Origin of the sequence: Minwuia sp., assembly GCF_048263705.1 — a bacterium.
In the GTDB taxonomy this organism is placed as follows: domain Bacteria; phylum Pseudomonadota; class Alphaproteobacteria; order Minwuiales; family Minwuiaceae; genus Minwuia.
This window is the reverse complement of record NZ_JBLXDV010000005.1, coordinates 165,566-221,685: the sequence shown is the minus strand read 5'-3', so window position 1 is coordinate 221,685 and position 56,120 is coordinate 165,566. Positions and strand designations below refer to the sequence as shown.

Annotated in this window: 52 protein-coding genes (2 of these 52 running past the window's edge); 30 read left to right on the top strand and 22 right to left on the bottom strand. The window is 64.1% G+C overall.

Translation table 11 applies throughout. From position 1 onward, the window contains the following. On the bottom strand, positions 1 to 1,406 hold the 5' portion of the coding sequence (locus tag ACN0X7_RS09645; RefSeq protein ID WP_417516571.1) for a hydantoinase/oxoprolinase family protein. The gene continues 667 nt to the left of window position 1, outside the view; only the first 1,406 of its 2,073 coding nucleotides appear in the window; it begins with the start codon at positions 1,404 to 1,406; the stop codon falls past the left edge of the window. A gap of 95 nt (positions 1,407 to 1,501) precedes the next feature. On the opposite strand from ACN0X7_RS09645, the gene ACN0X7_RS09640 reads away from it, so the two are divergent. Beyond that, positions 1,502 to 2,401 (top strand): DMT family transporter, encoded by a 900-nt coding sequence (locus tag ACN0X7_RS09640; protein WP_417516569.1) that lies wholly within the window; start codon positions 1,502 to 1,504, stop codon positions 2,399 to 2,401. On the opposite strand, the gene ACN0X7_RS09635 is transcribed toward ACN0X7_RS09640, so the two are convergent. The 3 genes from ACN0X7_RS09635 to ACN0X7_RS09625 form a co-directional block, all read right to left on the bottom strand. Continuing rightward, the gene (locus ACN0X7_RS09635) at positions 2,398 to 4,164 is read right to left on the bottom strand and encodes a hydantoinase B/oxoprolinase family protein (protein ID WP_417516567.1); all 1,767 of its coding nucleotides are present in this window, start codon (positions 4,162 to 4,164) and stop codon (positions 2,398 to 2,400) included. The two genes, ACN0X7_RS09640 and ACN0X7_RS09635, sit on opposite strands and share 4 nt — an antisense overlap. 25 nt (positions 4,165 to 4,189) lie before the next feature. After that, a complete protein-coding gene (locus ACN0X7_RS09630; protein WP_417516565.1) occupies positions 4,190 to 4,945 on the bottom strand; it encodes an SDR family NAD(P)-dependent oxidoreductase in 756 nt (251 codons plus the stop codon). An 86-nt stretch (positions 4,946 to 5,031) separates the two neighbouring features. Then, complete coding sequence (locus ACN0X7_RS09625; protein WP_417516563.1) at positions 5,032 to 6,252, bottom strand: ABC transporter substrate-binding protein; 1,221 nt, start codon at positions 6,250 to 6,252, stop codon at positions 5,032 to 5,034. 372 nt (positions 6,253 to 6,624) lie between these two features. On the opposite strand from ACN0X7_RS09625, the gene ACN0X7_RS09620 reads away from it, so the two are divergent. The 4 genes from ACN0X7_RS09620 to ACN0X7_RS09605 are packed head-to-tail and all read left to right on the top strand — an operon-like array spanning position 6,625 to position 10,086. Further along, entirely contained in the window at positions 6,625 to 7,362 is a 738-nt protein-coding gene (locus ACN0X7_RS09620; protein WP_417516561.1) for an ABC transporter ATP-binding protein, read from the top strand. Positions 7,363 to 7,365: 3 nt separating this feature from the next. Next, positions 7,366 to 8,103: an ABC transporter ATP-binding protein gene (locus ACN0X7_RS09615; RefSeq protein WP_417516559.1), complete on the top strand. Its 738-nt coding sequence runs from the start codon at positions 7,366 to 7,368 to the stop codon at positions 8,101 to 8,103. Beyond that, positions 8,103 to 9,020 (top strand): branched-chain amino acid ABC transporter permease, encoded by a 918-nt coding sequence (locus tag ACN0X7_RS09610; RefSeq protein ID WP_417516557.1) that lies wholly within the window; start codon positions 8,103 to 8,105, stop codon positions 9,018 to 9,020. The genes ACN0X7_RS09615 and ACN0X7_RS09610 overlap by 1 nt, the downstream gene beginning before the upstream one ends. Position 9,021: 1 nt before the next feature. Further along, on the top strand, positions 9,022 to 10,086 hold the full coding sequence (locus ACN0X7_RS09605; RefSeq protein WP_417516555.1) for a branched-chain amino acid ABC transporter permease: 1,065 nt from the start codon (positions 9,022 to 9,024) through the stop codon (positions 10,084 to 10,086). 52 nt (positions 10,087 to 10,138) lie between these two features. On the opposite strand, the gene ACN0X7_RS09600 is transcribed toward ACN0X7_RS09605, so the two are convergent. The 3 genes from ACN0X7_RS09600 to ACN0X7_RS09590 all read right to left on the bottom strand — a co-directional run bounded on the left by ACN0X7_RS09600 (position 10,139) and on the right by ACN0X7_RS09590 (position 12,766). Further along, complete coding sequence (locus ACN0X7_RS09600; RefSeq protein WP_417516553.1) at positions 10,139 to 11,092, bottom strand: acetyl-CoA carboxylase carboxyltransferase subunit alpha; 954 nt, start codon at positions 11,090 to 11,092, stop codon at positions 10,139 to 10,141. A 33-nt stretch (positions 11,093 to 11,125) separates the two neighbouring features. After that, the gene (locus ACN0X7_RS09595; protein ID WP_417516551.1) at positions 11,126 to 11,878 is read right to left on the bottom strand and encodes an SDR family NAD(P)-dependent oxidoreductase; all 753 of its coding nucleotides are present in this window, start codon (positions 11,876 to 11,878) and stop codon (positions 11,126 to 11,128) included. An 81-nt stretch (positions 11,879 to 11,959) separates the two neighbouring features. Beyond that, on the bottom strand, positions 11,960 to 12,766 hold the full coding sequence (locus ACN0X7_RS09590; RefSeq protein ID WP_417516549.1) for an undecaprenyl-diphosphate phosphatase: 807 nt from the start codon (positions 12,764 to 12,766) through the stop codon (positions 11,960 to 11,962). Positions 12,767 to 12,882: 116 nt separating this feature from the next. On the opposite strand from ACN0X7_RS09590, the gene ACN0X7_RS09585 reads away from it, so the two are divergent. Together ACN0X7_RS09585 and queG are read left to right on the top strand one after the other, a co-directional pair. Further along, on the top strand, positions 12,883 to 13,554 hold the full coding sequence (locus ACN0X7_RS09585) for a glutathione S-transferase family protein (RefSeq protein ID WP_417516547.1): 672 nt from the start codon (positions 12,883 to 12,885) through the stop codon (positions 13,552 to 13,554). Beyond that, complete coding sequence (gene queG / locus ACN0X7_RS09580; protein WP_417516545.1) at positions 13,535 to 14,674, top strand: tRNA epoxyqueuosine(34) reductase QueG; 1,140 nt, start codon at positions 13,535 to 13,537, stop codon at positions 14,672 to 14,674. The genes ACN0X7_RS09585 and queG overlap by 20 nt, the downstream gene beginning before the upstream one ends. Here the strand turns inward: queG and ACN0X7_RS09575 are convergent. Next, entirely contained in the window at positions 14,667 to 15,395 is a 729-nt protein-coding gene (locus ACN0X7_RS09575; protein WP_417516543.1) for a tetratricopeptide repeat protein, read from the bottom strand. The genes queG and ACN0X7_RS09575 overlap by 8 nt on opposite strands. Before the next feature lie 51 nt (positions 15,396 to 15,446). Here ACN0X7_RS09575 and ACN0X7_RS09570 point away from each other — a divergent pair, with 51 nt between their 5' ends. Continuing rightward, the gene (locus tag ACN0X7_RS09570) at positions 15,447 to 16,310 is read left to right on the top strand and encodes an SDR family oxidoreductase (RefSeq protein WP_417516541.1); all 864 of its coding nucleotides are present in this window, start codon (positions 15,447 to 15,449) and stop codon (positions 16,308 to 16,310) included. Here the strand turns inward: ACN0X7_RS09570 and ACN0X7_RS09565 are convergent. After that, the gene (locus tag ACN0X7_RS09565; RefSeq protein WP_417516539.1) at positions 16,302 to 17,063 is read right to left on the bottom strand and encodes an alpha/beta fold hydrolase; all 762 of its coding nucleotides are present in this window, start codon (positions 17,061 to 17,063) and stop codon (positions 16,302 to 16,304) included. The genes ACN0X7_RS09570 and ACN0X7_RS09565 overlap by 9 nt on opposite strands. 83 nt (positions 17,064 to 17,146) lie before the next feature. Here ACN0X7_RS09565 and ACN0X7_RS09560 point away from each other — a divergent pair, with 83 nt between their 5' ends. Further along, on the top strand, positions 17,147 to 18,289 hold the full coding sequence (locus ACN0X7_RS09560; RefSeq protein WP_417516537.1) for a glycosyltransferase family 4 protein: 1,143 nt from the start codon (positions 17,147 to 17,149) through the stop codon (positions 18,287 to 18,289). A 2-nt stretch (positions 18,290 to 18,291) separates the two neighbouring features. Beyond that, positions 18,292 to 19,071, top strand: coding sequence for a 3-hydroxybutyrate dehydrogenase (locus ACN0X7_RS09555; protein WP_417516535.1), 780 nt, complete (start codon positions 18,292 to 18,294; stop codon positions 19,069 to 19,071). A gap of 28 nt (positions 19,072 to 19,099) precedes the next feature. Here ACN0X7_RS09555 and ACN0X7_RS09550 read toward each other — a convergent pair whose 3' ends face one another. From ACN0X7_RS09550 to ACN0X7_RS09540, 3 genes are read right to left on the bottom strand one after another with little or no spacing between them, the layout of a single operon-like run. Then, the gene (locus ACN0X7_RS09550; protein ID WP_417516533.1) at positions 19,100 to 19,819 is read right to left on the bottom strand and encodes an HAD family hydrolase; all 720 of its coding nucleotides are present in this window, start codon (positions 19,817 to 19,819) and stop codon (positions 19,100 to 19,102) included. Beyond that, positions 19,816 to 21,717, bottom strand: a complete 1,902-nt coding sequence (locus tag ACN0X7_RS09545; protein WP_417516531.1) for a monovalent cation:proton antiporter-2 (CPA2) family protein — start codon at positions 21,715 to 21,717, stop codon at positions 19,816 to 19,818. Before ACN0X7_RS09545 ends, ACN0X7_RS09550 begins: the two co-directional genes overlap by 4 nt. Beyond that, entirely contained in the window at positions 21,717 to 22,325 is a 609-nt protein-coding gene (locus ACN0X7_RS09540; RefSeq protein ID WP_417516707.1) for an NAD(P)H-dependent oxidoreductase, read from the bottom strand. The genes ACN0X7_RS09545 and ACN0X7_RS09540 overlap by 1 nt, the downstream gene beginning before the upstream one ends. 100 nt (positions 22,326 to 22,425) lie before the next feature. Between ACN0X7_RS09540 and ACN0X7_RS09535 the strand changes: the two genes are divergently transcribed. Together ACN0X7_RS09535 and ACN0X7_RS09530 are read left to right on the top strand one after the other, a co-directional pair. Continuing rightward, entirely contained in the window at positions 22,426 to 24,180 is a 1,755-nt protein-coding gene (locus ACN0X7_RS09535; RefSeq protein ID WP_417516529.1) for a flavin-containing monooxygenase, read from the top strand. Positions 24,181 to 24,225: 45 nt separating this feature from the next. Then, complete coding sequence (locus ACN0X7_RS09530) at positions 24,226 to 25,206, top strand: NADPH:quinone oxidoreductase family protein (protein ID WP_417516527.1); 981 nt, start codon at positions 24,226 to 24,228, stop codon at positions 25,204 to 25,206. Between the two features lie 69 nt (positions 25,207 to 25,275). Here ACN0X7_RS09530 and ACN0X7_RS09525 read toward each other — a convergent pair whose 3' ends face one another. Next, positions 25,276 to 27,792: an Rne/Rng family ribonuclease gene (locus tag ACN0X7_RS09525; RefSeq protein ID WP_417516525.1), complete on the bottom strand. Its 2,517-nt coding sequence runs from the start codon at positions 27,790 to 27,792 to the stop codon at positions 25,276 to 25,278. A gap of 577 nt (positions 27,793 to 28,369) precedes the next feature. Here ACN0X7_RS09525 and ACN0X7_RS09520 point away from each other — a divergent pair. The 3 genes from ACN0X7_RS09520 to prfB all read left to right on the top strand — a co-directional run bounded on the left by ACN0X7_RS09520 (position 28,370) and on the right by prfB (position 33,394). Next, entirely contained in the window at positions 28,370 to 29,569 is a 1,200-nt protein-coding gene (locus ACN0X7_RS09520; protein ID WP_417516523.1) for an N-acetylmuramoyl-L-alanine amidase, read from the top strand. A gap of 154 nt (positions 29,570 to 29,723) precedes the next feature. Then, positions 29,724 to 32,159: a penicillin-binding protein 1A gene (locus ACN0X7_RS09515; protein ID WP_417516521.1), complete on the top strand. Its 2,436-nt coding sequence runs from the start codon at positions 29,724 to 29,726 to the stop codon at positions 32,157 to 32,159. 115 nt (positions 32,160 to 32,274) lie between these two features. Next, positions 32,275 to 33,394, top strand: a protein-coding gene (prfB, locus tag ACN0X7_RS09510; RefSeq protein ID WP_417516519.1) for a peptide chain release factor 2 whose coding sequence is annotated in 2 segments (ribosomal slippage) — positions 32,275 to 32,343 and positions 32,345 to 33,394 — 1,119 coding nt in all. Because the reading frame shifts where the segments join, the coding sequence is not laid out codon by codon here. Positions 33,395 to 33,420: 26 nt separating this feature from the next. Here prfB and ACN0X7_RS09505 read toward each other — a convergent pair. The 5 genes from ACN0X7_RS09505 to ACN0X7_RS09485 all read right to left on the bottom strand — a co-directional run bounded on the left by ACN0X7_RS09505 (position 33,421) and on the right by ACN0X7_RS09485 (position 36,471). Then, a complete protein-coding gene (locus ACN0X7_RS09505; protein WP_417516517.1) occupies positions 33,421 to 34,941 on the bottom strand; it encodes a hypothetical protein in 1,521 nt (506 codons plus the stop codon). A gap of 15 nt (positions 34,942 to 34,956) precedes the next feature. Continuing rightward, positions 34,957 to 35,178: an acetyl-CoA carboxylase biotin carboxyl carrier protein subunit gene (locus ACN0X7_RS09500; RefSeq protein ID WP_417516515.1), complete on the bottom strand. Its 222-nt coding sequence runs from the start codon at positions 35,176 to 35,178 to the stop codon at positions 34,957 to 34,959. A 75-nt stretch (positions 35,179 to 35,253) separates the two neighbouring features. After that, positions 35,254 to 35,766, bottom strand: coding sequence for an L-2-amino-thiazoline-4-carboxylic acid hydrolase (locus tag ACN0X7_RS09495; RefSeq protein WP_417516513.1), 513 nt, complete (start codon positions 35,764 to 35,766; stop codon positions 35,254 to 35,256). Next, positions 35,763 to 36,149 carry a DoxX family protein gene (locus ACN0X7_RS09490; RefSeq protein WP_417516511.1) on the bottom strand — a complete coding sequence of 129 codons (387 nt, stop codon included), beginning with the start codon at positions 36,147 to 36,149 and terminating at the stop codon, positions 35,763 to 35,765. Before ACN0X7_RS09490 ends, ACN0X7_RS09495 begins: the two co-directional genes overlap by 4 nt. Before the next feature lie 4 nt (positions 36,150 to 36,153). Continuing rightward, positions 36,154 to 36,471: an NIPSNAP family protein gene (locus ACN0X7_RS09485; RefSeq protein ID WP_417516509.1), complete on the bottom strand. Its 318-nt coding sequence runs from the start codon at positions 36,469 to 36,471 to the stop codon at positions 36,154 to 36,156. 66 nt (positions 36,472 to 36,537) lie between these two features. Here ACN0X7_RS09485 and ACN0X7_RS09480 point away from each other — a divergent pair, with 66 nt between their 5' ends. Beyond that, positions 36,538 to 37,719: an acyl-CoA dehydrogenase family protein gene (locus ACN0X7_RS09480; protein ID WP_417516705.1), complete on the top strand. Its 1,182-nt coding sequence runs from the start codon at positions 36,538 to 36,540 to the stop codon at positions 37,717 to 37,719. A 161-nt stretch (positions 37,720 to 37,880) separates the two neighbouring features. On the opposite strand, the gene ACN0X7_RS09475 is transcribed toward ACN0X7_RS09480, so the two are convergent. Continuing rightward, complete coding sequence (locus ACN0X7_RS09475; RefSeq protein WP_417516507.1) at positions 37,881 to 38,252, bottom strand: hypothetical protein; 372 nt, start codon at positions 38,250 to 38,252, stop codon at positions 37,881 to 37,883. A gap of 57 nt (positions 38,253 to 38,309) precedes the next feature. Then, positions 38,310 to 39,650, bottom strand: a complete 1,341-nt coding sequence (locus tag ACN0X7_RS09470; protein WP_417516506.1) for a twin-arginine translocation pathway signal — start codon at positions 39,648 to 39,650, stop codon at positions 38,310 to 38,312. A 191-nt stretch (positions 39,651 to 39,841) separates the two neighbouring features. On the opposite strand from ACN0X7_RS09470, the gene ACN0X7_RS09465 reads away from it, so the two are divergent. From ACN0X7_RS09465 to ACN0X7_RS09405, 13 genes are all read left to right on the top strand, one after another. Continuing rightward, positions 39,842 to 41,470 (top strand): 3-(methylthio)propionyl-CoA ligase, encoded by a 1,629-nt coding sequence (locus ACN0X7_RS09465; protein WP_417516504.1) that lies wholly within the window; start codon positions 39,842 to 39,844, stop codon positions 41,468 to 41,470. Between the two features lie 246 nt (positions 41,471 to 41,716). After that, on the top strand, positions 41,717 to 42,109 hold the full coding sequence (locus tag ACN0X7_RS09460; protein ID WP_417516502.1) for an MAPEG family protein: 393 nt from the start codon (positions 41,717 to 41,719) through the stop codon (positions 42,107 to 42,109). A 63-nt stretch (positions 42,110 to 42,172) separates the two neighbouring features. Further along, positions 42,173 to 43,312 (top strand): CaiB/BaiF CoA transferase family protein, encoded by a 1,140-nt coding sequence (locus ACN0X7_RS09455; protein ID WP_417516500.1) that lies wholly within the window; start codon positions 42,173 to 42,175, stop codon positions 43,310 to 43,312. Then, positions 43,312 to 44,445 carry a glutathione S-transferase family protein gene (locus ACN0X7_RS09450; protein WP_417516498.1) on the top strand — a complete coding sequence of 378 codons (1,134 nt, stop codon included), beginning with the start codon at positions 43,312 to 43,314 and terminating at the stop codon, positions 44,443 to 44,445. The genes ACN0X7_RS09455 and ACN0X7_RS09450 overlap by 1 nt, the downstream gene beginning before the upstream one ends. 84 nt (positions 44,446 to 44,529) lie before the next feature. Beyond that, complete coding sequence (locus ACN0X7_RS09445) at positions 44,530 to 45,324, top strand: enoyl-CoA hydratase-related protein (RefSeq protein ID WP_417516496.1); 795 nt, start codon at positions 44,530 to 44,532, stop codon at positions 45,322 to 45,324. A 151-nt stretch (positions 45,325 to 45,475) separates the two neighbouring features. Then, a complete protein-coding gene (locus ACN0X7_RS09440; protein WP_417516494.1) occupies positions 45,476 to 46,420 on the top strand; it encodes a hydroxymethylglutaryl-CoA lyase in 945 nt (314 codons plus the stop codon). A gap of 5 nt (positions 46,421 to 46,425) precedes the next feature. After that, positions 46,426 to 47,625 (top strand): acyl-CoA dehydrogenase family protein, encoded by a 1,200-nt coding sequence (locus tag ACN0X7_RS09435; protein WP_417516492.1) that lies wholly within the window; start codon positions 46,426 to 46,428, stop codon positions 47,623 to 47,625. 18 nt (positions 47,626 to 47,643) lie between these two features. Next, entirely contained in the window at positions 47,644 to 48,564 is a 921-nt protein-coding gene (locus ACN0X7_RS09430) for a ketopantoate reductase family protein (RefSeq protein ID WP_417516490.1), read from the top strand. An 81-nt stretch (positions 48,565 to 48,645) separates the two neighbouring features. Then, positions 48,646 to 49,104 carry a MaoC family dehydratase gene (locus ACN0X7_RS09425; protein ID WP_417516488.1) on the top strand — a complete coding sequence of 153 codons (459 nt, stop codon included), beginning with the start codon at positions 48,646 to 48,648 and terminating at the stop codon, positions 49,102 to 49,104. Beyond that, entirely contained in the window at positions 49,101 to 49,892 is a 792-nt protein-coding gene (locus ACN0X7_RS09420) for an enoyl-CoA hydratase/isomerase family protein (RefSeq protein ID WP_417516486.1), read from the top strand. The genes ACN0X7_RS09425 and ACN0X7_RS09420 overlap by 4 nt, the downstream gene beginning before the upstream one ends. A gap of 13 nt (positions 49,893 to 49,905) precedes the next feature. Next, complete coding sequence (locus ACN0X7_RS09415) at positions 49,906 to 51,249, top strand: MmgE/PrpD family protein (protein WP_417516484.1); 1,344 nt, start codon at positions 49,906 to 49,908, stop codon at positions 51,247 to 51,249. A 17-nt stretch (positions 51,250 to 51,266) separates the two neighbouring features. After that, a complete protein-coding gene (locus ACN0X7_RS09410; RefSeq protein ID WP_417516482.1) occupies positions 51,267 to 53,381 on the top strand; it encodes an acetate--CoA ligase family protein in 2,115 nt (704 codons plus the stop codon). Between the two features lie 178 nt (positions 53,382 to 53,559). Then, a complete protein-coding gene (locus tag ACN0X7_RS09405) occupies positions 53,560 to 54,081 on the top strand; it encodes a PAS domain-containing protein (RefSeq protein WP_417516480.1) in 522 nt (173 codons plus the stop codon). Here ACN0X7_RS09405 and ACN0X7_RS09400 read toward each other — a convergent pair. Then, entirely contained in the window at positions 54,070 to 54,948 is an 879-nt protein-coding gene (locus tag ACN0X7_RS09400) for an HpcH/HpaI aldolase/citrate lyase family protein (protein ID WP_417516478.1), read from the bottom strand. The genes ACN0X7_RS09405 and ACN0X7_RS09400 overlap by 12 nt on opposite strands. A 74-nt stretch (positions 54,949 to 55,022) precedes the next feature. On the opposite strand from ACN0X7_RS09400, the gene pdxY reads away from it, so the two are divergent. Continuing rightward, positions 55,023 to 55,844 carry a pyridoxal kinase gene (pdxY, locus tag ACN0X7_RS09395; protein ID WP_417516476.1) on the top strand — a complete coding sequence of 274 codons (822 nt, stop codon included), beginning with the start codon at positions 55,023 to 55,025 and terminating at the stop codon, positions 55,842 to 55,844. Here the strand turns inward: pdxY and ACN0X7_RS09390 are convergent. Then, positions 55,841 to 56,120: the 3' portion of a cupin domain-containing protein gene (locus tag ACN0X7_RS09390; RefSeq protein ID WP_417516474.1), read on the bottom strand. 77 nt of this gene lie beyond the right edge of the window; the window shows 280 of its 357 coding nt (coding positions 78-357); its start codon lies off the right edge, out of view; the stop codon is at positions 55,841 to 55,843. The two genes, pdxY and ACN0X7_RS09390, sit on opposite strands and share 4 nt — an antisense overlap.

The following is a 56,120-nucleotide window of genomic DNA, read 5'->3' as shown; positions in this document are numbered from 1 at the left end:
AGCCGCTGACCGATGCGTTCGGAATTCAGTCCGGCTGCACCGCCGCCGCCGATCAGCACGGCCTTGCCCGGATCAATGCCCTGATTGATGGTGATGTCCATGATGGCCTGCACCATGTTCTCCGTTGCGATCTTCACGATGGCGATGGCGGCATCCTCGATTGAAATCCCGAGCCTCTTGCTGACGCTCTTTTCGATGGCCGTTCGTGCCGCCTCCCGATCCAGTTTCATGGACCCGCCCAGGAAATAGTCCGGATCGACATAGCCCAGCGCCACGCAGGCGTCTGTCAGTGTCGGTTCGGTGCCGCCCCGGCCGTAGGCCGCGGGGCCGGGGACGGCCTGCGCCGACTGGGGCCCGACATGCAGCAGACCGCCGTCATCGACCCAGGCGATGGAACCGCCGCCCGCGCCGATCGAACGCACATCGACCGAGGGAAAGCCGGTCATGTTGCCCTGGTATTCGCCGCCGACCCAGGTTTCGCGTGTCCAGGGGATGCTGCCGCGCCGGACGAGGCTGAGGTCATAGGTCGTTCCGCCGGTGTCCGCGACGATGGCGGTCTCGGCCTGGGCATCGATTTCGGCGAAATGCCGGCCGGCGACCGGTGCCATGGCCGGACCCGAATTGATCAGGTGGACAGGGGTCTCGGCGGCGTCCATCGCATCGATCACACCGGCGCCGGAGGTTACGATCAGCACGCGGCCGGTGAACCCTTCTTCGCTGAGCCGGCCCGACAGGTTGCGCATGTAGGCTCCCATCAGAGGCTTCAGCGACGCGTCGATGGCCGTCGATGAAGCGCGTCGATATTCCCGCAGCGACGGGTTCAGCCGGTGCGAAAGCGTGTAGGGCACGCCGGGCAGATGTTCGTCCAGAAGTTCGCCGATCCGGTTCTCGTGGGCGGGATTGACGATGGACCACAGCAGGCAGACCGCGACCGCTTCGACCTCCGCCGCCTTCAGCTTGGCGATGACCTCCAGCGCATGCGCCTCGTCCAGTTCCTGCAGTATCGTCCCGTCGGTCGTGATCCGCTCGTTGATCTCGAACGTCAGGGACCGCGGGACGTAGGGCGCGGGGTAGGGCACCGTGAAGTCGAACACGTCGCCGCGTCCGCCCTCGCGCAGCACCAGAATGTCGGGATGGCCCGCCGTGGTCAGGAACGCAGTCTTCGCCGTATCCCCGGTGATGATGGCGTTGATCGCCCGCGTGGTGCCGTGAATGAACAGGCCGCCGTCTCCCAGAAGCTTCCGCAGCGGGACCTCGAAGTGATCCGCGGCCACCTTCAGGCTGTCGATCACGCCCCGGATGGGGTCGTCGGGCGTCGTCGGGGCCTTGAACATGTTCAGGCTGCCATCGTCCTGTTCGACCAGCAGATCGGTGAAGGTGCCTCCGGTATCAACGGCAAATCTCATGTTGTCAGTCCCCCAATAAGGTCGTTTTCATCCAAGGCGGTTCTGTTTGCCGCAGGGTTAAGCTTGCGGTCACCGAACCCAGGGAGGGAACCGTGATGGGCAAGACGCTCGGTGTAGTACCGATTTCGATGCTGATAGCCGCCGCGCTGATCTATGGACTGGTGTTTCCATTCAACGCGCTGGCCACATTCGCGGGTGCGAGTTTCTTCGGACACGCGTTCTGGCAGGTCTTTCTGGGCGGCGCGGCGCTCTTTGTGGTTTCGCTGCTGCGCGGTCAGGTGGTCAGTTTCCGCTGGACCTATCTGCGCGCCTATCTGGTGGTGGGGGCTTTCGGGTTCGGTCTGCCGATGGCGCTGCTGACGTTCGTCGGACCCAACCTGCCGCAGGGCATCATTCCGCTGGTCCTGGCGCTGTCTCCGACCTTCACCTACATCGCCAGCATCATCTTTGGCCTGGATCGTCTGGCGGCGGTCGGTGTCGCCGGTATCGCACTGGGATTTGCGGGTGTCGCCGTGGTGCTGGTGCCGGAAAGCTCGATGCCCGGCGAGGGCGCGGTGAGCTGGTTCCTGCTGGCCCTGATCACCCCGATCCTGCTGGCCGTTGCCAACATCTCCGCGGCGCTGCTGCGTCCGCCGGAAACCACGTCGACGGTCATGGGCAGCGGGTTCCTGCTTGGCGCGGCGCTGTCGCTGCTGCCCCTGATGCTGATCTTCGGCCAGTTCTATCTGCCGCTGTCCCGGGATCTGATCATACCGACGCTGGGGTCGGCCGCTGTGAACGGCGTGTTCATCATCCTGTTCGCAGAGATCGTCCGGCGCTACGGACCGACCTTCTTCGCACAGTTCAACTATCTGGCCGTTGTGGCCGCCATCGGCTGGGCATTCGTCTTCTTCGGTGAGATGCCCACGATCTACGCGATCATCGCGCTGGCGCTGATGGCCGCCGGTGTGCTGATTTCGGAACTGAGACACAGATCGGCTCCCGCTGTGGACTAGCTGCGCAGTGCTGCCGTTGCGTCCCTGTCCACGCTGCCGTCGGCAGCGAGGGCGACGCGGTAGACGTCGCGCGCGCGCTCCGGCGTGATCCAGCCCTCGGCGACATCGTGGCGGACCACTTCGGGGTCGCGCTTCTCGGGCGCACCGTAGCCGCCGCCGCCGCAGCAATGGGAGACGATGTTGTCGCCTTCATGCAGCGTCACCACGGCGCTGTTCTCGGTCGGTGTCAGGGTTCCGTCCGCCTTGCGCACGCCCTGATAGGCATTGCCGCCCAGACCGCCGCCGCGCACGCCCTGCGCCGGGTTGTACGTCCCGTCAGAGACGAAGGCGACGTCCATCTCGCCCCGGGTCGGACCGTATTCGACCAGCATGCCCGGTCCGCCCTTGTGCGTACCGGCACCCTCCGAATCGGTGATGAAACGGCGCTGCTTCACAAGCAGCGGCTGCCGCATTTCATCCAGTTCAATGCTGTCCTGATAGCAGAGGCCGGCATTGCCCACATGCCCGAGCGTGATCCACGCATCCGTGCGCGGGGCCGCAGCACCGCCGGTCATGGCGAGGAAAAGCTGGTTCACATAACGCTCGTTCGTTGCCGGATCGAAGCCGGAAACGACACCGATGGAGGCGGGCAGGATCGCGCCCGACTCCGCCATGCCGAAGCCTTCTTCCAGTTCCGCGATGGCGGCCTGGACCGAATTCGCCACACGGTCGGCGACGTTGGTGGTCGCGACCGAGCAGCTCGTCGGATGTTCCGGGATGCCGCAGACGGAATTTCTCTTCAGCTTGATGTCCAGCCGCCGGAACGCGCCGGCGTTCTTCGGGACGGTCGGGTCGATGGAGTTGAACACACCGATCATGGATGCGGTGCGCGCGCAGGCTTCCGACAGGTTCAGGCCGCAGGGCAGGGCGTCGATGTTGTCGGTCAGGTCAACCGTGATGCGGGAGTCGGTCTTGTCCACCTTCACGGTGACGTTGATCGGGATGCCGTCTTCCGGGGTGCCCGGCACCGGGTCGTGGCGGCTGCTCCAGCTTGTCGTCCCTTCGGGCATCTTGTCGATGGCGTTGATCATGCGGCTTTCGGAATAGTCGAACCACTGGTTGGTGAAGTCGTGCAGCGTGTCCCAGCCGACTTCCTTCGCCAGCGCCAGAAGTTCGCGCTCACCGATGCGGGCCGCGCCGATCATCGCCAGATAGTCGCCCCACCACTGTTCGGGCACGCGAATGCGCATCTGGCACATCCGGACGATGTCCTCGTTGTTCTCGTAGTTCTCCTGAACCTTCACGCCGGGGAAGATCAGCGCGCCCTCGTTATAGACGTCCTTGGCGTTGCCCATGTAGGTCGTCGGTTCGGAGTTGCCGCAGTCGGCCTGATGCGCCTTGGCCAGCACGGTGAAGTGGTGCGTGCCCTCGTCGTCGATCACCGGCACGATCAGCGTGTGATCGGCGGGGTGAGAGCAGCCGTGATAGGGCGAGTTATGCAGGAAGGCGTCGCCCTTCTTCAGAACGGGATGGAACTCCTTGATCGAGCGCGACATCAGATCCGGTCCGCTCAGGACGTGGATCGGCAGGCTCTCGGCGGTCGCCAGCAACTGGTCGTCCGCCGTGATGATGCAGCAGGAAAAATCGCGCGCGATGTTGAGCACGCCCGACCGGCCCGTGCGCAGCAGCGTGTTCGCCATCTTGCGCGCCACGCCTTCCAGGCGGTTGTTCAGGATCGCCAGTTGAACACCGTCGATCTTCTTCTGTCCCGGGTTCGCGTTCATCATTGTCTCTCCTTCAAATGCGCCATCACCAGGCGCGCCAGCCGCCATCGACGGGCAGGATCACGCCGTGCACGGATTTCGCGTCGTCGGATGCGAGAAACGTGACGGCGCCTGCCATGTCGCGGGCGGCCAGAAAATCATCCCCCGACGGGGTGCGTTCGCGCATCTTCGCTGACCATTCCGGGTCCGCGCGAAGATCGGCATTCATGGGTGTCTCGATGTTGCCCGGGGCGATCGCGTTCACATTGATGCCGAAGGGTGCCAGTTCCAGGCACAGCGACTTCGTCAGATTGTTCATGCCGCCCTTGGACGCGCAATAGGCGGCGGAGTTCGGAAAGCCGCCGATCCCGGCGATGGAACTCACGTTGATGATCTTGCCCCAGCGCTGCTGTTTCATGTGCGGCACGGCGGCCTTCGCCAGAAAGAAGCAACTCTTCAGGTTGACGTCCATCTGTGTGTCCCAGTTCGCCTCGTCGACCTCTTCGATCGGGCGCGGCAGAAAGATTCCCGCATTGTTGACCAGAATATCGACCGGACCGAGATCGGACACGACATCGCGCCACAGGGTCTCGATCTGGCGCACATCGCCGATATCGGCCTGGAATGCCGTCGCTTTTCCGCCGGAATCCCGGATCTGCGCAACGATCCGGGCGGCTGTTTCGGTGTTCTGCCGGTTCACGACCGCAACCGATGCGCCTTCTGCGGCCAGCGCCTGCGCGATCTCCGCGCCGATGCCCTGTGCGCCGCCTGTCACCATCGCGATGCGTCCGTCGAACCTCAAGAAACCATCTCCTGCAGGGCTGGAAGAAAAAGCCCCATCCCGGTGGACGCCGGAATGGGGCTCGTTCGTGTCAGTTCATGCGCCGATCAGCGTGCGATGTAGGTGTAACGCTTGCCGAACAGCACATCCATCGGAACCGGTTCCGAGATCGTGAACTCATCCGCCACGGCAGGCTTGCCGTCGGTGGTTTCCACGATCAGGTACGGGCCGTAGTTCTGGTGGTGAAGCTGCGGGGTAAAGGTCCGCGTGCCGATCAGGAAGGGCTCATCCTTGAACTTCTCCATCTCGGCGATGACCGCATCGGTCTCGAACGTACCGGCACGCTCGACTGCGCGGGCCCACATCTCGATCACCAGGTAACCCGGATAGGTGTACTGGCTGTTGGGACGCTCGCCGAAACGGGCTTCGTACTTCTTGTTGAACTCCTCGACGGCGGGACGCGGGTCATCGCCGTAGATCGAGGCCTGTTCCGTCACATAGTGACCGGTCAGGCCCGGAACCGAGTCGAGCCAGTAGGTGCCGCTCATCGAGCTGCCGCCGGCCAGGGCGGATTCGATGCCTGCCGCACGGATCTGGCGCAGCGCGCTGGCACCGCCAGGAATGTACGAGCAGTTGATGATCAGGTCAGGTTCGCTCGGCAGGTTCTTGATGCGGGTGATCTGGGCTGCGATCGACGCATCGGCGTTCTGGTAGACATCGTGGCCGAGAATTTCGAGACCGAGCTTCTCTTTCCACATCCAGTCAAAGCCGTAGCAGATGCCCTTGTTGTACTCGATCGAGGTGTCGAGCAGGATGTAGGCCGTCTTCCAGCCCTTGGTCTTCGCGCCCCATTCCGCGATCGTCGCACCCTGAACGGCGGCGAGGATCGAGGACGAGAAGGCGTTCTTGCCGACGCCCTGAATACCGGCCAGCACGCTTTCCGCACACAGGAAGATCGCGATCTTGTTGGCGTTCTTCGCCGCCAGGGCCGCAGGTGCGCCGAAGTCGTAGTCGCAATCGACGGCCATCATCTGGGCGCCTTCGTTCAGCACCTGCTGACCGGCTTTCGCACCCTCGACGCGGTCCGTCTTGGCATCGGCCATGACAGCCTTGATCTTCTTGCCCAGCAGACCGCCCTTGGCGTTGATGTCGTCGATGGCGATCAGGGCCGCATTCGTCGATGGCTGGCTGTAGGCCTGCATCCAACCCGAGTAGGATGCGGCGAAGCCGACCACGACCTCATGGTCGTCGGCGACAGCCACCGTCGACATTGCGGCGGCACCCATTGCCGCCAGACCCGCAATAGCGGAAGTTGTTAGTTTTCTCATCAGACTGAAAGCCTCCTGTTTGATACGCGAACCCGTTGTGGCTCGAGGTGGCGCAGTGTTTTTCACCGTCGCCGTTTCACGCAATGCCCGTCGCGCTGAGGTCATGCTACGACAAAAGCCCCGGCAGGCAAGCGGTGGAAGTGGCATCGAGCTTGGATCGAAACGCCCTAAACCGGCTCTATTCACGAACCCAAGGCTGAACCGGACCTTAACGGCGCGCGTGAAACCATAGAAAAATCAGGCGTTTCAGCGGGATTTGCTTATTCGTTCGGCAGTGCAAACGACTTGTTCCGCCCGGTGTTCCTGTCTAACCTTTATTGTATCGAAACGAGCCGCATCGCAGTATTCGGGCGGCAAGTTGGAGGGTGGAGAGTGCAGGCAGGCACAGGTGACGGGGCTGCATTGCAAGTCAGCAATGTGACTGTTCGCTTTGAGGGGTTAACGGCCATAGATTCTGTTGAGGAATCGGTCGCGCCGGGCGAAATACTGGGATTGATCGGCCCCAACGGGGCGGGCAAGACCACGCTGGTCAACGTCATGACCGGCTTCCAGATACCGACGGAAGGCGACGTGCTGCTGGATGGCGAGAGCGTATCCGGCGTCAAGCCGCATGCGCTGCGCCACCGTGGCGTCGCCCGGACCTTTCAGGCGGGGCGGCTGTTCCGCGAAATGAGCGTCGTCGAGAACGTCGAGGTCGCGGGTGTCGGCATGGGACTGCGCCGGACGACCGCGCATGCGGAAGCCATGGAACTGCTCGACTGGATCGGGCTGGCAGACCGGGCCAACGTGCTCGCCGGCGCGCTGCCCTATACCGACGAACGCCGCGTCGGCATCGCGCGCGCCCTCATCCAGTCGCCGAAGTACATCCTGCTGGACGAGCCTGCGGCCGGGATGTCGGATCTGGAGTGCGATGATCTGATGGGACTGGTCAAACAGGTGCGCGACCGGTTCGGCTGCGGCGTCGTGCTGATCGAACACAACATGCGCGTGGTCATGGGCATCAGCGAGCGCATTCATGTGCTGGACAGCGGCAGGACGATCGCCCGCGGCAATCCGACCGAGGTTCAGGCCAACCCGGCCGTCATCGAAGCCTATCTGGGCAAGGGGTAGGGGATGCTTGAAATCACGGATCTGCATGTGCGCTACGGGCGTCTGACGGCGCTGCGGGGCATCTCCCTGACCGTTCAGGAAGGTGAGATCGCCTGCGTTGTCGGTCCGAACGGCGCGGGCAAGTCGACCACGCTGCTGTCGATCTCCGGTGTGCTGAGCCCGGCGGAAGGCACGATCACCTTCGATGGCCAGACGATCAACGGAACCAGGGTCGAGGATGTTGCGCGCATGGGCATCTCCCAGGTGCCCGAAGGCCGCCACATCTTCACCGGGCTGTCGGTCGAGGAGAACCTGCAGGTGGGTTCTGCCGTTCGCAAGGACAAGGATGAAATTCGCAAGGATTTCAAGCGGGTGCTGGAAACCTTTCCCATACTGGGTGAAAGGCGGAAGCAGCCGGCGGGCAAGTTGTCGGGCGGTGAGCAGCAGATGCTGGCCATCGGTCGGGCCCTGATGACCAACCCGCGGTTCATGACGATTGACGAACCCTCACTCGGTCTGGCGCCGAAGATCGTCGACCGGGTCTATGAGGTGCTGATCGACCTGCGCGAGAAACGCGGGCTGACGCTGCTGATCGTCGAGCAGAGTTCCGAGCGGGCCCTGAAGGCAGCGGACACGATGTATGTCCTGCGCAACGGCGAGATACAGCTTCACGGCAAGGCGGCTGACCTGCAGGACGGTGTCGAGGTGCACAAGGCCTATTTCGGGTTCACCGAAGATCACGAGAACGAGGTGATGATCTGATGTCGTTTGCGATCCAGGTCTTTGTCGATGGTTTGAGCCTCGGCAGTTTCTACGCGCTGGCCGCGCTGGGCATCGGGCTGCTGTTCGGAGTGCTGAAGCTGATCAACTTCGCCCATGGTGATTTCATCACGGTGGGCGCCTATGCGTTGATCATTCCGTCCGCGGCCACCCAGGCAACCCTGTTCATCGGCGATTTCCATCCCCTGCTGCTGGTGCCCTGCATTCTCGGCATCGTCATCGTCCTGGCGCTGATCTCGGAATTCGCGGTGTTCCGCCCCTTGCGCGATGCGTCGCCCGCCACCCTGATGATCGGGTCGTTCGCGCTGGGCTTCATCATCCAGAACATCATCATCATGATCTTCGGCGGCCGGCCCAAGGCCGTGGGGATATGGTCCGACCTCAATCAGGGCGTTCAACTGATGGAAGGCGTTCAGGTTCCACAGCTTCAGTTGCTGATCATCGGCGTCACCTTCGTGATGATGATCCTGTTGGTGCTGTTCCTGAAGCGCACAAAATACGGCGTTCACATGCGGGCGGCGGCCGAGGACTTCCGCATGGCCCGCATGCTGGGGGTCGAGGCCAACCGCGTGATCATGCTGGCCGTGGCCATAAGCGGCATGCTGGCGGCGGCGGTCTCGATGCTGTTCGTGGTCCAGACCGGTATCCTGGATTTCCGCATGGGCGTGCCGCTGATGCTGTTCGCCTTCATCGCGACCGTGATCGGCGGCATGGGCAGCCTGCTCGGTGCCGTCGTCGGCGGGTTCACCGTCGGGTTCCTCAGCATTCTGCTGCAGACTTTCCTGCCGTCCGAATATCGTGTCTTCCGCGACGTGTTCGTCTTCGCGATCGTCATTTTCATTCTGCTGGTCAGGCCGCAGGGCCTGGTCCTTTCGAGTGCCTCCAAGGAGCGTGTCTGAGATGGAACCGAAAACGCCCCTTGGCCATCTGGTCCGCGAAGTCTGGCCGCTGCTGTTCCTGATCGTCATGCTGCTGGTGATCGTCGGCGGCATCCAGATGCTGGGCGACCGCAATATCAACGTTTCGCTGACGGAGGCCCTGATCCGGCTTTCGGTCGTGGTCGGCCTCTATATCTTCGTGGGCAATTCCGGGCTGATCTCGTTCGGTCACATCGGCTTCATGATGATCGGTGCCTATGCGACGGCGTGGCAGACCATGGACCCGATGACCAAGGACATCTTCATCCCCGGCCTGCCCGAATACATGCTAGCGAACTCGCATCACTGGATACCCGCAACCATATCGGCGGGATTCCTGGCGGCGGCCATCGCCTTCGTATCGGGGCTGGCGCTGATGCGGCTGTCGGGCATCGCCGCATCCATCGGCACGTTCGCCCTGTTCATGAGCTTCTATTCCTTCTACCTGCAATGGAGCACCTGGACAGCGGGGCAGAGCTCGCTGGTCGGCATTCCGGTGACGACGACACCCTGGATCGCGCTGTGGTTCGCCATCGCGGCCATGATCGGCGCGTTCCTCTATTCGCGGTCGAAGTTCGGTCTGGCCTTGCGCGCCAGTCGCGAGGATGAGGTCGCCGCGAAGGCCGCCGGCGTGAATGTGACCATGGAACGGGTCATCTCCTTCACCATCAGCGCCTTCTTCGTGGGCATGGCCGGGGGCCTGTACGGTCATTTCCTGGGCCTGCTGACGGTGGACACCTTCTATCTGCCGCTGACGTTCGTGACCCTGTCCATGCTGGTCGTGGGCGGCATGCAGTCGCTCTCCGGTGCCGTGATCGGTACAATTGTCCTGTCCTTCGTCATCGAATTCCTGCGCAAGGCCGAGAAGGGCATTCAGATGGGGGACACCACGATCGGCCTGCCGGCAAGCTCGGCGGAAGTCGGACTGGGTGTCGTGCTGTTGCTGATCCTGATCTTCCGTCCCAGCGGGCTGACCAGAAACGCCGAAATCTACTGGCCCTGGAAGCACAAGGTCGTCATGACCGCCGTGACCAGGCGTCAATCCTGATCTGAGACCCGAACGCGCCCGGTGCGATCCCGTCGGGTCGGGCGCGTGACGATCAGGCGGCGCGGCCCATCGTCAGGAATTTCTCGCGCCGACGTTCCAGCAGACGGTCGGGCTCCACTTTCCCGAGTTCATCCAGGGTTTCGGCGATCACTTCGCCCAGCGCCATGATGGTATTGCCGGGATCACGGTGCGCGCCGCCGATCGGTTCATCGATGACCAGATCCGCGACCCCCAGCCTGTACATGTCCTGCGCCGTCACCTTCAGGGCCTCCGCCGCGTCCTTTGCCCGGTCCGATGTCTTGAACAGAATGGACGAGCAGGCCTCCGGCGAAATCACCGAGTAGACCGAGTTCTCCATCATGATCACCCGGTCGCCGACCGCCAGCGCCACGGCACCGCCCGATCCGCCCTCGCCGATGATGCACGAGATCAGCGGCACCTTGACGTTCAGGCAGACTTCGATGCAGCGCGCGATGGCCTCCGCCTGCCCGCGTTCCTCGGCACCCACGCCCGGATAGGCGCCTGCCGTGTCGACGAAGGTGATGATCGGCAGGCCAAACCGCTCCGCCAGCTTCATCAGCCGCTGCGCCTTGCGATAACCCTCGGGGCGCGCCATGCCGAAATTGTGCTTCAGGCGGGCTTCGGTGGTCGCGCCCTTTTCGGTGCCGATGACCATCACGCTGCGACCGCGAAAGCGCCCCATGCCGGCCAGCATGGCCTTGTCGTCGGCGTAGGAGCGGTCGCCGGCCAGCGGGGTGAAGTCGCTGATCAGCGCATCGACATAGGCCTGGGCGTGGGGCCGTTCCGGGTGCCGGGCGACCTGCGTTTTCTGCCACGGGTTCAGGGACCGGTAGGTGTCCTTCAGAAGCTTGTTGACCTTGGTTTCCAGCGTGCCGATCTCGGTCGCGATATCGACCTTCTCCTCATCCTGGGCCAGATGTTCCAGCTCCCGGATCTTGCCTTCAAGTTCGGCAATCGGCTTTTCGAAATCGAGATAGGTTTTCATGGTCCGCCCGCGTGTCTGTTTGATCTGCCAGCTTTAGCTGAGCATCTGCCCGCCGTCCACGGCCACCGTCTGTCCGGTGATCCATGAGGCGGCGTCCGATGCAAGGAAGACGGCCAGGTTGCCGACTTCTTCCGGTGTGCCCAGTCGGTCGAACGGGATGGACGACCTGATCGCGCCGTAGAGCTGGGGATTGTTCTGTTTCGCGTCGTCCCAGACGCCGCCCTCGAATTCGATGGATCCGGGCGCGATGCAGTTGACCCGGATGCCCTTCCGGGCCAGTGCGGCGGCCTGGGACAGGGTGTACTGGATCACGGCCGCCTTCACGGCACCATAGGGTGGCGTGCGTGTCGATGCGGTCAGTCCCGAGATCGACGAGATGTGGACCAGGCTGCCGCCGCCGGACTTCTCGATCAGCGGGATGGCCGTCCAACCCGCGCGGACCAGGGCCATCAGATCCACATCCAGACTGGCCTTCCAGCCGTCCTCGTCGTCGCTGCGCCCGAACCCCGACGGATTGTTGACCAGAACATTCAGGCCGCCCAGGGCATCTGCGGCAGACCGGATGTAGGCCTCCAGGCTCTCGGCGTTCGAAACGTCACAGGTTGCTGCATGCACGGTCGTGCCGGATTTCTCCAGTTCCGCCTTCGCCTTGTTCAGGCTCTCCTCGCCCCGCGCGCAGATGGAGACGTTCGCGCCCTCCGCTGCGAATCCGCGGGCAATGCCGAATCCGATGCCACGGCTGCCGCCGGTGACGATCACGTTCTTTCCCTTCAGGCCCAGTTCCATGATCGTATCTCCCTCAGTTCAAATGCTCGCCTGTACATGATTGCGACAGGCCGGTCTGGCAACCCGCGGGGATGCCGGAAGCTATACCCAGCCGTAGGCCACGCTCAGAAGTATGCCGCCCAGTATCAGGCGGTAGATGACGAAGGGCCCGTATCCAGCCCGTTTCAGCCAGCTCATCATCAGTGCGATGGCGGGCAGGGCGGTCAGAAAGGCCACGGCCATCGCGATCAGCACTTCCAGGCCGAAGTCGACGTCGCCGGCCTGCCAGATCTTCACCATGCTGTAGCCCCCGGCGGCGAGAATCGCAGGGATCGACATCAGCAGCGAGAACCGCGCGGCCTCGGCCCGCTCGAAGCCCAGCATGCGTCCGGCGGTCATGGTCATGCCCGCGCGGCTGGCCCCGGGGATCAGGGCGATGATCTGGAACAGGCCGATCATCAGGGCGCTGCCCGCGGTCATGTGCTCGACCTTGCGCACCGTCATCCCGAAAAAATCCGAGAGCCACAGCAGGAGTGCGAACACGATCGTCGCCCAGGCCACCATCTCGATGGACCGGAACATCTCGGTCCTGTCGAAGTAGGCCAGCGCCGCGCCGGCGATGACCAGGGGCACGGACGAAAAAGCAAGATACAGCAGCATCATCCCGCCCGGCGTCCGCTTGAATGTCAGGGCGCTGCCCAGTCCGCCCAGCATGCTGCCGATGTCGCGCCACGAGTAGAGCATGACCGCCGCCAGTGTGCCCAGGTGGACGGCGGCATCGACGAGCACGCCCTGGTCGGGCCACTTCAGCACGGCAGACGTCAGGAACAGATGGCCGGACGAACTGATCGGCAGGAATTCGGTGATGCCCTGAACGACGGCGATCACGATCAACTGGTAGAGCGCCAACGTCGGTTCATCCTCGTCGATTGCAAGCAGGGGCGGGAAAATGTCATATCAGAGGGCTTCGGTTAAGTCGAAGCTCAATGATCCGGGTTTGTTTCAGCGGGGATCCCACGCGCGCCATGGCGACGCTTTACCATTACTGGCTGTCGCCGGGCAGCCGGTTCATCCGCCTGCAGCTGGCGGAGCGCAACATCGCCTTCGATCTGGCGCTGGAGAACCCGTGGGAGCGTCGTCCGGCATTCCTGAAGCTCAGTCCGTCCGGCTGGCCGCCGGTCTTCGCCGCGGGGGGCGGCGTTCCGGCCATGTCGGATGCCCGCGCCATCGCCGAGTACGTCGAGGAGACCCAGGGCGACGGGGGGCTGCTCGGCGAGAATCCGCTGCATCGCGCCGAAGTCCGGCGGCTGCTCGGCTGGTTCGATACGAGATTTGCGGGCGAGGTTTCCGATCTTCTGGTCTACGAGCGTATCTATCGCAGCGAGATGAAGGCCGGGACGCCCGATCCGGCCACGATTCGCGTGGCCCGGCAGAACATGCGCTTCCACCTGGACCACGTCAGCCAGCTTGCCGAACAGCGGCGCTGGCTGGCCGGAGACGCCATGAGCCTGGCCGATCTGATGGCTGCGGCGCATCTGTCGGTGGTCGACTATCTGGGCGAAGTGCCTTGGGATGCCTTCCCCGAGGTGCGGCACTGGTACAGCCGCCTGAAGTCGCGCCCGGCCTTCCGCCCGCTGCTGGCGGACCGTGTCTCGGGCTTTCCGCCGCCGGACCATTATGACGACCTCGACTTCTGAGCCCGCGGCCCTGCTGGCCCGGCTGAAGCAGCACGCGATGGACGAGGGGTTTGCCGAAGTGGGCGTCACGACACCGGATGCGGTTGCTGTCGCCGGGGATCACCTGAGAGAATTCATCGCGCTGGAGCGGCACGGCGACATGGGTTGGCTTGCGGACCGGATCGACTGGCGTTCGGACCCGTCCGCGCTGTGGCCGGAAGCGCGGACGGTGATCATGCTGACCACCAGCTACGCCCCCGCGCATGATCCGCTCGACCTCCTGCAAGACGGCAGCAGCGGCGCGGTGTCGGCTTACGCTGCCCGTCGTGACTATCACGACGTGGTCAAGAAGCGGTTGAAGACCGTCGGGCGCTGGCTGGTCAGCGAGACCGGCTGCGATATCAAGGTCTTCGTGGACACGGCGCCGGTGATGGAGAAACCGCTGGCAGCCGCCGCCGGGCTGGGCTGGCAGGGCAAGCACACCAATCTGGTCAGCCGCTCTGCCGGGTCATGGACCTTTCTGGGCGCCATCTTCACGACGCTGGACTTCGCACCGGATGAACCGGCGGCGGACCGGTGCGGCCAGTGCCGCCGGTGTCTCGACATCTGTCCAACCGCCGCCTTTCCCGCGCCCTATCAACTGGATGCCAACCGCTGCATCGCCTATCTGACGGTCGAGCATCAGGGACCGATTCCGATGCAGTTCCGGGCGGCCATCGGCAACAGGATCTTCGGCTGTGACGACTGTCTGGCGGTTTGCCCGTGGAACAAGTTCGCCGAGGCGTCGCGCGATACCCAGATTGCCGTGCGCGAACAGATCCTCAACCCGCCCCTGTCGGACCTGCTGGGGCTGGATGACGCTGCTTTCCGGACCATGTTCGCGCAGACGACGGTGAAACGTCTGGGTCGAGACCGGTTCCTCAGGAACGTCCTCATCGCGGCCGGAAATTCAAGCGATAACAGATTGATAGAGCCTGTAGCTGATCTCTTGCACGACCCATCGCCCCTGGTCCGGGGCGCGGCGGTCTGGGCCTACGCGCGGCTCGCATCGGCGGCCGAGAGTCGAAGCGCTCAGGCCCTGCATGTCATCAACGAGACCGACCCGGACGTGCTGGCGGAGTGGGAGGCGGCGCTCAGTTGAGTTCCAGTTCCTGAAGATAGCGCCGCGCGGTTTCCGCGACATTGCCTTCCGGATCCTCGGCGATGATGTCATTCAGGTCTGTGCGGGCACCGGCAATATCGCCGCCGCGCGCGCGGGCGAGCGCCTGTTCCATCCGGGCCATCGGCTGCGCCGGATCGAGCGCGAGCGCGTTGGCCAGCGCGGCATCGGCGTCATCCAGGCGGTTGGCGCGGCGCAGCAGCATCGCCTGCAGGGCATAGGCATCCGCCAGCAGGTCATCCAGCTTCAGCGCGGCGGCCACTTCAGAGGCGGCGGCGTCGAACCGCTTCTGAGCCGCAAGGACATGCGCCAGATCGAGATGCAGCCGCGGGTCATCCGGATCCAGCGCGATCGCCTTGCCATAGGCCTCCGCGGCCAATGCGTCCTCCTGCCCCTGCAGCCAGACCGCGCCCGCCTGTGCCCAGACCTGGGCTGCGGCATCTCTGTTGTCGGTTTCAAGCCCCGCCGCGACTTCCTGCATGCGGACGCCCGCGAGCCGGAAATCGCCGTTGGCGGCATAGGCGAGGGCGACGCAGTGCCGTGCCGCCAGTCCGCCGCCCAGATCACGCCATTGCAGCGCCTCGGTCAGTCCGGCTGCGGGGTCGGCCTCGACCCGCGCGATACAGGCCTCGTAGGTATCGACAGCCTCTGCGGCGCGGGCGAGCAGCAGGCATGCGACGGTCAGGGCAATTGTACGCAACATCCGAAACCGATAGCCAAGGTCGGGCCCGTCATCAACCGGAGATCGCTTGCCATGAAGCTAATGTGTTTCGGAATGGGGTTTTCGGCGAAAGCGCTGCTCGCGCGCCTGCCGGACGCCGAGGTCGTCGCCACCGCGCGTTCAGAAGAGTCCGCGCAGGCCCTCGACGCGCTGGGCATCGAGACGGTGCCCTTCGATGCGACGGGACCGCTGCCCGACGATGCGCTGGATGGCGTGACCCATGTGCTGGCTTCCATCCCGCCGGATGACGCAGGCGATCCGGTCGTCCGTCATTGCGGCGCACAGTTGCGCGCTGCGCGGAACCTGCAGTGGGCCGGCTATCTGTCGACCACGGGCGTCTATGGCGACCGGCAGGGCGGATGGGTCGACGAGACCGCCGAGCTGCGTCCCGCCGGCCAACGCGGCGAGCGACGCGTAAAGGCGGAGCGCGACTGGCTGGACCTGTTCGATGGTGCCGACCGGCCGGCGGTGCAGGTCTTCCGGCTTGCGGGTATCTACGGGCCGGGCCGCAGCCAGTTCCGCGCGCTGAGAGAGGGGAAGGCTCGCCGTCTCGTCAAACAGGGGCAGGTCTTTTCACGTATCCACGTCAATGACATAGCCGCAATACTGAAAGCATCGATCGAGCATCCGCGGGCCGGAGGAATCTACAACGTCTGCGATGATCTGCCCGCACCGCCGCAGGACGTCGTGGCCTTTGCCGCGGACCTGCTGGGGATGGATCCGCCGCCAGAGGTCGCCTTCGAGGAGGCCGATCTCAGCCCCATGGCGCGCAGTTTCTATGGCGAGAACAAGCGGGTCAGCAACGATCTGATCAAGCGGGAACTGGGTGTCACGCTTGAATTTCCAACCTATCGCGAAGGGCTGCGGGCCGTGCTGGCAGAGGAACGGTCAGGCTGAGATCAGGGCGGAAAGCTCGTCGATCGTCGCGCGCAGCAGATCCAGATCGCCGGGTTCCGAAAGGCGGTGATCCCCGGACTTGGAAAAACTGATGCGCACATCCGCGGACCGCAGATGCTGTGCGATCCGCAGCGAATGCTGCCACGGCACATCCGGGTCTGCCATGCCGTGCAGCAGCCGGACGGGCATATCCAGCGGAATCTCCGCATCGGTGAGCACGAAGTTCGGTGTGCCGTCATCGATCAGTTGCCTGGTGATGACGTAGCCGTCGGGATCATATTCCGAATGCACCCTGATCTGACCCTTGTCGGTCAGTTCCGACTGCTGTTCGGAGGTCAGGTCTTCCCACATCCAGACCGTGAAATCGGGGGCGGGCGCGATACCGACCAGCGCCGCGACCGGTTCCTGGTGGGACAGCGCCAGTTTCAGGGCCACCCATCCGCCCATCGACGATCCGACCACGATCTGCGGGCCGTCGGTCAGTTCCGTCAGCACCGCTGCGGCATCGTCGGCCCACCGGCTGATGCAGCCCTTCGCTGCGAAATCGCCGCTGCTCTGGCCATGGCCCAGGTAGTCGAAGCGCACGAATGCCTGTCCGCGGGTCCGGCAGTGCTCTTCCAGCGCGATGGCCTTGGTGCCGGTCATGTCGGACATGAAACCGCCGCAAAAGATCACACCGGGCGCTTTGCCTTCCAGTCTGTGATAGGCGATGCTTTCGCCGTCGGGCCGCTGGAGTCGTTCTGGTTCAGTCATTGTTCAGGCCCGCCGTTCAACCATTGCGCAATTCGAAGAGCCGGAAGGAAGCATGACCATGTCGCCGCAGCAAGCACTGCCGCATGACTGAGGGACGATTTACGGTTCTGCAGGTGCTGCCCGCGCTGGAAACCGGCGGCGTCGAGCGCGGCACGCTGGAGATCGCCGAAGCGCTTGTGGCGTCTGGCCATCGTGCCGTCGTCGCGTCGTCTGCGGGCAGCATGGTGCGCGATCTGGAAAAGACCGGCGCCGACTATTTCCGGCTGCCGCTGCGGCGCAAGCGGCCTCTGGTGATCTGGCGGAACATCAAGCGGCTGACCCGGCTGATCGAGGGCGAGCAGGTCGATCTGGTGCATGCGCGTTCGCGGGCACCCGCCTGGAGCGCGCTGCACGCGGCCCGCCGGACCGGACGGCCGTTCGTCACGACCATTCATGGCGCATACGGGGCGGGATCGGCGCTGAAGCGGGCCTACAACAGCGTGATGATGAAGGGCGATCGGGTGATCGCGATCTCCGAATTCATCCGCGATCATGCGATCAAGCACTATCCCGCGCTGGATCCGGAGCGGATCCGCGTGATCCCGCGTGGTGTGGACGTCGACCTTTTCCGCCCCGAGGACGTCACAGCAGCCCGCAAGATCCAGCTTTCACGGGTCTGGATGCTGCCCGATGGCGCGCCTGTCATCCTGTTGCCGGGCCGCCTGACCCGGCTGAAGGGACAGGAGATTCTGATCCGAGCGCTGGGACAGTCCGCGCATCAGGACGCCGTGCTGGTCTTCGTGGGCGGTGACGCGGGCCGGGAAGCCTTCAAGGTCGAACTGCGCAAGATCGCCACTCAGGCGGGCGTCGGCGACCGGATCCGGTTCGCGGGCCTCTGCCGTGATATGCCCGCGGCCTATTCCCTCGCCAGTGTCGTCGTTTCCGCCTCCATCAAGCCCGAGGGATTCGGTCGCACGGCAGTCGAGGCGCAGGCGATGGGCCGCCCGGTGATCGTGACGGACCACGGCGGTGCGCGCGAGACGGTGGAACCCGGCCAGACCGGCTGGCGTGTCACACCCGGAGATCCGGCAGCGATGGCGGTGGCGCTGGACGAGGCGCTGTCGCTGGATCACGATGCGCGCGCGGCGCTGGCGGATCGGGCGATGACACATGTGCGTGCGCACTTCACGCGCGACCTGATGTGCCGCCGCACGCTGGACGTCTATCACGAGTTGCTGGGGAGATGAGCATGACCGACCGAAAGACCGCGCTGGTGACCGGCTCGACGAGCGGGATCGGGCTGGGAGTCGCGCAGGCGCTGGCCGCGGCCGGCATGAACGTCGTCATGAACGGCCGCCGCGAATCGTCGGAGGTGGACTCCCTGCGCGCCTCCCTGGAAGGCGGCGGCGGATCCGTGGTCTACGCACAGGCGGACATGACCTCTCCGGGAGAGATCGAGGCCATGATGCAGTCAGCCATCGACGCGTTCGGTGCGGTCGATGTGCTGGTGAACAACGCCGGTATCCAGCATGTGGCCCCGGTCGACGAATTTCCGGTCGAGAAATGGGATGCGGTGATCGCCACCAACCTGACATCGGCCTTCCACTGCACCCGGCTGGCCTTGCCGGGCATGAAGGCGAAGGGCTGGGGTCGGGTGATCAACATCGCCTCGGCCCACAGCCTTGTCGCCTCGCCGTTCAAGTCCGCCTATGTCAGTGCGAAACACGGGCTGCTGGGCTTTACCAAGACTGTCGCGCTGGAAGTTGCGGCGCAGGGCATCACCTGCAACGCCATCTGCCCCGGGTATGTGTTGACGCCCCTGGTCGAGAAGCAGATTCCGGCCACCGCTGCGGCCCGCGGGATCAGCGAAGAGCAGGTGATCAACGACGTCATGCTGGCCCCCCAATCGACCAAGAAGTTCGTCACGGTCGAGGAAATCGCCGATCTGACGGTTTTCCTCTGTTCGTCGGGGGGCGCGTCCATAACGGGCACGGCCCTGCCGGTGGACGGTGGCTGGACGGCCCACTGACCCGCTCGCCGGTAAAAGGCGGCATCCGTCAGGACAGGGCGTCGTTCAGCGCCGGAAAGTCATCCACCACGATATCATAGTCGCCCTCGACGGCTTTCGGATCGTTCGCTTCGGCCTCCGGACCCCATTCGGTCGGGCGGCGGACCAGCGCAGTCCTGTAACCGGCGTCGCGCGCGGCATCCAGATCGAACCGGTGGCAGGCCACCATCAGGCACTCCGACGGGTCCAGTTGCAGAAAATGCGCGGCCCTGGCGTAGGCGGCGGGCAGCAGCTTGTAGACGCCGAACCCCTCGCACGACAGCACCGCATCCCAGCTCAGGCCATTGGCGCGCGCGGTATCGATGATCAGCCGGTAACTCAGGATGGTGAAGGACGCGACGATGTGGCGTTCGCGCAGCTTCGGCAGGGTCGGCGGAAAGTCCGGCCAGCAGGTGAAGCCGTGCGGCGCATCGTAGGCAATGGCCTGACGGTCCGCCGTGTCGAAGACCTCCAGCCCTTCCTCTTTCAGGATCGCATCCAGAGAGAACCGGTGAGCATCGTCAATATTGTGCTGCGGTGGTCCGTCACGACCCTGGTTCAGCATCGCCTTCAGCGAGCGCCGGCGCAGCTCGTTCGCCAGCATCGCCCAGTCGCGCTCCACGCCATGCCGCCCGCCCGCCGTGGCCAGCGCATCGCGAAAGCCGCTGTGCCAGTCCAGGATGGTGCCGCCGGTGTCGAAGGTCAGCGCCCTGATTTTCGAAAGACTCATTTCCCGTTCTCCTCTCGCTCTGCCTCACCCTTGCGGATGGTCTCTTCGCGCCGTGGCGGTGCGACCCAGCCGCGTTCCGCCCCGGCATGGCGTTCGCCACGGTCTGTCTGCATCAGATCGGCCATGGTATCGAACTGGGCGCGCATGGCGTCGATGTAGGTCTGGTCAACGCCGCCGTCGTTCCAGTTGTCCTGCAGTTCGCGCAGCATCTTCACGTCGTGCCGCCTGAATGTGCGGACCTTCGTTTCGGCCAGAAACGGATGCGAACCGAGCGTTTCAAGGGCCGACCGGCCCAGCCTCAACGCGCCTTCGAAAACCTCCCGTGTCGCCAGGTGCGCGCCCGCCTTCTCCAGTTCGTAGACGTGGTGACGGTCGCGCGCCCGCGCCAGGATGGGCAGGCCGGGATAGGTGCGCGAGACGTGTTCCACCAGCGTGATCTGTTTCTCCCGTTCGTCCAGCGCTGCGATGAACAGGTCTGCCTCGCCGAGTCCGGCGGCGGCCAGCAGATCGGGCCGGGTGGCGTCGCCGTAATAGGTGCGCATGCCGATCCGGCGCAGGCGTTCGATGGCTTCGGCGTCGTGATCCAGCACGATGACCGAATAGCCGTTGGTGGTCAGCAGGCGGCTGATGATCTGGCCGTACCGGCCCATGCCCGCGATGACCACGGTCCCGGTCTCTTCGATGTCGTCGGCGGCCCGCTTGCCCGATTTGCCCGAGCGCGGGACGATCAGCTTCTCGTACAGGATGAAAAGCAGCGGTGTCAGCAGCATCGAGATGGCGACGACCAGGGTCAGCGTGCGAATGAGGTCGGGTGCCAGCGCACCGGCGCTCAGCGCGAACCCGAACAGCACGAAGGCGAACTCGCCCGCCTGTGCCAGCCCCAGCGCGAACAGCCACCGGTCCGCACCCTTGAGGCGGAAGATGACGGCCAGCACCAGCAGGATGATCAGTTTCAGCGCCATCACGCCCAGCGCCAGTCCGACGATCAGAACCGGGTCGCCGAACAGCAGGGCGAAATCGATCCCCGCGCCCACCGTCAGGAAGAACAGGCCGAGCAGCAAACCCTTGAACGGCTCGATGTCGCTTTCGAGTTCGTGTCGGAACTCGCTGTCGGACAGGACGACCCCCGCCAGGAACGTGCCCAATGCCGCCGACAGCCCGACCATGTTCATCAGTAGCGCGATGCCGATGACCAGCATCAGCGCGGTCGCGGTGAAGATCTCCCTCAAACGGGTGGCGGCGATGAAGCGGAAGAGGGGCCGCAGCAGAAACCGTCCGGCCACGATGATCCCGGCAATCGCCGCGATGATGATCAGGGCCTGCGCCCAGCCGGGAAGGGGGCTGAGCAGGCTGCCGCCATGATCGGCGGCCTCGCTGCCTTGAAGGCCGGGAAGGGCGAGCAGGGGCATCACTGCGATCATGGGGATCACGGCGATGTCCTGCGTCAGCAGAACCGCGAACGAACTCTGTCCGCCCGTGGTTTTCAGCCAGGCTTTCTCGTTCAGGGTCTGCAGAACGATGGCGGTGGAGGACAGCGCCAGAATCATCCCGACGGCCAGTGCGCCCTGCCAGGGCAGGCATGCGGCGAAAGCGATCGCGGCGACGGCGGCGAGGGTGATTGAAATCTGCAGGCCGCCGAGTCCGACGAGTTGCCGCCGCATCTCCCAGAGCATCGAGGGTCGCAGTTCCAGCCCGATGACGAACATCATCATGACCACGCCGAACTCGGCGAAATGTTGAACCTCGGTCGCTTCGGCGCCCACGATTCCGGTGACGGGACCGATGATCACCCCGGCGATCAGATATCCGAGGACCGATCCGAGACCGAGCTGCCTGGCGACCGGAACGGCCACCACGGCGGCAACCAGATAGACGAAGGCGTCGGCAAGCAGTCCCATCACACACCGTCCGTCTCGGAGATCAGCTCGTCCAGATCGCCCGAGAGCGTCTGCGCGGCACTGGCGGCGTCCAGATCAAGACGCCCTTCGCCCAGCGCCCCGAGCAGCCGTCGGTAAGCCGTCACCGCACCCGGCAGGCGCGCGGTCATGTCCGGACCGCCGGACCCAAAAACCGCGAAGGGCGGCAGATAGTGCATGTGGCAGAGGTGAAAGGTCTTGCGGAACGGCAGCAGCAGGTCGGACAGTTCATGTCCGAAGGCCGACCGGTTCGAATAGGTCTCACGCGTGCCGCCCGTGCTGACGGCATTCATGGCAACCTTGCCTTCCAGCGCCCGGCCGCCCTCGCCATAGGCGAAGCCGTGTTCCAGAACCAGATCCTGCCATTCCTTCAGGATGGCGGGCGATGAGTACCAGAACAGCGGATGCTGCAGCACGATCACGTCGTGGTCGACCAGACGCTGCTGCTCCCGCTCCACGTCGATATCCATGGTCGGATAGTCGGCATACAGATCGACTGCCGTGACGCCTTCGAGGTCGCGGATCCCGTCGAACAGCGCGGCATTCACGGTCGACAGGTCCGGGCGCGGGTGGGCGCAGAGTACCAGCACCCGCTTCAAGACAGCCGCTTCCGCATGGACTTCAGGTTGGTGCCGCGCATCTTCTCCCCTACGATGACGGTCAGAGTGGCGCGGTGTGGGGAGTATCGCAATGCCCGATAGTGGCAGACAGGATCCGGGACTTCCGGTGAAACAGTGGCTGGACGCCTTCGAAGCCGGGCTGCAGGCGGACCGGAGCGTGGCAGATCTGTTCGGGCAGGAGTGCTTCTGGCGGGACGTGCTGGCCTTCACCTGGCGGCTGGACACGTTCGAAGGTGCCGAAGTGATCGCGGAAATGCTGGAACAGACGGTGGCGGCCACACGGGCCAGCGGATTCCGCCTGGACGAGAGCAGGACGGCACCGGCCCATGTGACGCGGGCGGGGGACGACTGCATCGAGGCGTTCTTCCTCTTCGAAACGGCGGTCGGCACGGGAGAAGGCATCGTTCGCCTGAAGCCGGACGCGGATAGGCATCTGAAGTGCTGGACGCTGCTGACGGCCCTCGCCGGTCTGAAGGATCATCCCGAAAGGATCGGCCAGGCGCGCCCCACCGGTCAGTCGAACGCGCGCGATTTTCGCGGGCCGAACTGGCTCGACAAGCGACGGATCGCACAAGCCTACGAGGATCGCGACCCGGCGGTCGTGGTGGTGGGCGGCGGACAGGCCGGACTGGCAACGGCGGCCCGGTTGACGCAGCTAGGCGTGGATACGCTGATCGTGGACCGGCACGAACGGATCGGCGACAGCTGGCGGAAGCGCTATCACGCGCTGACCCTGCACAATCAGGTGCAGGTCAATCACATGCCCTACATGCCCTTTCCGCCGAACTGGCCCACCTATATCCCGAAGGACAAGCTGGCCAACTGGTTCGAGGCCTATGTCGAGGCGATGGAACTGAACTACTGGACCGGCACCGAGTTCCAGGGCGGCAGCTACGACGATGCGGCGGGTCACTGGACCGTTGATCTCAAGCGCCCGGAAGGCACGGTGCGGACAATGCGCCCCCGTCACGTCGTCATGGCGACGGGCGTGAGCGGTATCGCCAACAGGCCGGACATTCCGACGCTGGAGAATTTCAGGGGGCCGGTGCTGCATTCCAGCCAGTATTCCGATGGCGAGGACTGGTCGGGCAAGCATGCGATGGTCATCGGCACCGGCAACAGCGGCCATGACATTTCCCACGATCTGGCGTCCAGCGGTGCCGACGTGACGCTGGTCCAGCGCAGTCCGACCCTGATCGTGAATATCGAGCCAAGCGCACAGATTCCCTATGCGCTCTACGATTCCGGGCCGTCGCTGGAAGATTGCGACCTGATCGTGGTGTCCACGCCGACCACGCTGTCGAGGCGCGCGCATCAGATGATGACGCGCCAGGCAAAGGAGATGGATCGCGATCTGCTCGACGGGCTGACTGCGAAAGGCTTCAGGCTGGACGACGGTGAGGACGGCACCGGCTGGCAGTTCAAGTATCTGACCCGCGGCGGGGGATATTATTTCAACGTCGGCGCTTCGGACATGATCGTGAACGGGGAGATCGGTCTGGCCCAGTTCGACGACATCGAGGCCTTTTCCAAAGATGGCGTGCGCATGAAGGACGGCGCTGAAAAGCCGCTGGATCTGGTGGTGCTGGCGACGGGGTACAAGCCGCAGGAATATCTCGTCGAGCACCTGTTCGGGCCCGAACTGGCCGACAGGGTGGGGCCCATATGGGGGTTTGGCGCGGGGCAGGAACTGCGCAACATGTACTGCCGGACGCCCCAGCCGGGCATCTGGTTCATCGCGGGCAGTCTGGCGCAATGCCGCATCAACTCGAAATATCTCGCGCTGCAGATCAAGGCTGTCGAGGAAGGCTTGATCCGGGCGTGACCCGCGCGCTATCCAAGCGCCACTGACATTCAGGGGAGAAACACTGTGAAAGCGATGCTGTGCAAGGCATGGGGCGGACCGGACGATCTGGTCTTCGAGGAGACCGACGATCCGAAGGCCGGCAAGGGCGAGGTTGTCATCGACATCCACGCCAGCGGGGTGAATTTTCCCGACATCCTGCTGATCGGCGGCAAATATCAGTTCAAGCCCGACTTCCCCTTCTCACCCGGCATGGAAGTCGGCGGGATAGTCTCCGAAGTGGGTGAGGGGGTCACGGCGGTGAAACCGGGCGATCGCGTCATGGCGATGACGATGACCGGCGGCGGCTTTGCCGAGAAATGTGTCACCCCCGAGCGCAAGGTTTTCAAGCTGCCGGACGGTGTCTCCTTCGAACAGGCGGCCGGTTTTCCCGTCACATACGGCACGACCTATCACGCCCTGAAGGACCGGGCGGAACTGAAGGCGGGCGAGGTTCTGCTGGTGCATGGCGCGTCCGGTGGCGTCGGCCTGAACGCCGTCGAGCTAGGCAAGCTGATGGGGGCGACGGTGATCGGCACGGTCGGCTCCGATGCGAAGATGGACATCGTCAGGCAGTATGGTGCCGATCATGTGTTCAACTATTCGGACAAGTCCATCCGCGAGACGGTGAAGGAACTGACCGGCGGGCAGGGGGCCGACGTGATCTACGATCCGGTCGGCGGCGATGCATTCGACGAATCGCTGCGCTGCATCAACTGGGGTGGCCGTCTGCTGGTCGTGGGATTCGCATCCGGGCGCATTCCCGAAGCCAAGGCCAATCTGGTCCTGCTGAAACAGTGCCAGATCGTCGGTGTGTTCTGGGGGGCCTGGACCGAGAAATTCCCCGACGGCTGCCGGGCGCAGTTCGACGAACTGCTGGGCTGGTGTGCCGAGGGCAAGATCAATCCGCACATTTCGATGCGCTTCCCGCTGGCGGATTCTCCCGAGGCGTTGAAGGCGCTGGCCGCACGCAAGGCGACAGGCAAGGTGATCGTGAACGTCCGGTAGCCCGGTCAATCGCTTGTCCGACAAAAAAGGCCGGGGAATTTTCCCGGCCTTTCTCGTTCAGGATGGTCCTCAGCGGCGCCGCCACCAGCCGCGCTTGGGCGGGCCGGTGTCTTCTTCCTCTTCGGCGACCAGTTCCGGTTCCGGTTCAGGTGTGGGTTCGGGCTCAGGCTCAGGTTCAGACGCCGTTTCCTGAACGGACTCTTCCACCGCCTCATCGGTTTCGGTTTCCGCCGCTTCGGACTGAGGCGCGTCAGGGGTGTCGGCTTCAAACGCCGGCTGGGCTTCCGCGTGGGTCGCGCCCTCCTGATCCGGTGCCGTTTCCGCGGGCGGTTCCATGGTCCCGTCGGTGCCTTCCTTCACGAAGGCTGCGGGTTCGACATCGGGCTGCGGCGCTTCGGTCGCATCGGCCTCTGCTGAATCGTCCAGCTCGACTTCGGCCTCGTTGGCGATCTCCGCCTTCTCCGCAGCTGCCGGATGGTTGGGAACGGCCGCTGCCGCCGCGAACGGCATGCCCGGATTGTCCCCGCTCTGATCGTTGCGCCGTCCGCGTCTGCGGCGTCCGCCACGACGTCCGCGACGCTTCTTCTGACCGTCGCCGTCGCCGTCGTCATCGGAATCGGTGTCGTCCGATGCGCTCTGATCAGATGTCTTCTCGTCGGATTTCTCGTCATCCTGCTGATCGGACTGCTTGCCGCCCCGGCGGCGGCGGCGGCGGCGACCGCCGCGGTTGCCGCGATCCTCGTTCTCGCCGTCGTCATCATCATCGTCGTCTTCGTCATCCGACGGATCCTCGTCCGGGACGGGCGAGGGCAGTTCAGGCAGCGGCTCGATCGCCCGCATTTCCTCTTCGCTCTTGGCGGTCAGCCGTTCGATGCGGAAATCCGGTGCGATCAGTTCCTCATCGGCGACGATCTCCACCCGGAACCCATAGCGTTCCTCGACATCGGCCAGCACGGCACGCTTGTGATTGACCAGATAGATGGCAATCTCGGTCGGCATGTGGACAGCGATCTCCTTCGACCGGTCCCGAATGCCCTCTTCCTCGATCGCGCGCAGGATGTGCAGTGTCGCCGAATCGACCGACCGGACCTTGCCAGTGCCGCCGCAGGTGTCGCAGGGGCGCATGTTGATGTCCTGCACGCCCGGGCGCAGCCGCTGACGCGACATCTCAAGCAGGCCGAAATGGCTGATCCGTCCGACCTGGATGCGTGCACGGTCCACCCGCAGGCAGTCCTTCAGCTTGCGTTCCACCGCGCGGTTGTTGCGGTTGTCTTCCATGTCGATGAAGTCGATCACGATCAGACCCGCAAGGTCGCGCAGCCGCAGCTGGCGCGCGACTTCCTCGGCGGCTTCCATATTGGTCTTGTAGGCTGTCTCCTCGACCGACCGCCCCCGCGTGGACTTGCCCGAGTTCACGTCGATTGCGACCAGGGCTTCCGTCGTGTCGATCACGACGTAACCGCCGGACGGCAGGGTCACTTCGCTGGAATACATCGTGTCCAGCTGCTGTTCGATCTGGAAGCGGTGCAGCAACGGGATCCGGTCCCTGTAAGGCTGAACCTTCTTCGCATGGGACGGCATGATCCGTTTCATGAAGTCCTTGGCGGTCCGGTAGCCTTCCTCGCCCTCGACCAGCACCTCGTCGATGTCCTTGGAATAGAGGTCGCGGATGGCGCGCGTGATCAGCGAGGCCTCTTCATAGACCAGCGCGGGCGCCGTCGACTGAAGCGTCAGATCACGAATGTCGTCCCAGAGGCGCAGCAGATATTCGAAGTCGCGCTTGATCTCCGACTTGGTGCGCGAGGCACCGGCGGTCCGCACGATCACGCCCGTGCCCTGCGGTACGTCCAGATCCGCAACGATCTTCTTCAGCTTGCGGCGGTCGGCGGTGTTGGCGATCTTGCGGCTGATGCCGCCGCCACGGGCCGTGTTGGGCATCAGAACGCAATAGCGGCCAGGCAGGGACAGGTAGGTCGTCAGCGCGGCACCCTTGTTGCCCCGCTCTTCCTTCACCGCCTGAACCAGCAGGATCTGGCGGCGCTTGATGACTTCCTGGATCTTGTAGGGGCGGGAGGAGGAAATCCGCCGCGGCGAGACCTCGTCCTCCATTTCGTCACCGCCGACACTTTCCACCGACAGGTCCTGATCGTCGTCGGACGGGCCGCTGCGGCGGGAGCGGCGACGGTTGTTGCGTCGGCCGCGCTTCGGCTTCTCGTCGCCCGATCCGTTCTCGCCTTCCTCGTCCGCATCGTCCTCTTCGTCGATCTCGGCCTCTTCGGCTTCGGCGGCGCGGGCCACCTCCTGGCGCTGTTCGGCCAGCAGGGCTTCGCGGTCGGCGATCGGGATCTGGTAGTAATCGGGGTGAATCTCGTTGAAGGCGAGAAAGCCGTGGCGGTTGCCGCCGAACTCGATGAAGGCCGCCTGAAGCGACGGCTCCACCCGGGTCACCTTGGCGAGATAGATGTTGCCCTTGAGGGGCTTGCGGCTGCCGACCTCGAAATCGAATTCATCGAGTCGGTTGCCTTTCATGATGACGACCCGGGTTTCCTCCGGATGGGCCGCATCAACCAGCATGCGCGTGGCCATAAGCCAAATCTCCTGAGCGGTGCAGGCTCCGGCGAGTATCGGAGCGGCAATCCGCCATTGTTAGTGCAGGCCATCACCATCAGACCGCCTGCAACCGGACTGCGCAGCCTGTTTCCCAGGCGCGCCCGTGGGCGATCTCTACAATGGTGTTCCGCTGCGCTCTGGCACCGGAACGGCCTTGCTGTTCATTTCATGGTTCAATCACCGAAGGGTGCCGGTCGGAAAACCGGTATCAGGGCGGAAACCCTGCAATCAGCATACATTGGGGGCGGGAACGGCAGCGTTGAGTTCTACTTAACCGGTCGTTCCGTTGATCATCCTTCTTCTGCAACCCGTACTGACTGTCTTGAGGTCGGGACATGCCCGCCACCCGTCGCCTCACCCCACAACCGTGGATCTGAGGCCGGCAATTGAAACTCGCAGGCGCGACACTAGCAAATCGGGAGTCCCTCCAGCAAGCTTTCTGGTACGCATTTTGCGCGAACCGCGATATCGACGCTTTTCAAGCCGATATTCCGGGATGTCGGCAGTGCTGCGCCCCCATGAAAATGCCGCAAACAAGGTTATAGTCCTGCGCATGATTCGATTGTTCGTGTTCGTCCTGTCCGCGTTTCTCCTTGCCCAGTCCGCCATGGCCGCCGGACAGATTCAGGGGGTGCGCACCGGTGAGCATGTCGGACTGACCCGTATCGTGGTCGATCTGACGGAGAAACCGGACTGGAACCTCTTCGTGCTGGACGATCCCTATCGGGTGGTGATCGATATCGAGGAAGCGGTCTGGAAACTGCAGGCCCAGCCTGATCCGCCGCGCGGGCTTGTCTCCAACCTGCGCTATGGCCGGTTTGCCGCCGACACCGGTCGGCTGGTGCTGGAACTGAAGAGTCCGGCCCTGGCCGCACGGCAGTTCGTCCTGCCGCCCCAGGCTGGTCAGGGCTATCGGCTGGTCGTCGATCTGCGGTCTGCCGACGATACCGAATTCACCCGGGCAAGGACGGCGGCGATTGCGAAACTGACGAAGCCGCCGGTGGCAGCAGCGCCTGCAATCACACGGTTCGGTGCCGGCGTCCCGCCACTGCCGCCCCCGCGTCCGGGACGGATCTACACGGTCGTGATCGATCCGGGTCATGGCGGTGTCGATCCCGGCGCCCTGGGCAGGGGCCGCACGCGTGAGAAGGACATCGTGCTGGCCGTCGGCAAGAAGCTGCGCGACGCCATGAAGGCCACCGGCCGCTATCGCGTGGTGATGACCCGCGACCGCGATGTGTTCGTCAAGTTGCGGGAGCGCGTGCGGATCGCACGCCGGGCCCGTGCGGACCTGTTCATATCGCTGCACGCCGATGCGGCGGCGGGGCGCTCGGTGCGCGGCGCGGGGATATACACGCTGTCGGAAACCGCGTCGGACAAGGAAGCGGCGGCGCTGGCCCGCCGCGAGAATCAGTCCGACATTCTGGCGGGCGTGGACCTGACCCAGAGTGCGGACGAGGTCACCAGCCTGATCCTGATCGATCTGGTCCAGCGTGAGACGATGAACGACTCCGCCCGGTTTGCCCGGGTGGCGGTTGACCAGATCGGCAAGACCATCCGGTTGCGGCGGAATCCGCACCGGTTTGCCGGATTTCGGGTCCTGCGGGCCCCCGATGTGCCTTCCGTACTGGTCGAACTGGGCTTCGTTTCCAACGCCGAGGAGGAGCGCAAGCTGAAGTCGCCCGAGTGGCAGCGGCGGGTGGCTGCGGCACTGGTCGAGGCGGTCGACAGCTATTTCAGAACGCGGAAATGATCCGCATCGGCAACAGCCGCTGCGACACAAAGGACTCGACCGCTTGCCTTCGTCTGGCCAAAAACGTCCTATATCTCTTCTGCACGGAGAAAAAAATCAGAGCAGTGCAGGGGTGCTGCAACTGACTTCGCGTTCAACATGACGGGTAAAGATCATGCGTGTTCTGTTCAAGATTGTGGGCTGGTTGACCGCCCTTGGCATTGTCGGCGTGATCGGTGTCGCGGCAGCCGGCTATTTTGTCTTCTGGCATTATGGGCGCGATCTCGATCCGGTGGACAAGCTGGCCGAGTACAGGCCGCCCGTGGCGACGCGCGTCTACGCAGGCGACGGCCGCCTGATGGCCGAATATGCCCGCCAGAATCGCCAGTTCGTACCGATCGAAGCCATTCCGCCACGCGTGATCAACGCCTTCCTGGCCGCCGAGGATTCGGATTTCTATTCCCATATGGGCGTGGATCTGAAGGCCATCGCGCGCGCCGCGGTCAACAACATCAAGAACATCGGCAAGAACAAGCGACCGGAAGGCGCTTCGACGATCACGCAGCAGGTCGCCAAGAACTTCCTGCTGACGAACGAGGTCTCCTACGAACGCAAGATCAAGGAAGCCATCCTCGCCACCCGTATCGAGGAGGCTTTCAGCAAGGACCACATTCTCGAACTCTATCTCAATGAAATCTATCTGGGGCAGGGTGCCTATGGCGTTGCGTCTGCCGCACTGACCTACTTCGACAAGACACTGGAAGAACTCACCGTCGATGAGGCCGCCTATCTGGCCGCATTGCCGAAGGCGCCGAACAACTACAACCCCTATCGCCACAATGAACGTGCCAAGGCGCGGCGCGACTGGGTGATCGACCGGATGGTCGCCACGGGCCGTATTTCGCCAATGGTGGGCGAACAGGCCAGCGAACGCGAACTGCAGGCCACCCGCCAGCGCGCTGTCGAAATGGTCAAGGCAGACTGGTTTGCCGAAGAGGTGCGCCGCGAGGTGAAGGCGCTCTACGGAGACGACGGTCTGTATGACGAGGGCTATTCGGTCCAGACCACGGTGAACCCGGAGATGCAGGAGATCGCGCAGGCGAAACTGCGGGAGGGGATCATCGCCTACGACCGCAGACACGGATATCGCGGTCCGCTGCAGACCCTGACACCCGAACAGATGTCCGACTGGCGGGCGGCGCTGGCGGCGACGGAACGCCCGCTGGGCGTGCTGGACGACTGGAAACTGGCGGTGGTCCTTGACGCCGGGCGCGACAGGGCGGAGCTTGGTTTTCTGGACGACAGCCGCAACGAACTGACGCTCGATCAGGTCAAATGGGCGGCGGAAGCGCTGGACGAAGGCAAGGTCGGGCCTGCCCCCAGAAGCACGGCCGATGTCTTCGAGAAGGGGGACGTCATCCTGGTCGGTCCCGACACCGAGGATGCCGAGAAGATCCAGCTGCGCCAGATACCGAAGATCGACGGTGCCGTGGTGGCGCTGGACCCGCATACGGGGCGCGTCCTTGCCCTGGTCGGCGGGTTCTCGAACGAGCGGTCGGAATTCAACCGGGCCACCCAGGCCGCCCGCCAGCCGGGTTCCGCGTTCAAGCCGTTCGTCTATGCCGCCGCGCTGGAGCAGGGATATACGCCGTCCAGCATCATTCTGGATGCGCCCTTCGTCATCGACCAGGGAGGCAACCAGGGCAAGTGGAAGCCATCGAACTATTCCAACCGGTTCTATGGCCCCAGCACCCTGCGTCTGGGCATCGAGAAGTCGCGCAACCTGATGACGGTTCGCCTGGCGCAGCAGATCGGCATGCCCACGATCACTGAATATTCGAAGGCATTCGGCATCTACGACCGGATGCCTGCCGCGCTTTCCTATGCACTTGGGGCCGGTGAGACGACCCTGCTCCGGCTCACCGCCGCCTATGCCATGCTGGTCAACGGCGGCAAGAAGATCGAGCCGCGCCTGATCGACCGGATTCAGGACCGCAAGGGCGCGACCGTACTGCGCCACGACGTGTTCGGATGCGGCGACTGCGGCGTCGGCGAATGGGACCGTTCCAGCGAACCCCGGATTGTCGACAACCGTCCCCAGGTGGTCTCTCCGGGAACCGCCTATCAGGTCGTTTCGATGCTTGAGGGGGTCGTCCGGCGCGGTACCGGCGTCCGGGTTTCGGCCGTCGGAAAGCCGCTTGCCGGCAAGACCGGTACGACCAACGAGAGCAAGGATGCCTGGTTTGTCGGCTTCTCGCCCGATCTGGCGCTGGGTGTCTTTGCCGGCTTCGACGAACCGGCGCCGCTCGGCCGGAAGGAAACCGGTTCCAGCGTCGCCGCGCCGATCTTTCGTGACATCATGGCCGAGTATCTGAAGGACAAGCCCTCGACACCTTTCCGCATTCCGCCCGATATCCGTCTGGTGCGTGTCGATGCCAAGACCGGCGCGCTGGCATCCCGGTTCAGCGACAAGGTGATCATGGAAGCCTTCAAGCCCGGCACCGAGCCCCGGACGGCGGCCAGCACGTTCGCCTCACCGGGCAGCAGTACCGATACCGCGCCGCCCGCAGCCACCCGCAAGGTGCGCAAGCTGACCGATGGAGTCTACTGACCGGACCACGGGTGCGCGAACGGACGCAATCGTCTAATCGCGGTTCAATCATGTCGCGGAACGCTATAGGTTGCGCGGCAATCGATTCAGATCATCAGAAGGTTCACATCCATCCATGCGCGCTGAAACGGAAAATCTCATTCAGAACATCAAGCAGTCGCTGGAACTGCTGAGGAGGCGTCTTTGACTGGGATAACGCTCTCCGCCGATTCGACGAACTGACGGCCCTCGCCGAGGCACCGGACCTCTGGGATGATGCCGACCGCGCTCAGAAACTGATGCGCGAGCGGACCGCGCTGGAGCAGGCCATCGAAGGCCAGCGCACGATGGAACAGGAACTTGCCGACAACATCGAACTGATCGCGCTGGGTGAGGAAGAGGACGATCCCGACACGGTGACCGAAGCCGAGGCCGGGCTCGCGCGGTTGAAGGAAACCGTCGCCAAGCGGGAACTCGAAGCCCTGCTTTCGGGTGAGGCCGATGGCAACGACAGCTATCTGGAAGTGCATGCCGGGGCCGGGGGGACCGAAAGCCAGGACTGGGCGGAAATGCTGCTGAGGATGTATGTCCGCTGGGCCGAGGCGCACAAGCACAAGGTCGAATGGATCGAGGAAAGCGGCGGCGACGAGGCGGGCATCAAGTCGGCGACGGTGAAGATATCGGGCCCCAATGCCTATGGCTGGCTCAAGTCGGAGAGCGGCGTGCACCGGCTGGTCCGCATCTCGCCCTATGATTCCCAGAACCGCCGGCACACCAGCTTCGCGTCCGTCGGGGCCTATCCGGTCATCGACGACGCGATCGAGGTCGAGATCGAGGACAAGGATCTGCGCATCGATACCTACCGGGCCTCGGGTGCCGGCGGGCAGCACGTCAACCGCACCGATTCCGCCGTCCGCATCACCCACGAACCGACCGGCATCGTCGTCCAGTGCCAGAACGATCGCAGCCAGCACAAGAACCGTGCGGCGGCCATGAGCATGCTGAAGGCGCGGCTCTACGAACTGGAGCTTCAGAAGCGCGATGAGGAAAAGCAGGCGCTGCACGATGCCAAGGGCGACATCGGCTGGGGGCATCAGATCCGTTCTTACGTGCTGCACCCCTACCAGATGGTGAAGGACCTGCGCACGAACGAGGAGACCGCGGACACGCAGGGTGTGCTCAACGGCGACCTCGACCGTTTCATGGAAGCCGCGCTGGCACATCGGGTTGGCGTCAACGAGGACGCCGACGCCTGACAATCGGCAGGTCGGACGAGGGGGCGTCAGTCCACCGGATCGCCGCGCCAGTCGCCGGGTTCGAAACCGAGCTCCGACTCCTCGGATGCGGCTTTCGTTCCGGCGACCAGGGCCAGCCCGTCGGGTGCCACCAGCCCGACGGAACCGTCAGGCATGTCATAGACCCTGTAGCAGTAGCGATTCCGGCTCATGCGCGGGGAATCGATGATGCAGAACTCATCGTCCTCGATCCGCCATTCGGCCTCGATCCGGTTGCCCGTCAGATAATCGCCGGGAAACCATTGCAGCAACTCGCCGTCGGGCCGTGCGTGGAACCCGCCCCATCCGGGCGGTCCGACGATCGGATAGAGTGCCCGGCCGCGCATCAGGCGCTTCAGCGCGACACCTTCCACCCGCGTCCCGCCGAGGTCGATCAGGTGCGCCTCGGTTGCTGCGGCGCGATTGTCCGACAGGCTGAAGGGTGTCGCGCAATCCTCGAACCGGACCGGAGCGCCCGCCAGGAAATCTTCCAGACAGACGCCGTATATCCGGTGGAACGCGACCCGGCCGCCGGCGCCGTGACCTGCCAGTTCGGCGGGCTGATCCAGTACCGCCACCGTTGTCCCGATACGTTCCCGCAGGCGCGTTCCCAGTGTCTCGGCCCGGCCGCCGGGATCGTAGGGATCTCCCTGAAAGAATGCGAAGAAATAGGGCAGGTCCGCCGCACCCTGAACAAGGCGGTCGAAGTCTTCCTCACTCTTTTCGAACCGGGGGTTGGGCTTCCCGCTCCAGCCCTCCGCCCGTCCATGCGCCGCCGGTGCGAACAGCATCGCGCCATCGATGCCTAGCCCCCGGGGGGTTGCCGCCAGGATCTCCCATGCACCGCGCGACTGACCGTTCAGGAAAACACGCCGATAGCCCTCGTCACGCAGGCGTCGCACGGTGTTCACCAGCATGTCGCCGAGTTCCCGCCGGTCGGTGCGCGAATAGTCATAATGCGCGATGTTCAGGCGGAACGTGTCGTATCCCCGCCTGTTCAGATGCAGCAGGTGATAGGGGGTGATCGGGTGATCCAGCGTGCTGGGATACCGGTGCCCGGCGAATCCGGGGATATGGACGACCGCGCCTTTCGCCTCGGCGGGTCCCCGGTTCTCATGCAGCCACGGCACCACCAGCCTTGATCTGACTTCGGTTTCGAACTGCTGCGGAACGGGCCAGATTGTCTTGTCTCGTATCGAATGGACCAGGCAGTCGCCAATGTGCGCGCGCTCGGCGCAGACCTTGAGGGCGCGTTCGACATAGACCTCATCGTCGAACCGGCAGTTCTCGTCGCGACAGCGCCAGTAGGTGGCGTAGCCGCCGTCGGGTGCGATGACCAGCGCAAGCGGAAACGGTTCGTTCCGGTAACGATGGATCGTATCCCGCGCATGGATCGAAAGCCGCTCCGGATAAGCCGCTTCCGGCTGTACCCAGCGCTTGTCGTCTTCTCCGGCAGAGCGGGCCGAACAGGCGACCGCCAGCAGGCCCAGGCAGGCAATTGTCAGAAGAAAGGCTGCGCGGATCTGCAAGGCGGTGCGGCCTGATCAGGCTTCCATCTTGGCGACGGTCTGGCCTTCGGCCACCGCGTCGTCCTTGGCGACCAGAATCTCGGTGATCTTGCCGTCTTTCGGTGCGCCGACCGGAATTTCCATCTTCATGGATTCCAGGATGATCACGGCGTCATCCTCCTCGACCTCCGTGCCGGCTTCGGCTTCGATCAGCCACACCTTGCCCGCGATTTCCGACTTGATTTCAATTTCTGCCACGTAACTCTCCTCCCGCATGTGCTGGCGGAAAGCTAGAGTGCAATCCGCCATTTAGCCAGACCCAACGCGCCCGGATCATTCGTCCTTCGCGGTGAAGTCGAAACGGAAGTCGCAATGCGTGGCACCGGACAGGATCGTCTGCGTCCGTGTCAGCCTGGCATCCGTGTTGAACCCTTCGGCGAAGGCGAAGTCGCGGTTGCACGACAGCAGGGCCCCCAGTTCGGGAATACCCAGCGCCCTGTACATCTGGGCGTAGCGGCAGCCGGTGACGTTGAACTCCAGCTTTTCCTCCGTCTGGGTCAGGACATCGATCTCCAGCGCATTGTCCTGCCGCCAGTATTTCATCGACTCCATGAAGGCCGCGGATCCGTTGTCACCCATCGCCTCGGCCAGTTCGCCACCCTGTTCGTTGGCCAGCCTGATGATGGTGTCGCGCAGGATCTCCAGCACCTTCTCGCGCCCGAAGGCATCCGCCATGGCCTCGATCACCGGTGCCAGGATGCGGGCCTCGGTCTCGCGCCGGGCCAGCACGCCGATCCGCTGCGTCAGCGTATCCGGCATCTGTTCGGTCGTTTCGGGTGAGGTCATCTGCCTCGCCTCCCGTCGATGGAAAGCGCCCCCGCGCCGTGGGCGAAGACCACGCCCATGCCGCCGGCGATGGCCAGGTTCTTCATGAACAGGATCATCTGCATCTGCTGGCTGAAGTCGCTGTGGAAGATGATGGCGGCGATGACGCAGAAGCCGCCCAGCAGAAAGGCCACGATGCGCGTCTGGAACCCGATCAGCAGCAGCACGCCGCCGCCCAGTTCCAGAATGATGACGAGCGGCAACAGGATTGCCGGCACACCGGCGCTTTCCATGTATCCGGCTGCGCCGTCATAGCCGCCGATCTTCTGAATACCCCCGAGAATGAACATCACCGAGAGAAGCACCCGGCCAATCAGATCGGCCAGCGGTCGCAATCCGTCCATTGCCCTATTTCTCCATCCAGGGCGCGGCGACCATCAACTGGTTGCGCTGCGCGGTGATGTTGCCGGCTTCGGCGGACTTCTTCAGAAACGCGTGCCAGTCCGGGTCGGCCTGCATGGCCTTGCGTTTGGTCTCGCGGTCGGCCTGGCTCTCATAGACCCAGATGTGGGTGTAGGTATTCAGTTCGCCGACCTCGGGAAAACCGTACATGACGGGTTCGCCCAGATGCTTCTTCTGGGTCGCCATGCCGTGTTCCTGATACAGCTTCAACTGGGCCGGAACCGTCCCCGGGCGGCAGGTATACGTGCGAACGTCGTAGATCATGATCTCTCCCCTCAATATGGTGTGCCCACATTTGACCGGATGAGACGCGGGAAGGGAAGCAGCATGATCGGGTTTGACCTCACGAAAGAGCAGCAGGAACTGAAGGAACGGGTGACCGCCTTCGTCCGGGACAAGGTGATTCCGTTCGAATCAGACCCCCGCCGCACCGCGCACGGACCGACCGATCCGCTGCGCGATGACCTGGTTGCACTGGCAAAGGCGGAGGGGCTTCTGAGCCCGCATGTGTCCGAGGCCTGGGGTGGCATGGGTGCCGACCACATGACCAAGGCGATCATGTTCGAGGCGTCGGGCTATTCGATGCTGGGGCCGATCGCGATGAACATCGCCGCACCGGACGAGGGCAACATGCACCTGTTCGACGAGGTCGCGACCGAAGCGCAGAAGGAACAGTACCTGCGTCCACTGGCCGGCGGCGAGAAGCGTTCGGTGTTCCTGATGACGGAGCCTTCGCCGGGGGCGGGGTCCGATCCGTCGGCGATGCTGACCGAGGCGCGGCCCGACGGCAACGGCTGGAAGATCAGCGGGACGAAGTGGCTGATCACGGGGGCCGAGGGTGCCGAGATGGGCATCGTCATGGCGCGCACCTTCGATGACGCCGGTGAGGATATCGGCGCCTCCATGTTCCTGACCCCGCTGCCGGCGGACGGGCTGAAGATCACCCGCGTGCTCGATACGATGGATTCCAGCTTCACCGGCGGTCATGCGGTGGTCGAGATGGACGGCCTGCGCGTCGATGGCGATGCGGTGCTGGGCGAGGTCGGCAAGGGCTTCCGCTATGCACAGGTCCGCCTGGCCCCGGCGCGGCTGACCCACTGCATGCGCTGGCTCGGCGCGGCACAGCGCGCGCATGACATCGCCTGCGATTACGCCCGCGAGCGCGAAGCCTTCAAGACCAAGCTGATCGATCATGAAGGCGTCGGTTTCCAGCTTGCCGACAACGAGATGGACATGCACACCGCGCGGCTGGCGATCTGGCATTGCGCCTGGGTGCTGGACCAGGGAGAGCCGGGCGGGCGCGAAAGCTCGATGGCCAAGGTGATCTGTTCGGAGGCGCTGTATCGCGTCGCGGACAGGGCGCTGCAGGTGCTGGGCGGTCTTGGCATGACCCGCGACACCGAAGTCGAGCGCATCTTCCGCGAGATGCGCGGCTTCCGCATCTATGACGGCCCGTCCGAAGTGCACCGCTGGTCGCTGGCCAAGCAGATCAAGCGGCGCGGCAACGGCTGAGCCTACTCCTTCCCCCTCGTGAGGGGGAAGGCCGGGTAGGGGGTGGCGGCGCTAAATCCCATCTGTGCTTTTCGGGCTGAATGTCGAGCCATCAACCCCCTCCGACCGCTGTGCGGCCACCTCCCCCTTCGAAGGGGGAGGAAGTGTCTGGCAGACTATGTTCAGGGAATGATTCCGTGCGGACGTGCCGGGCCGCTGGCGAGGCCGAGGCATCCGGCCATGGCCCTGCCCAGCCCGACATCGCGGAACACGAACCGCGCGCCGTATGTATCGCGCAAGGCCGCCACCGTGCCGGGCGTTTCCGATTCCGCGATCCACCCGTCGATGGCGGTGATCACGCGTAACGGACGCGCGTCGCTGCCGGCCAGCCGCATGTAGGCGTCCGTATCGTCGGTCTGATCCTCGAACACGACCAGAATGCGTCCGGTATAGTCGTCCGGCGCAAAGGCGATGGCCGCGATCGCCGCGACGCCCAGCACGGGCAGGCCGATGGCGACCAGCAGCGCGATCCACAATGTCCGAAGTCCCGTCATGACCGGGATGTGGGGCGACCGGACCCGCAGGTCCAGCCGCCCGGCACATCATTCGGATCAGTGGTGCAGTTCGATCCAGGCGACGTGACCGTCGGTCGGCCAGGTCCGGGCCGCGATCTTCTCGCCATTGAATTCGGCGACCACGGGTTCGCCGGCCTTCTCGGTGACGTGCCAGCTCTGCCACTTGTTCGGGACGGGGCTCTCGTTGATCCCGCCGGCGCGTTTGCCGTTGAAGGTCACCGTATCGTCGGCACCGAAATAGCCGCGCGGGCGCATCATGCCGATCGCCGCCGTCTTGCCCTTGGCTTCCTCGGCCAGCGGATAGAGCCGCAGGTTCACATACTCCGAAGAGCGCGGGAACGGCGCCCGGTAGATGTGGTGTACCGGATAACCCTCGGCGCGGACGACGAACTCGTAGGCCTGACCGGCCTGCGCCTCGAAGGGCCCCCACTTGCCGCGGCGTGTCGCGGTGCTTTCGTGCACCGGCTTGTCGCCGATACGGGCACCGGTCGTCGCATTGACCGCCCAGACACGGATCTTAGCACCCGACAGGGGCAGGTTCGTGGGACGCTCGTTGGCCCAGCCGCTGACTTCGCCGTTCAGCGTGATGTCCGTGGCGCGTTCGATGCCCGTGGTCTTCGGGGGGGTGCCGGTGATGGCTTCGTACATGATGGCGAACGCGCGGGGCGAATAGGCCGTCTCGCGGTGATCGACACCCTCGAGCACGCGATTGTCCGCGCCCTCCAGTTCCGGGCCTTCGAACGAGCCGCCGATCGGCTGTCCGGGCTGACCGATGAAGTCGCCCATGGGCTGGTTGTAGAGGTCGAACCTGTCCGAACGGATGGTGACCGTCTTGATACCGTCGATCACTTCGCCATCGGCGTTCAGCTTGGTCAGGAAGTGGCCCGCACCGTTGTATTCGCTGCCCATGGCGACGCCGGGCGCGACGAAGACACCGTGATGCACGCAGCCCGTGAGAACCAGCGTCTCGGTCAGCGCCGCGCCGCCGCCGTTCTCGACGTAGTTGCGGATGGTCTGGCAGCCGCGTGAGTTGCCGACCAGTGCGACCTTCTTCGCGCCCGTGTTCAGCAGCACGCGTGTGACGAAGCCGCCAAGCTGGCTGGCGACATCGGTGGTCGAGGAGCGGTTGGGCTGCGGCTTGGTGTCGTCGCTGCGCGCGGCCGGATTGTCGAGATCGACGGCGAACAGCCGGTCAGACGGATAGCCGTTGGATTCAAAGCGCCAGATGGTGGTCTTCCAGTTGGCGGCGGTATCGCTGTCGCCGTGCACGAAGATGACGGGCGTCGGCTTGTCGGCGTGCGAGGCCGCCATCGCCATCGGCGCGCCCAGCGATATCACGGCGGTCGCCGCGATCGCGAGTCGGGTAAATCGGGACATTTCCTGTTTCTCTCCTGTCAGACGTTTTCCTTGCTGTTGGCAGACTAACCTGAGTTCCCGACAGAGCGCACCACAAGAACGTGACAGCACGCCGCCCGGCGGAACAGCGAAACGATCCCGTCTTGCCCGGACACCGCACAGCCCCTAAGTTCCGGCGAAATTCAATCAAGCGCCCCAGGGGAGAGACGCCGATGCAAGGCCTGATGCAGAACAAGCCGCTTCTGATCCACACACTGATCGACTATGCCGCGCAGTATCACGGCAGGACCGAGATCGTCACGCGCTCGGTCGAAGGGCCGGTGCACCGCTACACCTACCGCGATGCCGCCGCGCGCTCGAAGCAGCTTGCCAATGCCCTGACGCGGCTGGGCGTCGAACTGGGCGATCGCATCGGTACGCTGGCCTGGAACACCTACCGTCATTTCGAGTGCTACTACGGCGTGTCCGGGCTGGGTGCCGTGCTGCACACGATCAACCCGCGCCTGTTCCCCGAGCAGATCGTCTATATCGCCAATCATGCCGAAGACCGGATCATCTTCACCGATCTGACCTTCGTGCCTCTGCTGGAGAAAATTCAGGACGAACTGAAATCGGTCGAGCACATCGTCATCATGACGGATGCTGCCAACATGCCCGAGACCAGCCTGAAGAACGTCATCTGCTACGAGGACATGCTGGCCGCGGAATCGACGGAGTTTGACTGGCCGCAGTTCGACGAGATGACGGCCTCCAGCCTCTGCTACACCTCGGGCACGACGGGCAACCCGAAGGGCGTGCTGTACGCGCATCGCACGACCGTGCTGCACAGCTTCGCCGCCTGCATGGGCGACTGCCTGGGCCTGTCGTCGAAGGATACGGTGCTGCCGGTCGTGCCGATGTTCCACGCGAACGCCTGGGGTCTGGCCTATGCCGCGCCGATGTGCGGGGCGAAGATGGTGCTGCCGGGCAAGGACCTGGACGGCAAGTCGGTCTACGACCTGCTGAACGACGAGGAAGTCACCATGTCCGCCGGTGTGCCGACGGTCTGGCTGATGCTGCTGAACTACATGGAAGAGAACGGCCTGAAGCTGCCGCACATGAACCGCACCGTGATCGGCGGGTCGGCGGCGCCGGCCTCGATGATCCGCAAGTTCGAGCAGGAATATGACGCCGCCGTCATCCATGCCTGGGGCATGACCGAGATGAGCCCGCTGGGCACCACCGGCGTCATGACCAGGGAACTGGAGAAGAAGCCGTTCGAGGAGCAGCTTGAGTACAAGGCGAAGCAGGGCCGTGTGATCTATGGCGTCGATCTGAAGATCACCGACGACGAGAACAAGGAACTGCCGCGCGACGGCGTGGCCTTCGGTAACCTGAAGACCCGCGGCTACTGGATCACCGCCGGGTACTTCAAGGGCGATGGCGGCAAGATTCTGGACGACGGCAACTGGTTCGACACCGGCGACGTCGCGACCCTGGACGAAGACGGTTTCATGACCATCACCGACCGCGCCAAGGACGTGATCAAGTCCGGCGGTGAATGGATCAGTTCGATCGATCTGGAAAACGCCGCGATGGCGCATCCGGACGTGGCCGAGGCCGCGGTGATCGGCATCTACCACCCGAAATGGGACGAGCGCCCGCTGCTCTGCATCATCAGGAAGAAGGGCAAGGATCCGTCGAAGGAAAGCATCATGAAGGCGCTGGAAGGCCAGATCGCCAAATGGTGGATGCCCGACGATATCGCCTTCGTCGATGAAATCCCGCACACGGCCACCGGCAAGATCCAGAAGGTCACCCTGCGCGAGCAGTTCAAGGATTACAAGCTGCCGACGGCGTAGAAACCGCAGCCGCGCCGGGGATGGTCTGGTCGGCCAGCATGGCGGCTGAGCCTTTCAGGATTGTCTCACGCAGGGCCAGGTCGCAGGAATAATGATGCCGTTGCGGATCACTGGATCTGTTGGCGGCGTCATCCCCGTTTTGCGCAGCAAACACCGGGATCGGGTTGAACCAGCCATATTCTGAACCCGACCCCCGCGCTACGCTGTGCTTCGGCGGGGATGACAGATTGGATCAGGAGAACCGACATGCCTTATGAACTGGTTGCCCTCGCAATAGCGGGCCTGCTCTGGGTCGTGCACTTCGCGCTCGTCGCAGTCGCCGCCCACAGGCAGTTCGGAAAGAAGTATCTGTACGGTCCGCGGGACGAACAGAAACAGCCGACGGGTACGACCGGGCGTCTGTTCCGCGCGCTGAACAACTACAATGAAGGGCTGCTGGTCTTCGCCGTCGCCGTGGGCGTCACCGTGATGGCGGGCAAGACGGGCGACATCTCGGCCTGGTGTGCGGGCATCTTCCTCGGCGCGCGCGTGCTCTATATCCCGGCCTACGCGCTGGGCTGGTCTCCGTGGCGGTCCTACATCTGGACGGTCGGTCTGCTGGCCTGCGTGGTGATGCTGCTGGCGGCACTGTTCACCTGAATTGACCCTCGACCAAGCGGCGGCTAAGTCTGGCCCACGTATTTCAACCGGGGAGAGAAGTTCGTGGCATTGCCGTTGGAAGGTGTGGTCGCCTATGAGTTCGGTTCCAATGTGGCCGGTCCGTTCGCGGGTCTGATTCTGGCCGAGCTGGGGGCGACCCTGATCAAGATCGAACGGCCCGAGGGCGACGATGCGCGGGTCTGGGGACCGCCCTTCGCCGAAGACGGCACGGCGACGATCTTCCACGCCCTGAACCGCAACAAGAAGTCGGTGACCGTCGATCTCAAGGATCCGGCGGACCTGGAAAAGCTGCGGCAGCGGATAGCCGATGAGGCCGACATCGTGGTCCAGAACATGCGGCCCGGCGCGATGAAACGGCTGGGGCTGGATTCCGAGACCCTGCTGAAGCTGAATCCGAAGCTGGTGTACTGCAACCTGAACGCCTTCGGTGCGGACGGCCCGCTGAAGGACAAGCCCGGCTACGACGCGCTGATGCAGGCATTCGGCGGCATCATGTCGGTGACGGGCGAGGAAGGGCAGGCCCCGGTCCGTTGCGGCATCTCGGTGATCGACATGGGTACCGGCATGTGGTGCGCCATCGGTATTCTGGCGGCGCTGTTCCGGCGGGGCGTCACCGGCAAGGGCGGGCTGGTCGATGCGGCCCTGTTCGAGACGGCGGTGCAGTGGATGACCTTCTATTCGGCGGACTATCAGACCACGGACACACTGCCGAAGCGCCACGGCTCCGGTGTGCGCGGTATCGCCCCCTACGAGGCCTTCGAATGCGAGGACGGCTATCTGATCGTCGCCGCGTCGAACGACCGCCTGTTCCTGAAGCTGGCCGACGCGCTGGGGCGGCCCGACTGGAAGACCGATCCGCGTTTCGAGGCCAATCCGAAGCGCGATGCCAACCGGGTTGAACTGAAGCGCCAGCTTTCGAACCTGCTGATCCAGCAGCCGCGCGCGCACTGGCAGGCGATCCTGGACGCGGCTGGCGTGCCCAACGCGCCGACGCAGACCATCGATGAGGTTCTTGACCATCCCCAGACCATCGCCGCCGGCATGGTGCAGCAGATCGCGGGCGCGCCGTTCGGGCTGATCGGCCTGCCGCTCAGTTTCGATCGCGACCGGCCCGGCCTGCGCAGCGCCGCACCTGAACTGGGCGCGGATACCGAGGAGATCATGGGCAAGGCCACGTCCTGATGGGCACCTACACGCTCTACGGGGCGGAATGTTCGTACTATTCGGCCAAGATCCGATCCTATCTGCGGTGCAAGCGCATTCCATACCGCGAACGCACGAACGCCGACGAGGGCTATCGTGAGCGGGCGCGCGTCGCCGTGGGCTTCGATGTCATTCCGATCATGGAGACGCCGGACGGCGAGATCGTGCAGGACACGGTAGACATGATCGACCATCTGGAGCCGCTGTTTCCCGATGTGCCGGCCTATCCGACCGGCGCCGTGACGGGCTGGGCGGCTCGGTTTCTGGCGACCTATGCCAGCCACGGTCTGATCCGGGCCGGGCTGCATTTCCGCTGGTCCTACCGGCAAGACAATCTCGACTTCATCCATCACGAGTTCGGGCGGACGATCCTGCCCAACGGCCCGGAATCCGAACAGGTTGCGATGGGGGTGAAGATCGCCCGACGGATCACCTCGTTCCTGCCGTTTCAGGGCGTCGTGCCGGAGACGGTTGAAGCCATCGAGGATTCCTGCATCGAACTGATGCGCCTGATGGACCGCCATTTCGAGGCGCATCCTTACCTTCTCGGCGGCCAGCCCACGCTGGCCGACTACGCGATGACGGGGCCGTTCTATGGCCACTTCGCGCGCGACCCCTATCCGTCGAACCTGATGAAGCGGATCGCGCCGAACCTGTTCCGCTGGACCGAGCGGATGAACTGGCCGGACATGGCTGCCGAGTTCGCGGACTATCCTGTGGACCTGTTCGCAGACGACGCGATCCCGGAAACGCTGAAGGCGATCATCGCGCACGCGGCCAGCGATTTTTCGAATGAACTGTCGCAGACGCTGGATTCGATGGACGCATGGTTCGGGGGTAATCCGCAGATCAGCACCGGCATGCGTCTGCCGGCCGAGCGCGGCGCGGGCTACATGAGCAGCCACGTCCTCGAAGTCCACGGTGTCCCGATGAGCGTGCCGATCAAGGCGAACATACAGTGGGAGCACCAGAAGGCCGCGGATTTCTATGACAGCCTGACCGACCGAAGCGTGCTCGACGGACTTTTGGCAGACTGTGGACTGCTCGACCTGATGCAAAGGCCGATCGCGCGCCGGATCCGGCGGCAGGACTTCGGTTTCGTTGCGGTTTGACCGTCTTCTGATCCCGGCTTAACGTGCGCAGGCTACTGACCGGTAGCATCACCAGCAGCATTGTGGGGCTTGGGGAGGCGATCCATGCAGGAAACATTCGATACCATCGCGCTGGACCGCCCGAGCCGCCATGTGCTGGTCGTCCGCTTCAACCGGCCCGAAGCCCGTAACGCCATGAACACCCAGATGGGTGCGGACCTGAAGCAGGTCTGGGAGCAGATGTATATCGAACCTGGCGATACGCGCTGCATCATCCTGACGGGCACGGGCGACAAGGCGTTTTGCGCGGGCGGCGACCTGAAACAGCGCAACAACATGACCGACGCCGAATGGATGAGCCAGCACGCCCTGTTCGAGCGCGGCATGATGGCGATGATGGACTGCCCGGTGCCGGTGATCGCGGCAGTGAATGGTGCGGCGTTCGGTGGCGGATGCGAGTTCGTCTGCGCCGCCGACTTCGCCTATGCCTCGACCAATGCGCGTTTTGCCCTGACCGAGACGTCGCTGGGCATCATGCCCGGTGCCATGGGCACGCAGAACCTGCCGCGCGCGGTCGGCATCCGGCGCGCCAAGGAAATCATCCTGACGGCCACACCGTTCAATGCACAGGAAGCTCTGGACTGGGGGCTGGTGAACAGGGTCTGCGAACCGGACGACCTGATGGACGCGGCCCTGGCGACCGCCGAGCGCATCGCAGGCAACGGCCCGATCGCGATCCGGCAGGCCAAGAAGTCCGTCTCCATGTCAACCCAGACCAGCTATCACACGGGTTATCTTTACGAGATCGAGGCGTATAATCGCATGGTTCCCACCGAAGACCGGCTGGAAGGCGTGCGCGCCTTCAACGAGAAGCGGAAAGCCGACTTCAAGGGGAAATAGACATCGCCATCTGGCGTCATCCCCGATCGAGCTTCTGCGAGAGTCGGGGATCGGGATCAGAATGGAATTCTTTCGGTGAGCGATCCCCGTGTTTCGCGCTGCGAAAACGGGGATGACATGAGTTGGGCAGGGGATCTGGGAGGATCAAGAGATGGAACGTGACGTCATTCTGCGTGAGGTCGGCATGCGCGACGGGCTTCAGATGGTCAAATCCATCTTCCCGACGGATGCCAAGAAGCAGTGGATCGACAGGGCCGTCGCCGCTGGCATGCCGGAGATCGAGGTCTGCTCGTTCGTGCCGCCGCATGTGGTGCCGCAGTTCCAGGATCACGAGGAAGTCGTCCGGCATGCCCAGACGCATCCCGATCTGCTGGTCTCGGCCCTTGTCCCGAACGCCAAGGGTGCGGAACGCGGTTTCATGCTGGGGGTCGACAAGCTGAACTTCGTGGTCTCGGCATCGGAAACCCACAACCAGAAGAACGTGAAATGCACGACCGAACAGTCGCTGGAACGGTTCGATCAGATCATGGAAGTGCGCGCGTCGAAACCAGAGTACGCGAAGACCGAGGTCTGCAGCGGCGTCTCGACCGCGCTGGGCTGCACCATGGAAGGCGAGATCGATCCGAAGCGGGTGATGTGGCTGATCGAGGAACTGCTGAAGCGCGGCGCGACCGAGATCGGCATTGCCGACACGGTGGGCTATGCCAATCCCGCGCAGGTGAAAACCATGTTCACCAACGCCATCGCCGCGTTCGGGGCCGATGTCATTGTCGCGCATTTCCACGATACGCGCGGTCTGGGGCTGGCCAACGCGCTGGCTGCCTACGAGGCCGGATGCCGGAAGTTCGATGCCTCGCTGGCGGGTCTGGGGGGCTGTCCCTTCGCACCTGCCGCGACGGGCAATGTCGTGATGGACGATCTGGTGTTCATGTTCGAGGCCATGGGCGTGAAGACGGGGATCGACCTGGACGCGCTGCTGTCGGTACGCGAGATTCTGGAAAGCAATCTGCCGGACGAACCGCTGCACGGGATGGTCGCCAGGGCCAGCGTGCCCAAGGGATTCGTCCCGGCCTCGATGGCTGCGGCAGCGGAGTAGGACGCATGAACGCTGATACAACGATGACTGCGCCCGAGACGGCAATGCTGGAACTGGGCAAGGACTGGCCGGAGCTGCGCGACCAGGTGCGCCGCATCTGCGAGAAGTTTCCACCCGAATACTGGCAGAAGCTGGATGACGCCTCGGAGTATCCGTTCGACTTCGTCAACGCGCTGACCGAAAGCGGCTATCTCGCCGCGCTGATTCCGGAAGAATACGGCGGATCGGGTCTGCCCCTGCGCGCCGCGTCCGTGATCCTGGAAACCATTCACGCCAGCGGCTGTTCGGCCGCCGCCTGTCATGCCCAGATGTACATCATGGGCACGGTCCTGCGGCACGGTTCGGAAGAACAGAAGCAGCAATATCTGCCCAAGATCGCGACCGGCGAACTGCGGCTTCAGGCCTTTGGCGTCACTGAGCCGACGACGGGATCGGATACGACGCAGTTGAAAACCCGAGCCGTGCGCGAAGGCGATGAATATGTCGTCAACGGTCAGAAGATCTGGACCAGCCGCGCGCTGCAGTCCGACCTGATGCTGCTGCTGGCGCGGACGACGCCGGCGGATCAGACGGCCAAGCGCACCGACGGCCTGTCGGTGTTCCTGATCGACCTGCGCGATCTGGTCGGCAACGGCTGCGAGATCCGGCCCATCCCGACGATGGTCAACCACAACACCAACGAAGTCTTCTTCGACAACATGCGGATCCCGGCCTCGTCCCTGATCGGGGACGAAGGCAAGGGCTTCAAGTACATCCTGTCGGGCATGAACGCCGAGCGTGTACTGGTCGCCTCCGAAGCGCTGGGCGATGGCCGCTGGTTCATCGACAGGGCCGTGACCTATTCGAACGACCGGCAGGTCTTCGGTCGGGCCATCGGGCAGAATCAGGCCATCCAGCATCCCATCGCGCGGGCCTATGCCGAACTGGAAGCCGCCGACATGATGATCCGGCAGGGCGCGGCCCTGTTCCAGGCGGGACTGGACTGCGGGGAGGCTGCCAATATCGCGAAGATGCTGGCCTCGGAAGCGGCGTGGCATGCGGCGGAAGCCTGTTTCACGGCGCATGGCGGCTTTGCCTTCGCCAAGGACTTCCAGATCGAGCGCAAATGGCGTGAATGCCGCCTGTTCCAGACCGCGCCGATCTCGACCAACATGATCCTGAACTATGTCGCGCAGAACATTCTGGGGCTGCCGCGTTCCTACTGATCGCGGGGGCGAGCAACCATGAGAGTCTGTGTGTTCGGTGCTGGCGGGCTTGGCGGCCTGTTCGGCGGATTTCTCGCGGCAGACGGCGCGGATGTGTCTTTCATCGCCCGCGGAGCGCATCTGCAGGCCATGCGTGCGAACGGCCTGCAGATCAAAAGCCCGCTTGGCGACCGGCATGTGCCGGAAACGAAGGCCACAGACAATCCAGCGGACGTCGGCCCGGTCGATCTGCTGCTTGTGTGCGTGAAGAGCTACGATCTGGAAGCGGCCGCGAACCAGTTCGAACCGGTACTGACCCCAGACACGGCCATCGTGCCCGTCCTGAACGGGGTCGAGGCGATGGGCTATCTGGGTGACCGCTTCGGCGCCCACCGCGTGACTTCGGGCATTGCCCATGTGCCGTCCAACATCGACGCCCCCGGCCTGATCGTCCACAAGTCGCCGCGCATCGGTCTCATTGTCGGTGCGCTGGAAGGAAAGGCGGGCGAACCCATCGACTGGCTCGTCGAGGCGGGATGCCGGACCGGCATGGAAGTGTCCCTGTCGCAGGACATCGAGATCGATCTCTGGCGCAAGTTCATCCTGTGGGCCGCATCCAGCGGCGTGACCTCGGTCAGCCGATTGCCGATCGGCGCTGCCCAGACGATCCCTGAGCTTCAGGCGTTGCTGAAGGGATTGATGCTGGAGACGGACGCCGTGGCGCGGGCGCGGGGCGTCGGCATGCCGGACGACAGCGTAGAGAAGGTCCTGAAGACACTGAACGCCGCTCCGGAAGGCATGAAGAGTTCGACGCTGGTCGATGTGGAGGCGGGGAAGCGGCTTGAGATCGACGTGGGCGTTGGTGCGGTCATGCGGATGTCGGAGCAGCTTGGTCTGGACGCACCCATCGCACGCACGATCTACGCCGCGCTGAAGCCCTGGCAGGATGGCGCAATATAGCTATTCAAAGGCGGGCAATTGCTTTGTCCGGCCAAACCGCTTTCAATTGACCATCAACGCATTCCTTGGGGAGGGAACATCATGCTGACTGTCGAGACACCGAACGATCTCAAGAACCATGTGGGCGCCGATCTGGGCGTGTCGCGCTGGGTGGAAGTCGATCAGGACATGATCCAGGCCTTCGCCGACGCCACCGGCGACCATCAGTGGATCCATGTCGATGTGGAGCGGGCGAAGAACGAGATGCCCGGCGGCAAGTGCATCGCTCACGGCTTCCTGACGCTCTCCCTGATCCCGCAACTGATGTACGAGATGGTGAAGGTCGAGAAGCTGAAGAACGGCATCAACTACGGCTCGAACAAGCTGCGCTTCACCAACATGGTGCCCGCCGGCAGCAAGGTGCGTCTGGGCATGAAGATCAAGGAAGTCAACGACATGGGCGGTGGCGGGACACAACTGGTCACCGAAACGCGGATGGAGATCGACGGGCAGGAACGCCCGGCACTGGTCGCCGAAACCATCACGGCGTACTTCGCGTGAGCGCCCCCGACTACAGCACCGAGCTGATCCGCTGCGAGATCGGTGACGATCACGTGGCCACCGTGACCATGGCCGCCGGTCCGGTCAACGCGCAGTCCCAGCCGTTCCACGACCAGATGATGCAGGTGTTCGACACCCTGTCGGATGCGCCGGAAGTGCGCGCCATCCTGCTGTGTTCGGACTTCAAGCATTTCTCGGCAGGCGCGGAGATCAAGAACCGGGCGAACGCGAAACGCGGGCCGGGCGATCACTGGCAGCACAGCCGCCGCGCGCGTGAATGCTTCCATTCGATCATGGAATGCCGGACGCCGGTCGTGGCTGCCGTTGGTGGCGTGGCGCTGGGCGCGGGGCTGGCACTGGTTGCGTCTGCAGACATCATCGTCTGCGCCGATGACGCGCGCCTTGGGCTGCCCGAGATCAATGTCGGGCTGGCGGGCGGCGGGCGCCACTGCATGCGCCTGTTCGGGCACAGCCGCATGCGCCGCATGATGTTCACCGGCATGCAGGTCTCGGGTGAGGAATGCTACCGGCTGGGCGTCGCAGAGGCATGCGTGCCGCGCGATGAGCTGATCCCGACCGCGCATGCCATCGCTGCGGAGATTGCTTCCAAGAGTCCGGTCGCGATGGAAATCGCCAAGCATTCAGCCAACACGTTCGAGGAAATGAGCCTGCGCGACGGCTACCGTTTCGAGCAGACCATGACCTGGGAACTGGGCAAATCCGAAGACTCGAAGGAAGCCATGCTGGCCTTCGCCGAGAAGCGGAAACCCGTGTTCAAGGGGCGCTGAAGGAGACATCGCAATGGAAACCCACGTCACCCGCGATCTGGCGGTGAAAGCGGCCAGCCTGCGTTTCGAGGATATTGACGACGAGGCGAAGGCGGTTGCGCGGCAGTGCCTGCTGGACTGGTTCGGCGTGACGCTGGCCGGAGCGACCGAACACTGCACGGCCATCGTCGCGGCTGACGCCGAGGATCAGGGTGGCAACCCGCAGTCGACGCTGGTCGGACGCGGCGTGAAACTGGCGAGCCGTCAGGCGGCCGTGGTCAACGGCACCGCGAGTCACGCACATGACTATGACGATGTGAACATCACGCTGTCCGGTCACGCCACGGTTGCGGTCGCGGGCGGACTGCTGGCGCTGGCCGAGCGGATGGATGCGAACGGGCGCGATGTGCTGACGGCCTTCGTGGCGGGCTATGAGACGGCCTGTCGGGTGGGCGCGCTGGTGATGCCGGGCCATTACGCGATGGGGTTCCACTCGACCGCGACGGCGGGCACATTCGGCGCGGCGGCGGCGTGTGGCCGCCTGATGGGGCTGGATGCGGATCAGATGGCGCGCGCCTTCGGCATCGCTGGCACCATGGCGGCGGGTCTGAAAAGCCAGTTCGGTACCGACTGCAAACCCTTTCACGCAGGTCGTGCGACGGAGTCGGGTTTGCTGGCAGCCACGATGGCTCAGAAGGGCTTCTCGTCGCGGGATGACATTCTCGACTGCGCCCAGGGGTTCGCCGACACGCACTCGAAGCATTTCCATCCCGAGGAGGCCGTGGGCCCGGCACCGGGTGGCGGCTATCACATCCGCAACAATCTCTTCAAATATCACGCGGCCTGCTATCTGACCCACGCGGCCATCGAATGCGGCAACAAGCTGCGCATCGATCGCGGCATTGTCCACGATGACATCGAGAGCGTGACCCTGCGCGTCGAGAAGGGCGCGGACCGCGTGTGCAACATTCCCGAACCGAAGACCGGTCTCGAAACGAAATTCTCGCTGCGCATGACTGCGGCTTTCGCGCTTGCCGGGATCGACACGGCGGGCATGTCGAATTTCAATGAAAATAATGCATTGGACTCCAATCTTAATGCATTGCGTGAGAAAATTTCGGTCGATCTCGTCGACGGGCAGACCGCGACATGGTCCGAGATGACCGTGCGCCTGAAGGATGGCCGCTCGATCACCGTCGAGCATGATTCCGGCATCCCGGCGCGGGATGTCGACCATCAGGCCGAGCGGATCGCGCACAAGTTCAGAATGCTGGCCGAGCCGATCATCGGCGACAATCGCGCAGGCGCCCTGCGCGCCGCCATCATGACCATCGAAGATCAGCCCTCGATGGCTGATCTCATGCAACTTGCAGCCTGAAAAGAGACACCTTCCCCATGAGCCAACCCCGCGATCTGAGTCCGCTGATCAATCCCAAGTCCATCGCGGTCATCGGCGCATCGAACGAGCCCTACAAATTCGGCGGCCGCCCGATCCGCTACATGATCCAGGCGCCTTTCGGCGGCCCCATTTATCCGATCAATCCGAAGGAAGACGAGATCCAGGGTCTGAAGGCCTACAAGGACATCCGCGATGTCGGCAAACCCATCGACATGTGCATCATCACCATCCCCGCGCCGGCGGTGCTGGGGGCGGTGAAGGCCTGTGCCGAAGCCGGGGTGAAGTCGCTGGTGATCTTCTCTTCCTCCTTCGCCGAGGTCGGCGGCGACGGTGCCGTCTGGCAGGACGAGATGCGCAAGGTTGCCGAAGAGTCGGGCATGCTGATCTGCGGCCCGAACTGCCTGGGGATGCTGACGCCGGACAACTGGGCCATCGGTACGTTCTCGACCATGTTCGACCATGGCTGGCCGGTCCCCGGTGGGCTGACCATCATGACCCAGTCGGGCGCAGTCGGAGCGCATATTCTGGTGCAGGCCCGCGACCGGGGTCTCGGCATTCGCACCTGGGTTGCCACCGGCAATGAGGTCGATGTCGATATCGCCGACTGCATTGCCTATGGCGCGTCGGACGCGGAGACGAAGGTCATCACAGCCTATATGGAAGGCTGCAAGAACCCGGACCGGCTGATCACGGCGCTGAAGATGGCGCGCGAGGCGGGCAAGCCGGTGATCTGCATGAAGGTTGGTTCATCCGAGGTCGGTGCGGCGGCGGCCGCCACGCATACGGCCTCGCTCGCGGGTGCCGACGCGATCTTCGATGCCGTGTTCAAGCAGTTCGGCGTGCTGCGCGTCCACAGTCTGGAAGAGATGATGGATGTGGCGGCGGCAGCGCTGGTCAGCCCGCTGCCTCAGGGGCGTCGTCTGGGGGTCGTGACCGTGTCCGGCGGGGCAGGGGTGATGGCCTCCGACGAGGCCGAGAAGATCGGTCTGGACGTGCCGGAACTGCCTCAGATCGCGCAGGACGCGGTGAAGGCCGCGATGCCCTATGCCGCCGCGCGCAATCCGGTCGATGTGACCGCCATGGCGACCAACCAGTTCGACCTGCTGCAGCAGGGACTGGAAGCCATGCTGGAACACGGCAAGGTGGACATGACGATGGTGTTCCTGTCGGCGGTCGGCTTCTCGGACCGGATCATGGAGGGCCTGAACAAGATCTTCCCCGAAATCCGTGCGAAATACCCGGAAGCGATCATGGCCGTCTCCATGCTGTGCTCGGACGAGAACCGCCGGAAGTTCGAGGACAACGGCTATCTGGTGATCGAGGAGATGAACCGGGGCCTGCGGATCATGGAAGCGCTGGCGCGCATCCGCGAAGGCTTCGACCAGGGCAGGGAAAGCGATCCGCTGCCCGCACTGGACGCCGACGTCCGGATCCCCTCGAAGATCCTGAACGAGCATGACGCGGCTGAATTGCTGGCCGGCGTCGGCGTGCCGTATCCCGAGATGAAGGTTGCGACATCCGCGGATGAGGCCCGCGCTGCGGTGCAGGCACTTGGCGGTCGGTGCGTCATGAAGATTCTGTCCGCCGATATTCAGCACAAGACCGACATTGGCGGTGTGAAGCTGAACGTCTCGGAAGAGACCGCCGCCGACGCGTTCGAGGCGATCACGGCTGGCGCAAGGCAGCATATGCCGTCGGCCAGCGTTGACGGTGTGCTGGTCGCGCCCATGGCTGAACCGGGCGTCGAGACCATCATCGGCGTGCAGAACGACCCGGTCTTCGGCCCGACGGTGATGTTCGGGCTGGGTGGTGTCTTCGTCGAGGTGTTCAAGGATGTCAGTTTCCGCGTGGCGCCGTTCGGACCCGGCGAAGCCATGCGCATGATCCGCGAACTGAGAAGCCTGCCGCTGCTGGAAGGCGCGCGCGGTACGAAGGCCGTTGATCTGGTGGCGCTCGCCAACATGCTGTCACGCCTGTCCGTCTTCGCGGCTGCGAATGCGGACCGATTCGAAAGCATCGACATCAATCCGTTCGTGGCGCGGGCGGACGGTGGCGTGGCTCTGGATGCGGTGATTGCCCCGAAAGCCCAGAACAGTCCTGTCGTTGACTGACGCGCCGAGTTCCGGACTGCGGCGTTCGCGGGGTCGTCGGTTGCCTCCGCACGGGGGCGGGTGACACCCCGTGCGTTTGACCGTTTCGATCAATTGCCGAAACGCCCTAACGCCTTGTTAAGGCATGTCGGTTAGTCCTTGGACGCAAGTATCAAGTTTCCGTCGTACAGGATTTTCCATGGTTGCCACTCCGTCCCGCTTTGCCACGCTGATGCCCAGTCGGCATACAGAAATCGACCTGTCGGAGATCGGCCAGTATCCCATGCTGAAAGCCATGGTGGACTTCTGGCAGCAGGCGTCCGGTGAAAGCCTGCCCCGGCGGATCGAACCTTTCGATGTCCCGAAGAAGCTGATGCCCTACGTCATGCTGCTGGACCTGGAGACCGAGCCGGAGTGTCTGCGTGTGCGCCTGGCTGGCACGGAAGTCTGCGCGAAGCATGGCGGTGAACTGCGCAGCAAGACAACGAACGACTTTTTCCTGGAGGATGATGCGCAGGCTGTTGTGGATGCTGCCAAGCTGGCCGCCTCGACGCGCAAGCCGACACTGGCCCGGCGTGAATATGTCGGGCTGGACGACAGGATGTGGGGTTACGTGCGCCTGATTCTGCCGCTGTCGAGCGACGGGGTGAAGGTGGACCGGTTCTTCAAGGCGATCGAACCGGCCACACTTCGCGAATTCAGGGCAGCGTCACGCGGCTGACAGTTCCTTCACGGCTTCGGCCAGCGCAAGCTGCTTCTTCGCCTGCTCCACATGCAGGTTCTCGATCATGCGGCCATCGACCGTGACCACGCCCTTGCCTTCGCGCTGGGCTTCCTCGAAACCGGCCACGATACGGGCCGCCGCTTCCAGTTGAGCTTCCGTGGGCGAGAAGACCTCGTTGCAGGGCGCAACCTGTGAGGGGTGGATCAGCGTCTTGCCGTCGAAGCCCAGTTCCAGGCCCTGCTCGCAGGTGGCGCGGAAGCCGTCGTCGTCCTTGATGTCATTGTAGACACCGTCGAGGATCTGGATGCCGTAGGCGCGGGCCGCGAGCATGCACAGGCCCAGCGCCGTGATCATCGGCAGGCGCATCGGCGTATGCTGCGCGCCCGTATCCTTGGCGATGTCGTTGGTGCCCATGACCCAGACCGCGACGCGATCCGAGGCGGCAGCGATCTCCTTGGCGTTCAGAATGCCGATCGGCGTCTCCATCATGCACCACAGCGCCATCGACTTCGGCGCACCGGCGTCGTCCATGGCCTTGACCAGTTTCTTCACCGTGTCGGCGTCGTTGATCTTGGGCACCAGCATGGCGTCCGGCCCGGCCTTGCAGACAGCGGCGATGTCGTCGGCACCCCAGTCCGTGTCCAGCCCGTTCACGCGGATGATCATCTCGCGCTTGCCATAGCCGCCTTCGGTCACCGCGTTGCAGACCTGCTCGCGTGCGGTTGCCTTGGCGTCGGGGGACACTGCGTCCTCCAGGTCCAGGATCAGCGCGTCGGCGGCGATGGTCTTCGCCTTCTCCAGCGCGCGGGCGTTGGAGCCCGGCATGTAGAGGACGGAGCGGCGGGGACGGACGGAAACGGCCATTTGGTTTTCTCCCTGAAAAAATTTCGCGCAATATAAGGCTGAGCGGAACTTCTGCAACGTGGGGAATGCAAACCTTGGTAATCCTGAGCATCTCAAGCCAGGTGGCGATGGGCCATGTCGGCAACGCGGCGACAGCCTACGCATTGCGGCGCTTGGGGCATGAGGTCTGGGATGTGCCGACGATCATACTCAGTCACCATCCGGGGCACGGCAAGCCCGCTGCCCTGCGCACGCCGCCGGATACAGTCCGCCAGATGATCGCTTCGCTGCGGTCGAGGGCCGAGCCGGACGCAGTCTTCTCGGGCTATCTCGCCGATGCCGAGAATGCCGATATCGTGGCCGAGACGGTCGCCGATCTCGGCGCGACCGTGCCGTTCATTCTGGATCCGGTGCTGGGCGATTCCCATACCGGCCTCTATGTCGCGCCGGAAATTGCCGATGCGGTGGCCTCGCGCCTTGTCCCGCTGGCGTCGGTCATGCTGCCGAACCGGTTCGAACTGGCGCACCTGTCCGGTCGAAACGTCGATTTGATCGGTGATTGCCGCGAAGCTGCCCTGAGCCTTGTCGAAAAGGGACCGAAGGCTGTCATCTGCACCTCGTCGCCAGCCGACACGGGCATGGTCGCGGCGCAGCTGGTCACGCGTGACGGCTGCTGGCGCGTGCAGATGCCGCTGATCCCCGAAGCGCCGCACGGCACGGGTGACCTCTTCGCTGGCGTGTTCATGGCCAGATGGCTGGACGGCGCGCCGATGCAGGAAGCGATGGGCTATGCTGCCGGTGCGGTCCACGCCGTCGTCGGCTGGTCTCAGGCGATGCGTTCGGGCGATCTGGCCCTGGTCGCCGGGCAGGCGGCCCTGAACGAACCGCCGGTCCTGCCGGAGATCGAGAAGCTTTAGCTGCTGTAGAACAGAACGACGAGCGCGCCGCTTTCACTGCTGGCTTCGTGGATGGCACCCGGCGCGCGGATGGCAAAGTCGCCGGGACCATAGGTGACCTCGCCGTCGCTGAACTGGCCTTCGATCACCAGAAACTGCTCCAGTTCCTCATGCGCATGCGGGGGTGAATAGGCGCCGGGCTCGACCTTCATCAGCCAGGTCCGCTGGTTGCTGCCGGCGTCTTCATAAAGCGGCTTCACCAGAAACCCCGGCGCACTGACCTGCCAGTCCGTCTGA

What these genes read in the sequence shown, in the direction of transcription:
- ACN0X7_RS09640 (WP_417516569.1), top strand. Translation starts at nt 1,502, where the DNA reads ATGGGCAAGACGCTCGGTGTAGTACCGATTTCGATGCTGATAGCCGCC.
- ACN0X7_RS09635 (WP_417516567.1), bottom strand. Translation starts at nt 4,164, where the DNA reads ATGAACGCGAACCCGGGACAGAAGAAGATCGACGGTGTTCAACTGGCG.
- ACN0X7_RS09625 (WP_417516563.1), bottom strand. Translation starts at nt 6,252, where the DNA reads ATGAGAAAACTAACAACTTCCGCTATTGCGGGTCTGGCGGCAATGGGT.
- ACN0X7_RS09615 (WP_417516559.1), top strand. Translation starts at nt 7,366, where the DNA reads ATGCTTGAAATCACGGATCTGCATGTGCGCTACGGGCGTCTGACGGCG.
- ACN0X7_RS09610 (WP_417516557.1), top strand. Translation starts at nt 8,103, where the DNA reads ATGTCGTTTGCGATCCAGGTCTTTGTCGATGGTTTGAGCCTCGGCAGT.
- ACN0X7_RS09605 (WP_417516555.1), top strand. Translation starts at nt 9,022, where the DNA reads ATGGAACCGAAAACGCCCCTTGGCCATCTGGTCCGCGAAGTCTGGCCG.
- ACN0X7_RS09600 (WP_417516553.1), bottom strand. Translation starts at nt 11,092, where the DNA reads ATGAAAACCTATCTCGATTTCGAAAAGCCGATTGCCGAACTTGAAGGC.
- ACN0X7_RS09595 (WP_417516551.1), bottom strand. Translation starts at nt 11,878, where the DNA reads ATGGAACTGGGCCTGAAGGGAAAGAACGTGATCGTCACCGGCGGCAGC.
- ACN0X7_RS09585 (WP_417516547.1), top strand. Translation starts at nt 12,883, where the DNA reads ATGGCGACGCTTTACCATTACTGGCTGTCGCCGGGCAGCCGGTTCATC.
- queG (WP_417516545.1), top strand. Translation starts at nt 13,535, where the DNA reads ATGACGACCTCGACTTCTGAGCCCGCGGCCCTGCTGGCCCGGCTGAAG.
- ACN0X7_RS09575 (WP_417516543.1), bottom strand. Translation starts at nt 15,395, where the DNA reads ATGTTGCGTACAATTGCCCTGACCGTCGCATGCCTGCTGCTCGCCCGC.
- ACN0X7_RS09570 (WP_417516541.1), top strand. Translation starts at nt 15,447, where the DNA reads ATGAAGCTAATGTGTTTCGGAATGGGGTTTTCGGCGAAAGCGCTGCTC.
- ACN0X7_RS09565 (WP_417516539.1), bottom strand. Translation starts at nt 17,063, where the DNA reads ATGACTGAACCAGAACGACTCCAGCGGCCCGACGGCGAAAGCATCGCC.
- ACN0X7_RS09560 (WP_417516537.1), top strand. Translation starts at nt 17,147, where the DNA reads ATGACTGAGGGACGATTTACGGTTCTGCAGGTGCTGCCCGCGCTGGAA.
- ACN0X7_RS09555 (WP_417516535.1), top strand. Translation starts at nt 18,292, where the DNA reads ATGACCGACCGAAAGACCGCGCTGGTGACCGGCTCGACGAGCGGGATC.
- ACN0X7_RS09550 (WP_417516533.1), bottom strand. Translation starts at nt 19,819, where the DNA reads ATGAGTCTTTCGAAAATCAGGGCGCTGACCTTCGACACCGGCGGCACC.
- ACN0X7_RS09545 (WP_417516531.1), bottom strand. Translation starts at nt 21,717, where the DNA reads ATGGGACTGCTTGCCGACGCCTTCGTCTATCTGGTTGCCGCCGTGGTG.
- ACN0X7_RS09535 (WP_417516529.1), top strand. Translation starts at nt 22,426, where the DNA reads ATGCCCGATAGTGGCAGACAGGATCCGGGACTTCCGGTGAAACAGTGG.
- ACN0X7_RS09525 (WP_417516525.1), bottom strand. Translation starts at nt 27,792, where the DNA reads ATGGCCACGCGCATGCTGGTTGATGCGGCCCATCCGGAGGAAACCCGG.
- ACN0X7_RS09520 (WP_417516523.1), top strand. Translation starts at nt 28,370, where the DNA reads ATGATTCGATTGTTCGTGTTCGTCCTGTCCGCGTTTCTCCTTGCCCAG.
- ACN0X7_RS09515 (WP_417516521.1), top strand. Translation starts at nt 29,724, where the DNA reads ATGCGTGTTCTGTTCAAGATTGTGGGCTGGTTGACCGCCCTTGGCATT.
- ACN0X7_RS09495 (WP_417516513.1), bottom strand. Translation starts at nt 35,766, where the DNA reads ATGACCTCACCCGAAACGACCGAACAGATGCCGGATACGCTGACGCAG.
- ACN0X7_RS09490 (WP_417516511.1), bottom strand. Translation starts at nt 36,149, where the DNA reads ATGGACGGATTGCGACCGCTGGCCGATCTGATTGGCCGGGTGCTTCTC.
- ACN0X7_RS09485 (WP_417516509.1), bottom strand. Translation starts at nt 36,471, where the DNA reads ATGATCTACGACGTTCGCACGTATACCTGCCGCCCGGGGACGGTTCCG.
- ACN0X7_RS09475 (WP_417516507.1), bottom strand. Translation starts at nt 38,252, where the DNA reads ATGACGGGACTTCGGACATTGTGGATCGCGCTGCTGGTCGCCATCGGC.
- ACN0X7_RS09470 (WP_417516506.1), bottom strand. Translation starts at nt 39,650, where the DNA reads ATGTCCCGATTTACCCGACTCGCGATCGCGGCGACCGCCGTGATATCG.
- ACN0X7_RS09465 (WP_417516504.1), top strand. Translation starts at nt 39,842, where the DNA reads ATGCAAGGCCTGATGCAGAACAAGCCGCTTCTGATCCACACACTGATC.
- ACN0X7_RS09460 (WP_417516502.1), top strand. Translation starts at nt 41,717, where the DNA reads ATGCCTTATGAACTGGTTGCCCTCGCAATAGCGGGCCTGCTCTGGGTC.
- ACN0X7_RS09450 (WP_417516498.1), top strand. Translation starts at nt 43,312, where the DNA reads ATGGGCACCTACACGCTCTACGGGGCGGAATGTTCGTACTATTCGGCC.
- ACN0X7_RS09445 (WP_417516496.1), top strand. Translation starts at nt 44,530, where the DNA reads ATGCAGGAAACATTCGATACCATCGCGCTGGACCGCCCGAGCCGCCAT.
- ACN0X7_RS09440 (WP_417516494.1), top strand. Translation starts at nt 45,476, where the DNA reads ATGGAACGTGACGTCATTCTGCGTGAGGTCGGCATGCGCGACGGGCTT.
- ACN0X7_RS09435 (WP_417516492.1), top strand. Translation starts at nt 46,426, where the DNA reads ATGAACGCTGATACAACGATGACTGCGCCCGAGACGGCAATGCTGGAA.
- ACN0X7_RS09430 (WP_417516490.1), top strand. Translation starts at nt 47,644, where the DNA reads ATGAGAGTCTGTGTGTTCGGTGCTGGCGGGCTTGGCGGCCTGTTCGGC.
- ACN0X7_RS09425 (WP_417516488.1), top strand. Translation starts at nt 48,646, where the DNA reads ATGCTGACTGTCGAGACACCGAACGATCTCAAGAACCATGTGGGCGCC.
- ACN0X7_RS09415 (WP_417516484.1), top strand. Translation starts at nt 49,906, where the DNA reads ATGGAAACCCACGTCACCCGCGATCTGGCGGTGAAAGCGGCCAGCCTG.
- ACN0X7_RS09410 (WP_417516482.1), top strand. Translation starts at nt 51,267, where the DNA reads ATGAGCCAACCCCGCGATCTGAGTCCGCTGATCAATCCCAAGTCCATC.
- ACN0X7_RS09405 (WP_417516480.1), top strand. Translation starts at nt 53,560, where the DNA reads ATGGTTGCCACTCCGTCCCGCTTTGCCACGCTGATGCCCAGTCGGCAT.
- ACN0X7_RS09400 (WP_417516478.1), bottom strand. Translation starts at nt 54,948, where the DNA reads ATGGCCGTTTCCGTCCGTCCCCGCCGCTCCGTCCTCTACATGCCGGGC.